The organism is Paenibacillus alkalitolerans (assembly GCF_016482785.1).
Classification (GTDB): Bacteria; Bacillota; Bacilli; order Paenibacillales; family YIM-B00363; genus Paenibacillus_AE; species Paenibacillus_AE alkalitolerans.
The window spans coordinates 1-56,378 of the sequence record NZ_JAEMXM010000028.1; the positions used below are offsets into that span (position 1 = coordinate 1).

General features: G+C 46.5%; 64 protein-coding genes and 3 pseudogenes (1 of these 67 running past the window's edge). 19 read left to right on the top strand and 48 right to left on the bottom strand.

Annotated features, from left to right (window positions below):
- Positions 1-623: 623 nt before the first annotated feature.
- From JET16_RS26175 to JET16_RS26200, 6 genes are all read right to left on the bottom strand, one after another.
- Positions 624-884, bottom strand: a complete 261-nt coding sequence (locus JET16_RS26175; protein WP_233532296.1) for a hypothetical protein — start codon at positions 882-884, stop codon at positions 624-626.
- 17 nt (positions 885-901) lie between these two features.
- On the bottom strand, positions 902-1,279 hold the full coding sequence (locus tag JET16_RS26180) for a spore germination protein GerPE (protein WP_199622463.1): 378 nt from the start codon (positions 1,277-1,279) through the stop codon (positions 902-904).
- A 4-nt stretch (positions 1,280-1,283) separates the two neighbouring features.
- Positions 1,284-1,463, bottom strand: a complete 180-nt coding sequence (locus tag JET16_RS26185) for a spore gernimation protein GerPD (RefSeq protein ID WP_199622467.1) — start codon at positions 1,461-1,463, stop codon at positions 1,284-1,286.
- A complete protein-coding gene (gene gerPC, locus JET16_RS26190; RefSeq protein ID WP_199622470.1) occupies positions 1,460-2,074 on the bottom strand; it encodes a spore germination protein GerPC in 615 nt (204 codons plus the stop codon). The genes JET16_RS26185 and gerPC overlap by 4 nt, the downstream gene beginning before the upstream one ends.
- A 75-nt stretch (positions 2,075-2,149) precedes the next feature.
- Positions 2,150-2,359: a spore germination protein GerPB gene (locus JET16_RS26195; protein WP_199622473.1), complete on the bottom strand. Its 210-nt coding sequence runs from the start codon at positions 2,357-2,359 to the stop codon at positions 2,150-2,152.
- Positions 2,359-2,595, bottom strand: coding sequence for a spore germination protein (locus tag JET16_RS26200; protein WP_199622476.1), 237 nt, complete (start codon positions 2,593-2,595; stop codon positions 2,359-2,361). Before JET16_RS26200 ends, JET16_RS26195 begins: the two co-directional genes overlap by 1 nt.
- Before the next feature lie 132 nt (positions 2,596-2,727).
- On the opposite strand from JET16_RS26200, the gene JET16_RS26205 reads away from it, so the two are divergent.
- Positions 2,728-3,156 (top strand): Hsp20/alpha crystallin family protein, encoded by a 429-nt coding sequence (locus JET16_RS26205; RefSeq protein ID WP_199622479.1) that lies wholly within the window; start codon positions 2,728-2,730, stop codon positions 3,154-3,156.
- A 181-nt stretch (positions 3,157-3,337) separates the two neighbouring features.
- Complete coding sequence (locus JET16_RS26210; protein ID WP_199622482.1) at positions 3,338-3,679, top strand: hypothetical protein; 342 nt, start codon at positions 3,338-3,340, stop codon at positions 3,677-3,679.
- Positions 3,680-3,860: 181 nt separating this feature from the next.
- On the opposite strand, the gene JET16_RS26215 is transcribed toward JET16_RS26210, so the two are convergent.
- A complete protein-coding gene (locus JET16_RS26215) occupies positions 3,861-4,304 on the bottom strand; it encodes a DUF1259 domain-containing protein (RefSeq protein ID WP_199622485.1) in 444 nt (147 codons plus the stop codon).
- A 740-nt stretch (positions 4,305-5,044) separates the two neighbouring features.
- On the opposite strand from JET16_RS26215, the gene JET16_RS26220 reads away from it, so the two are divergent.
- Complete coding sequence (locus JET16_RS26220) at positions 5,045-5,281, top strand: spore germination protein (RefSeq protein ID WP_199622488.1); 237 nt, start codon at positions 5,045-5,047, stop codon at positions 5,279-5,281.
- A gap of 631 nt (positions 5,282-5,912) precedes the next feature.
- Here JET16_RS26220 and JET16_RS26225 read toward each other — a convergent pair.
- From JET16_RS26225 to JET16_RS26250, 6 genes and pseudogenes are all read right to left on the bottom strand, one after another.
- A complete protein-coding gene (locus tag JET16_RS26225) occupies positions 5,913-7,472 on the bottom strand; it encodes a SagB family peptide dehydrogenase (RefSeq protein WP_199622504.1) in 1,560 nt (519 codons plus the stop codon).
- 33 nt (positions 7,473-7,505) lie between these two features.
- Positions 7,506-9,449 (bottom strand): TOMM precursor leader peptide-binding protein, encoded by a 1,944-nt coding sequence (locus JET16_RS26230; protein ID WP_199622513.1) that lies wholly within the window; start codon positions 9,447-9,449, stop codon positions 7,506-7,508.
- A complete protein-coding gene (locus JET16_RS26235; RefSeq protein ID WP_199622516.1) occupies positions 9,449-11,410 on the bottom strand; it encodes a putative thiazole-containing bacteriocin maturation protein in 1,962 nt (653 codons plus the stop codon). The genes JET16_RS26230 and JET16_RS26235 overlap by 1 nt, the downstream gene beginning before the upstream one ends.
- Positions 11,411-11,439: 29 nt before the next feature.
- Positions 11,440-11,895, bottom strand: coding sequence for a hypothetical protein (locus JET16_RS26240; RefSeq protein WP_199622519.1), 456 nt, complete (start codon positions 11,893-11,895; stop codon positions 11,440-11,442).
- Between the two features lie 382 nt (positions 11,896-12,277).
- A complete protein-coding gene (locus JET16_RS26245; RefSeq protein ID WP_325176780.1) occupies positions 12,278-13,348 on the bottom strand; it encodes a sulfite oxidase in 1,071 nt (356 codons plus the stop codon).
- A 108-nt stretch (positions 13,349-13,456) separates the two neighbouring features.
- Positions 13,457-13,810 (bottom strand): annotated as a pseudogene (locus tag JET16_RS26250) (thiamine pyrophosphate-binding protein); the annotation flags it as partial.
- Between the two features lie 94 nt (positions 13,811-13,904).
- Between JET16_RS26250 and JET16_RS26255 the strand changes: the two are divergent.
- Positions 13,905-14,843, top strand: a complete 939-nt coding sequence (locus tag JET16_RS26255) for a cation diffusion facilitator family transporter (RefSeq protein ID WP_199622525.1) — start codon at positions 13,905-13,907, stop codon at positions 14,841-14,843.
- 340 nt (positions 14,844-15,183) lie between these two features.
- On the opposite strand, the gene JET16_RS26260 is transcribed toward JET16_RS26255, so the two are convergent.
- The 15 genes from JET16_RS26260 to JET16_RS26325 form a co-directional block, all read right to left on the bottom strand.
- Positions 15,184-15,804 carry an NAD(P)/FAD-dependent oxidoreductase gene (locus tag JET16_RS26260; RefSeq protein WP_199622528.1) on the bottom strand — a complete coding sequence of 207 codons (621 nt, stop codon included), beginning with the start codon at positions 15,802-15,804 and terminating at the stop codon, positions 15,184-15,186.
- Between the two features lie 14 nt (positions 15,805-15,818).
- Positions 15,819-18,251, bottom strand: coding sequence for a heavy metal translocating P-type ATPase (locus JET16_RS26265; RefSeq protein ID WP_199622531.1), 2,433 nt, complete (start codon positions 18,249-18,251; stop codon positions 15,819-15,821).
- Positions 18,252-18,297: 46 nt separating this feature from the next.
- Positions 18,298-18,501, bottom strand: a complete 204-nt coding sequence (locus JET16_RS26270; RefSeq protein WP_199622534.1) for a copper ion binding protein — start codon at positions 18,499-18,501, stop codon at positions 18,298-18,300.
- Positions 18,502-19,091: 590 nt separating this feature from the next.
- Positions 19,092-19,361: a DUF2933 domain-containing protein gene (locus JET16_RS26275; RefSeq protein ID WP_199622537.1), complete on the bottom strand. Its 270-nt coding sequence runs from the start codon at positions 19,359-19,361 to the stop codon at positions 19,092-19,094.
- Between the two features lie 20 nt (positions 19,362-19,381).
- Entirely contained in the window at positions 19,382-19,540 is a 159-nt protein-coding gene (locus JET16_RS26280; RefSeq protein ID WP_199622540.1) for an SHOCT domain-containing protein, read from the bottom strand.
- A gap of 3 nt (positions 19,541-19,543) precedes the next feature.
- Positions 19,544-19,807, bottom strand: a complete 264-nt coding sequence (locus JET16_RS26285; RefSeq protein ID WP_199622543.1) for a hypothetical protein — start codon at positions 19,805-19,807, stop codon at positions 19,544-19,546.
- 93 nt (positions 19,808-19,900) lie between these two features.
- Positions 19,901-20,110 carry a hypothetical protein gene (locus tag JET16_RS26290; RefSeq protein ID WP_199622546.1) on the bottom strand — a complete coding sequence of 70 codons (210 nt, stop codon included), beginning with the start codon at positions 20,108-20,110 and terminating at the stop codon, positions 19,901-19,903.
- Positions 20,097-21,512, bottom strand: coding sequence for a sensor histidine kinase (locus JET16_RS26295; RefSeq protein WP_199622562.1), 1,416 nt, complete (start codon positions 21,510-21,512; stop codon positions 20,097-20,099). Before JET16_RS26295 ends, JET16_RS26290 begins: the two co-directional genes overlap by 14 nt.
- A complete protein-coding gene (locus JET16_RS26300) occupies positions 21,512-22,216 on the bottom strand; it encodes a response regulator transcription factor (RefSeq protein WP_199622566.1) in 705 nt (234 codons plus the stop codon). Before JET16_RS26300 ends, JET16_RS26295 begins: the two co-directional genes overlap by 1 nt.
- 13 nt (positions 22,217-22,229) lie before the next feature.
- On the bottom strand, positions 22,230-22,529 hold the full coding sequence (locus JET16_RS26305; protein WP_199622569.1) for a hypothetical protein: 300 nt from the start codon (positions 22,527-22,529) through the stop codon (positions 22,230-22,232).
- Between the two features lie 183 nt (positions 22,530-22,712).
- Positions 22,713-22,961 carry an SHOCT domain-containing protein gene (locus JET16_RS26310; RefSeq protein ID WP_199622571.1) on the bottom strand — a complete coding sequence of 83 codons (249 nt, stop codon included), beginning with the start codon at positions 22,959-22,961 and terminating at the stop codon, positions 22,713-22,715.
- A 352-nt stretch (positions 22,962-23,313) separates the two neighbouring features.
- Complete coding sequence (locus JET16_RS26315; protein ID WP_233532298.1) at positions 23,314-23,943, bottom strand: cupredoxin domain-containing protein; 630 nt, start codon at positions 23,941-23,943, stop codon at positions 23,314-23,316.
- Positions 23,944-24,586: 643 nt separating this feature from the next.
- The gene (locus JET16_RS30700; RefSeq protein WP_267908759.1) at positions 24,587-24,718 is read right to left on the bottom strand and encodes a hypothetical protein; all 132 of its coding nucleotides are present in this window, start codon (positions 24,716-24,718) and stop codon (positions 24,587-24,589) included.
- Between the two features lie 49 nt (positions 24,719-24,767).
- On the bottom strand, positions 24,768-27,209 hold the full coding sequence (locus tag JET16_RS26320; RefSeq protein WP_199622574.1) for a heavy metal translocating P-type ATPase: 2,442 nt from the start codon (positions 27,207-27,209) through the stop codon (positions 24,768-24,770).
- A 14-nt stretch (positions 27,210-27,223) separates the two neighbouring features.
- Positions 27,224-27,430, bottom strand: coding sequence for a copper ion binding protein (locus JET16_RS26325; RefSeq protein WP_199622586.1), 207 nt, complete (start codon positions 27,428-27,430; stop codon positions 27,224-27,226).
- 257 nt (positions 27,431-27,687) lie between these two features.
- Between JET16_RS26325 and JET16_RS31200 the strand changes: the two genes are divergently transcribed.
- On the top strand, positions 27,688-27,966 hold the full coding sequence (locus tag JET16_RS31200; protein WP_199622589.1) for a DUF2515 family protein: 279 nt from the start codon (positions 27,688-27,690) through the stop codon (positions 27,964-27,966).
- An 88-nt stretch (positions 27,967-28,054) separates the two neighbouring features.
- Here the strand turns inward: JET16_RS31200 and JET16_RS26335 are convergent, their stop codons facing one another.
- Positions 28,055-28,543, bottom strand: coding sequence for an ABC transporter substrate-binding protein (locus JET16_RS26335; RefSeq protein ID WP_233532299.1), 489 nt, complete (start codon positions 28,541-28,543; stop codon positions 28,055-28,057).
- Positions 28,544-28,554: 11 nt separating this feature from the next.
- Positions 28,555-28,812: a hypothetical protein gene (locus tag JET16_RS26340; RefSeq protein ID WP_199622595.1), complete on the bottom strand. Its 258-nt coding sequence runs from the start codon at positions 28,810-28,812 to the stop codon at positions 28,555-28,557.
- A gap of 269 nt (positions 28,813-29,081) precedes the next feature.
- Between JET16_RS26340 and JET16_RS30360 the strand changes: the two genes are divergently transcribed.
- Together JET16_RS30360 and JET16_RS26345 are read left to right on the top strand one after the other, a co-directional pair.
- Positions 29,082-29,192, top strand: a complete 111-nt coding sequence (locus tag JET16_RS30360; RefSeq protein ID WP_233532300.1) for a sporulation protein YjcZ — start codon at positions 29,082-29,084, stop codon at positions 29,190-29,192.
- A 168-nt stretch (positions 29,193-29,360) separates the two neighbouring features.
- Entirely contained in the window at positions 29,361-30,479 is a 1,119-nt protein-coding gene (locus JET16_RS26345; protein WP_199622598.1) for a S8 family peptidase, read from the top strand.
- A 249-nt stretch (positions 30,480-30,728) separates the two neighbouring features.
- Here JET16_RS26345 and JET16_RS26350 read toward each other — a convergent pair whose 3' ends face one another.
- On the bottom strand, positions 30,729-31,403 hold the full coding sequence (locus JET16_RS26350) for a hypothetical protein (RefSeq protein ID WP_199622601.1): 675 nt from the start codon (positions 31,401-31,403) through the stop codon (positions 30,729-30,731).
- Between the two features lie 411 nt (positions 31,404-31,814).
- On the opposite strand from JET16_RS26350, the gene JET16_RS30365 reads away from it, so the two are divergent.
- Entirely contained in the window at positions 31,815-31,919 is a 105-nt protein-coding gene (locus JET16_RS30365) for a sporulation protein YjcZ (RefSeq protein ID WP_233532301.1), read from the top strand.
- Between the two features lie 284 nt (positions 31,920-32,203).
- Here the strand turns inward: JET16_RS30365 and JET16_RS26355 are convergent.
- Positions 32,204-32,557: pseudogene (locus JET16_RS26355) on the bottom strand (bifunctional 3-deoxy-7-phosphoheptulonate synthase/chorismate mutase); the annotation flags it as partial.
- Positions 32,558-33,062: 505 nt separating this feature from the next.
- On the opposite strand from JET16_RS26355, the gene JET16_RS30370 reads away from it, so the two are divergent.
- Both JET16_RS30370 and JET16_RS31255 read left to right on the top strand, forming a co-directional pair.
- On the top strand, positions 33,063-33,164 hold the full coding sequence (locus tag JET16_RS30370) for a YjcZ family sporulation protein (RefSeq protein WP_233532302.1): 102 nt from the start codon (positions 33,063-33,065) through the stop codon (positions 33,162-33,164).
- Positions 33,157-33,648: a hypothetical protein gene (locus JET16_RS31255; protein WP_456093988.1), complete on the top strand. Its 492-nt coding sequence runs from the start codon at positions 33,157-33,159 to the stop codon at positions 33,646-33,648. The genes JET16_RS30370 and JET16_RS31255 overlap by 8 nt, the downstream gene beginning before the upstream one ends.
- 57 nt (positions 33,649-33,705) lie before the next feature.
- Here the strand turns inward: JET16_RS31255 and JET16_RS26365 are convergent, their stop codons facing one another.
- On the bottom strand, positions 33,706-34,416 hold the full coding sequence (locus JET16_RS26365) for a nucleotidyltransferase domain-containing protein (RefSeq protein WP_199622604.1): 711 nt from the start codon (positions 34,414-34,416) through the stop codon (positions 33,706-33,708).
- A 60-nt stretch (positions 34,417-34,476) separates the two neighbouring features.
- The gene (locus JET16_RS26370; protein ID WP_199622607.1) at positions 34,477-34,749 is read right to left on the bottom strand and encodes a stage VI sporulation protein F; all 273 of its coding nucleotides are present in this window, start codon (positions 34,747-34,749) and stop codon (positions 34,477-34,479) included.
- Between the two features lie 596 nt (positions 34,750-35,345).
- Between JET16_RS26370 and JET16_RS26375 the strand changes: the two genes are divergently transcribed.
- The gene (locus JET16_RS26375; RefSeq protein ID WP_199622610.1) at positions 35,346-36,314 is read left to right on the top strand and encodes a PAS domain S-box protein; all 969 of its coding nucleotides are present in this window, start codon (positions 35,346-35,348) and stop codon (positions 36,312-36,314) included.
- Between the two features lie 251 nt (positions 36,315-36,565).
- Positions 36,566-36,901 (top strand): hypothetical protein, encoded by a 336-nt coding sequence (locus tag JET16_RS26380; protein WP_199622613.1) that lies wholly within the window; start codon positions 36,566-36,568, stop codon positions 36,899-36,901.
- Between the two features lie 409 nt (positions 36,902-37,310).
- On the opposite strand, the pseudogene JET16_RS26385 reads toward JET16_RS26380, so the two are convergent.
- The 3 genes and pseudogenes from JET16_RS26385 to JET16_RS26395 all read right to left on the bottom strand — a co-directional run bounded on the left by JET16_RS26385 (position 37,311) and on the right by JET16_RS26395 (position 39,924).
- Positions 37,311-38,895, bottom strand: a pseudogene (locus JET16_RS26385) (GMC family oxidoreductase).
- Positions 38,885-39,487: a gluconate 2-dehydrogenase subunit 3 family protein gene (locus JET16_RS26390; RefSeq protein ID WP_199622618.1), complete on the bottom strand. Its 603-nt coding sequence runs from the start codon at positions 39,485-39,487 to the stop codon at positions 38,885-38,887. Before JET16_RS26390 ends, JET16_RS26385 begins: the two are co-directional and overlap by 11 nt.
- A gap of 41 nt (positions 39,488-39,528) precedes the next feature.
- Positions 39,529-39,924, bottom strand: coding sequence for a hypothetical protein (locus JET16_RS26395; RefSeq protein WP_199622621.1), 396 nt, complete (start codon positions 39,922-39,924; stop codon positions 39,529-39,531).
- Between the two features lie 204 nt (positions 39,925-40,128).
- On the opposite strand from JET16_RS26395, the gene JET16_RS26400 reads away from it, so the two are divergent.
- Complete coding sequence (locus JET16_RS26400) at positions 40,129-40,674, top strand: LysM peptidoglycan-binding domain-containing protein (RefSeq protein WP_199622624.1); 546 nt, start codon at positions 40,129-40,131, stop codon at positions 40,672-40,674.
- Positions 40,675-40,859: 185 nt separating this feature from the next.
- Here the strand turns inward: JET16_RS26400 and JET16_RS26405 are convergent, their stop codons facing one another.
- Positions 40,860-41,270: a TlpA family protein disulfide reductase gene (locus JET16_RS26405; RefSeq protein ID WP_199622777.1), complete on the bottom strand. Its 411-nt coding sequence runs from the start codon at positions 41,268-41,270 to the stop codon at positions 40,860-40,862.
- Between the two features lie 140 nt (positions 41,271-41,410).
- Entirely contained in the window at positions 41,411-42,067 is a 657-nt protein-coding gene (locus JET16_RS26410) for a hypothetical protein (protein ID WP_199622627.1), read from the bottom strand.
- Between the two features lie 158 nt (positions 42,068-42,225).
- On the opposite strand from JET16_RS26410, the gene JET16_RS26415 reads away from it, so the two are divergent.
- A complete protein-coding gene (locus JET16_RS26415) occupies positions 42,226-42,828 on the top strand; it encodes a hypothetical protein (protein ID WP_199622640.1) in 603 nt (200 codons plus the stop codon).
- A 107-nt stretch (positions 42,829-42,935) separates the two neighbouring features.
- Here the strand turns inward: JET16_RS26415 and JET16_RS26420 are convergent, their stop codons facing one another.
- The 4 genes from JET16_RS26420 to shc all read right to left on the bottom strand — a co-directional run bounded on the left by JET16_RS26420 (position 42,936) and on the right by shc (position 46,900).
- A complete protein-coding gene (locus JET16_RS26420; protein WP_199622643.1) occupies positions 42,936-43,505 on the bottom strand; it encodes a TVP38/TMEM64 family protein in 570 nt (189 codons plus the stop codon).
- 27 nt (positions 43,506-43,532) lie between these two features.
- Positions 43,533-44,207 carry a Crp/Fnr family transcriptional regulator gene (locus JET16_RS26425; RefSeq protein WP_199622646.1) on the bottom strand — a complete coding sequence of 225 codons (675 nt, stop codon included), beginning with the start codon at positions 44,205-44,207 and terminating at the stop codon, positions 43,533-43,535.
- Position 44,208: 1 nt separating this feature from the next.
- On the bottom strand, positions 44,209-44,439 hold the full coding sequence (locus JET16_RS26430; RefSeq protein WP_199622649.1) for a glutaredoxin family protein: 231 nt from the start codon (positions 44,437-44,439) through the stop codon (positions 44,209-44,211).
- A 571-nt stretch (positions 44,440-45,010) separates the two neighbouring features.
- Positions 45,011-46,900: a squalene--hopene cyclase gene (gene shc, locus JET16_RS26435; RefSeq protein WP_199622667.1), complete on the bottom strand. Its 1,890-nt coding sequence runs from the start codon at positions 46,898-46,900 to the stop codon at positions 45,011-45,013.
- 104 nt (positions 46,901-47,004) lie between these two features.
- Between shc and JET16_RS26440 the strand changes: the two genes are divergently transcribed.
- The 3 genes from JET16_RS26440 to JET16_RS26445 all read left to right on the top strand — a co-directional run bounded on the left by JET16_RS26440 (position 47,005) and on the right by JET16_RS26445 (position 49,455).
- Positions 47,005-48,174, top strand: a complete 1,170-nt coding sequence (locus JET16_RS26440; RefSeq protein WP_199622780.1) for a DUF2515 domain-containing protein — start codon at positions 47,005-47,007, stop codon at positions 48,172-48,174.
- Positions 48,104-48,559 (top strand): CBO0543 family protein, encoded by a 456-nt coding sequence (locus JET16_RS30990; protein WP_325176781.1) that lies wholly within the window; start codon positions 48,104-48,106, stop codon positions 48,557-48,559. Before JET16_RS26440 ends, JET16_RS30990 begins: the two co-directional genes overlap by 71 nt.
- Positions 48,560-48,921: 362 nt before the next feature.
- Complete coding sequence (locus tag JET16_RS26445) at positions 48,922-49,455, top strand: hypothetical protein (RefSeq protein WP_199622783.1); 534 nt, start codon at positions 48,922-48,924, stop codon at positions 49,453-49,455.
- Between the two features lie 128 nt (positions 49,456-49,583).
- On the opposite strand, the gene JET16_RS26450 is transcribed toward JET16_RS26445, so the two are convergent.
- The 4 genes from JET16_RS26450 to JET16_RS26465 form a co-directional block, all read right to left on the bottom strand.
- A complete protein-coding gene (locus tag JET16_RS26450; protein ID WP_199622683.1) occupies positions 49,584-50,684 on the bottom strand; it encodes a bifunctional 3-deoxy-7-phosphoheptulonate synthase/chorismate mutase in 1,101 nt (366 codons plus the stop codon).
- 389 nt (positions 50,685-51,073) lie between these two features.
- A complete protein-coding gene (locus JET16_RS26455; protein ID WP_199622686.1) occupies positions 51,074-51,430 on the bottom strand; it encodes a DUF2512 family protein in 357 nt (118 codons plus the stop codon).
- A gap of 325 nt (positions 51,431-51,755) precedes the next feature.
- Positions 51,756-52,139, bottom strand: coding sequence for a hypothetical protein (locus JET16_RS26460; protein ID WP_199622689.1), 384 nt, complete (start codon positions 52,137-52,139; stop codon positions 51,756-51,758).
- A gap of 192 nt (positions 52,140-52,331) precedes the next feature.
- Complete coding sequence (locus JET16_RS26465; protein ID WP_199622692.1) at positions 52,332-53,681, bottom strand: aminotransferase-like domain-containing protein; 1,350 nt, start codon at positions 53,679-53,681, stop codon at positions 52,332-52,334.
- Positions 53,682-53,903: 222 nt separating this feature from the next.
- On the opposite strand from JET16_RS26465, the gene JET16_RS26470 reads away from it, so the two are divergent.
- On the top strand, positions 53,904-54,575 hold the full coding sequence (locus tag JET16_RS26470; protein ID WP_199622694.1) for a nitroreductase family protein: 672 nt from the start codon (positions 53,904-53,906) through the stop codon (positions 54,573-54,575).
- Positions 54,576-54,605: 30 nt separating this feature from the next.
- Here the strand turns inward: JET16_RS26470 and JET16_RS26475 are convergent, their stop codons facing one another.
- The gene (locus tag JET16_RS26475) at positions 54,606-55,388 is read right to left on the bottom strand and encodes a class I SAM-dependent methyltransferase (RefSeq protein ID WP_199622697.1); all 783 of its coding nucleotides are present in this window, start codon (positions 55,386-55,388) and stop codon (positions 54,606-54,608) included.
- Positions 55,389-56,166: 778 nt separating this feature from the next.
- Between JET16_RS26475 and JET16_RS26480 the strand changes: the two genes are divergently transcribed.
- A protein-coding gene (locus JET16_RS26480; protein ID WP_199622700.1) for an AbrB/MazE/SpoVT family DNA-binding domain-containing protein crosses the window boundary here: on the top strand, positions 56,167-56,378 show its 5' portion. The gene runs 40 nt beyond the window's last position; the window shows 212 of its 252 coding nt (coding positions 1-212); it begins with the start codon at positions 56,167-56,169; its stop codon lies off the right edge, out of view.

Consider the following 56,378-nt stretch of genomic DNA (forward strand, 5'->3'; position numbering starts at 1 on the left):
GTCACTTATTTGCAAGCGTATTGGGACGAGTTTTGCTTTCGCCTCAATCAGTCATATCGCAAGGAGCCGGTCATGGACGCTCTATGCGCGATCTGTATGTCCTCTCATGCTCAGAGAACCTAGATCTTGGCTTTTTTCGTGCTTCCTTCGTTTTCAGTCGCGGCCTTTGCCATTTCTTAAAGCCATTGCTATTTTCTGAACGAGCCGGCACCGAAACGACCGCTTCGACAATGTCCGCTCTATCTTTGCGCACGCAGCAAGGGATAGTGCCTGCAAGGAGCTCGAAACAATGATCACAGCCAAATCCCAAACCACCAATTTTTCTGAACCGCGGGGATAGTTCGCGCAAGGAGCTCGAAACAATGATCACAGCCAAATCCCAAACAACCGATTTATCTGAACCGCGGGGATAGTGCCCGCAAGGAGCTCGAAACAATGATCACAGCCAAATCCCAAACAACTGATTTATCTGAACCGCGGGGATAGTGCCCGCAAGAGTGTTCGAAACGACGGCCTCCCTTCAAAGTTCCCGTTTATTTTATACTTTAGGAAACTTTAACTTTCTTTTTCGTATAAAAAAGCCGCAGGCAGAGTCGAAACTCCGCCTGCGGCTCTCATATATTTCAATATTTATTGAATGACTCGTTGACCTCCCATGACTCCACAATTTGATGGGCTACGTGAGGATGGATTCCTCTTCCCATGAGAAACGCAATGAGTCCGACCTCCAGCATCGCGTGCGGAAATCCGGTGAATTGCGCTTCGCGAATCCCGTACTGCACCCAAGGCGTAATCGCCGCTATGGCCTCCTGCCGGTTCGGAACCGCCGGGTGAACCGGGGCCTGCATCATGTAATGCTGATTTTGCGCGTACATATTATACATTCTCGCAACTCCTCTTATTATACTGGCCGTCTTCCTCTTAACAATTGACGGATATGCTTTACTCTCGCTTCCGAGTCGATCGTCTTGTTCGACCCGATTTGAAAGATGGATGAAGCTGCAACCGAGTGTATTTTCACATTGCCGACTTTGATCCACGGACTGATATTATGGACCTGCATATTTATTGTTTCCGCTGCCTCCGGTTGAGGAATCTTTTGAGTAAATATTTTAAATTTCTCAAAATTCCCCTCATCCCCTAAAAATACCGGCACTTCCCGCTGCACCGCCAACGCTCTTGCCTTCGGTTTCAAATGAACTGCATCGCCGACCGAGAATATGGAGCCGGTCGAGACGGCGAGCACCTTCGTATTTGCTACTAAAGAAACCCGACCCATGCCGTCACTCCGGTGCCAGCGGGACGAGCGGTCCAATGATTAACGATTCAGGAGGGGTGTCGAAGACGGAAGATAAATTAATCGTCTCCGTGTCACCAATGAGGAAAACCGAAGATGTGGAGACACCGCCTACGATCTTTACTTCCCCGACCGATATTTCTTTATTGACAACTGTAAAATTCATTGTTTGTCTCCTTCCGATTTTGACATATTTCCGATAAACTGTTTAATCGCTGTCGTCGTATCGCTTTTCAGCTTTTCGATGACAATATTTTTACAGCGCTCTATGGCTTCCTCCGAATCGCCGTTCAGGTGCTGCCCCACATAGAATTGAATTCTGGATCCGGTTTGATTTTTTACATCCCTTATGATGAATTCCCGCAATTCTTTTCCTACAAAGCACTGGTTCTCCTGCTCAAACTCATTGATGATCCCATCGGTCTGTTCATCCAAAAATCTGTTGATTTCATCCTGTATTTCTGTGTACATTGCCGCCGTTTGGTTTGTGTTTTGCCCCATGCTTACCGCTTGACCGTTAACCGCAAGCTGTTCCAGAGACTGCCCGGCATCCGCCGTCAGTCCGATATTCAGCGTTCCTTCAAGTCTTTCCACTTTCAATTGTTCGAAATGATAATCTATTTTTTCTACGACGAACTTTTTCTGAGATTGAAGCTCATTCATTTGTTGAACAATATCCTGCAGCATATTTTCAAGCGTCTTGATTCTTTCTTCCTGCCTCATCATCACTTCGTACATTTGAGAAAGAAACTGATGTACGCCCGGACCGAAATACATATTTCTCCCTCCCGTAAAGATCGGGTTATATGTATTTTTATTAGGCCGGGGGCATGTTTCATGTTTTTATTTGCGCTAGGTAATTGCAGGCAGAGGCACCAGAGGCGCCTGCGGCGGCTGAAATTGCACCGCTTCGGGCGCGGGACCGGTAAATCCGCCGGTATTGAATAGATTCGACAAAGGCCTGATAATGCCCGCGCTTCCGATCTGCAATACGGATGAATTGGACACGCCGTCAACCCTTAATTGGTTGATGCAAATACTTTGGTAGACGGTCAAACCCATTAAATCACCCCCTGGTTCCCGACATCGGTTTGGGCTGAATCATTGACATCCGGATCGTTGGTGTTCGTTGCGCTAATCGCATTATAAGTTTGCGGGAAATCACCAGTATTGAAAGATCCTGCCCCTGCGAACGTTTTTGCAGTGCTTTGCGGAGAAAGCTGGATCGCGTCTCCAAACTGAACGATAGCCGCTGAACCGACACTTACGATCTTTATGTTGCCGACAATGGCTGGCATAGGCCTGCTCCCTTGCATTTCGTAGTTCACAACCAATCTATGCAGATAAACGCCCAGGAGTTACTTCTTTTCGGTAATCACTTTTCCTGAAGAATGCGCATACGTGTAATGTGAGAAGGAGGCGGGTTCGCGATGTCAGGGTTCGATTGGAAAAGTTTCGAGAATTTTTTCGGCGGCAAGCTGCCTGATATGCCCGGAATGAACGGGGATTTTAACAAGTGGGTGGAGGACTATGTCCAATCGATATTGAAAAAATCTTTTACACCGACAAATGGTAATAAGAAAGAAGATCTCTCCTATAAAGTATTGGAAACCGATAAGCATATCATCATCAAGACGGCTCTGCCGGAAAATGTATCGCCGAACGACATCAACATTAGAGCCGGAGCGAATCAAATTAAAATTAGCGGCCTGCCGAACAACCGGTCCCAGAACATCATACTCCCTTCTGTAATAAACCACAGGAAGTGCCGAGCTCAGTTTAAGAAACGAAATCTCCACATAAAAGCTCCAAAAATGGAAAATCAGGAGCTGGTAAATATATCGGTCAATTACGAATGATACCCTGCATGCCGAGCGGAATAGTAACCGGGCGTCAAGAACAAAAGGCGATCGTTGATTGGGCCCCTGCCTGATCATAAACCATTCTGGTGTTTCATCCAGTCCAACCGATTCCCCCCGTCATACATTGAGATGAAGCATGGTTAATTACTTCATTCTCATGTTTAAGGAGGTGGAACTTTTGCAATTAATAACCCCAATTACGGAAGCTGCGATTTGTCCATATATCGGAAAGCAAGTTTGTGCGGTTTTACACGATGGGACGCATGTATATGGCACAATCTCCGGTTGCCGGGACGGGCAACTGTTTTTCAGTGGAGGCGTACAAGGCTCTGGAACCGTATCGACCAGTGCAGCTCGGGCGAAAGCTCAAATCCGCTCAAAACTAAAGAACAAAGCGAAAGTATCCGGGTTTTTCGGATTTGGCGGAGGTGCTGCGGCAGCTGCGATTTCGCTCGCCCTGATCGCGGCGTTGTTTGCTTTCCCGTTCGGATTTGGATTCGGATTTCCGTTCTTCTTCTAAACATTTGCGATAGGCTCCATCACTACTTCCGCATGTACCATGAGACAAATAGGGGCTGTCCCAAATGTAGATAATTTCTACTGAGGCGATGGCCTCTTTCTAATTTGCCGGTGCCCCATGTAAATGAAAGGGGCTGTCCTCCAGCCATCTTCGATGACTTTGATAGGACAACCCCTTTCATTTATCTTTTTGCGCTTTTTTTGCTGATAACTCGCGGCCGTACAACCCGTGTAGTCAGTACATTCAATGCATCCCGTACATCCCGCGCAAAATTCAACGGCCTTGCTTTTTTTTCAAAATGAATGTACCAGAGATTCGGATTCGTAAACAGCCAGTGGTTGTGCAGGGCCGTCACCAGAATACCGTGACTGCGCAGACGCGAAATAAACGGATTGATCTCTGCCGTCAGTATAACGGTTTCTCCAAGACACAGAGCCCTTCCGTCGGGACCAATGCTTTCGAAAGAAAATGCTTGCGGAATAGTCAGAAAAGATCTTGATCTTTTACCTAAAATAACCGGCCGAATGTTGTTTCTCACCGACGAAGCGGTGCAAACCCCGTTAATTACCATAGGCTGGGCTCTAAGAATCGTGGCGAACTGCCGGCAAAGCGGGCTTACTGCCATAGCCGTATCCCTCCATCTATTAGAAGATGCAATAAATTATGTAGAAGGTGTCGGTTTCGATAGAGTCATCTGTAACTTTGCTGAAAAAGAGGCTTGAACGTCCGCCCTTTCCAAGATCGCTTGGCCGCATATTATATAGAAACGGACAAGACAGGGGCGTACAGCTATGGGCGTATCTATCAAATTCCAAGAGATTAGAATTGAAAAAACGGAAAAAATTCAGGTGTATTTATCGGTGTAAATATAGCGAACGGCTATGCGTCCCATAATAAAAATCAGACAGCGCTTCAGGCCGGTAATCACAACAAATTCCCAAACAATAATACCATCATTATTGATAACGACGGAGTGGATGTCGATTTTCGGACAGGGGCAAGAAAACCTCCGCCTGCAACACCCGACTTATCCTGACGCCTCCTTTCGCAAGTACTCAAAAGGGTTCATTAGTACCCTCCGCCAAATAAAACGGTTCGGCTAATGATCACACATAATTGGGCGCGAGAATAGGCTAATGCTGTACGAATCACTTTATGGATACAATCGGAGGTAAGGACATGGCGGGAGCAAGCTTGTACATCGAATTTGATCAAATCAACGTTAACGTCATTCAAAGCTCTTCGGGAATTTTTGTGGGGACGAACGCGCAGCTCGGCTGGGACTCGCAATGAGAAAGCGAATTACGGTTTGGGGACTGTTTCGGGCGACAATAATGTGGAAGCAGTAACAAAGGAGCTACGAGCATGCCGTCAATTATCGGAAATATAAAGATTGTAAGCATGGGATCAAGTGGAGTCGCTCATTTAGGCGACGCAATACAACTTTCACCGCAAGCCACTTCAAAAACTTATTCAGGCTCCGGCTCTTCCAACACGGGCGATTTTCCGCGCACTTTTAATGCGATTAGCGCAACGAACACAAACGACCCAGATGTAATCGATGCAGCCGAAATGGATGCCGGCAACCAAGGGGTGGTTTAATGAGTTTGATACTTCAGTGGATGCAGTTCATGAACATTACCGGCACCTTTTGTTCAATATCCGTTCACAAAATAATGCTAATATGGAAGCAAACCAATTTGGGGGCCGATGAATGAACAAGCAAGTTAAAGTTTTGGTCATTGAAGATGATCCCTATATTTGTGAGTTGATCACTTTATACGCAGATAAAAGCGGATATACGTACCATTGCAAACGATGAATGAAAGGATCCCCATCGGTATAAGTAAAATGAGACGATCGCAGCCAAACATTCTCCAATCAAAGAAATCGCAAACCCGGAACCAAACCGAAGACAACCGCATTAGCTCCCGAAAGAAACACGGTAGGAATTACACCGGCGATTCCGATAACGATATTTATAATAATGCTTACCGCGATGCCCCAAACTCCAAATGACCTTAACAACTCGGCCGTTTCTTCCATTCCAATTCATACTTTCTACATAATTTTATCCTAATATAAACATTGCTTGAGATGAAACAGATAAAGAGAATCCGATTGAATGGAGAAGTTAGAAATGGCACGGCTCGCTTATCGTGGAGGATCCGAAAGAAGAGAAGCCGGACCGCGATTACACGGTTGTACTGGACGGGCATCGTTTACCTGTTTCCTATCCGTGCAAACTTCCTTCCAACTTGGGGTGAGGACGATAAGGGCCGACCGGAATTTGGATAAGTGAAGTTTTCCCTTGGGCTGCTATCTTGTAGATTTCATCGCATAAGCTCACATTAAATCCGAGAAGCGGGTGCCCTCCCAACCCGATAGCGGCAGACGCCAGCAGTATTCGCTGCAAGAGCATTCCCGCTTCCATCTGTTGGATGCGGTATCCTCTGTACCCCAGTTGCTTTGTTAGATGATCCCGGCATCCCTCCACATGAAAGCAAATCGGAACTTGCAACAAATTCACATTATCAAGAAGCATACCCTGTTGCAGCCGATACCGCTGATCGCCGGGGCGTCTTAACCGCAATTCATGAGCGTTGCCGTCATAGCGGTAAGCGCCGTCCGGAATACCTTCAACGTCATAGTAACAGCCATATATTGAGACTCGCGACACCGGATTCGCACTGTCTCCATCCAGATCGTTACGATATAGAAATGAAGCCGTCGACTCCCGCAATAAAGCAGCCGCTTGCAGTTCACTTATCTTGCCGAACACGAAGTCCATTCCGGGTGAAAACCGCTTTCGGCAGACCGATGCCAAATCATACGATAACCGGTTCGCATAAGGAAGCGCCACCGTCAGCTCTTCAGAGTTATCGATCATCTCTCGATCCGGCTGGCGATACGGTTGAATAGATTCCAGCAGTGACACCTCATTCAGCTTAATCAACATAGGATACTCCGCAATCTTCTGAGACCGGACATAATGACGATGCCGAACCGCCGGCAGCTCCCGGCACAATTCGGCGGCGGACACAGTCCCCTCTCCTGTATTCCCGCCGGCAAACCAAGCGATTTCGTGATCCGCCGACAGCGGAACAACCGCATATACGCTTTCTTCCCGTTCGGATAGCCCGAGCAGATGGTTGACGGCCCGGTCAAGAAATTGAAAGTACACTCCAGATGCAATGCCAAACCGCTTCGATACTTCCAACAATTGCCCGATCAACACGCCTGTATCCAATCCTTGGAGACGGTAAGCAAAGTTATTGTATTTAAAGAAGTTTTTCCAAAACATTGTGGACACAAAAACCGTACCGAAACATGCCGACACATCGCAGCGATCGCCCAGAGCTTTAGCCAGGTAACCATCGAAATGACCTTCGCGCAACAATATCAAGCGGTGATGTGCCGCATCATAATGGTATACCCCAGGGGGCAAATCGTCGATTTTTAAATACAGGTATAATTCGTTTGGATACAATCCTCCTCCGGAGGGAACAAACCGTCGCGACGAGAACATTGAGTCGAAGGAATGGAAGGACTGTCGAAATTGCGTGAGCCCGAATACATACCAGAGCATATGGCCGATTTCAAGAAGTCCTGGCTTCGCAGGCGCTCTCCGCTCTTCAAGCGTCAGAGGAACTTCCGATGAGAGCGGAAATATAGTCAAGCCGCGGTAGAGTTTGTATGGAAGCGGAGCGTCTTCCCAATCCGCAATCCAGTCGGCCGGTCTGATCTTCTCGATGTCGAAATGCAAATTGTGCAGAAAATATTCCGGATTCATCCATCTCCCTCCTTGTTAGAAAGTATGCCTAGCTTACGGAAACGGATGCGGATACGGATTGAGCTGTTCCATCGTCAGAGATTGTTCCGCATACCCGAGTTCCGCCGGCACCCTCAACACCCTTTCCAGCCCTGCAAGGCGGGTAAACCGATGTCCGAACGTCATCGGCAGCATTCCCGGAATCAGCACTTTCACGCAATGCAGTCCATTGCGTGCAATTTCCTGTCTTGTCTGGTTCACCACGATCACATCGAGGTTGAACCGGCGAAACGACTGGAGTATGTCTTTCAGGTCATCGGTCAAATCCTTATGCTTCGCCTTCCGTTCGAACTCCTCGTCGAACGCTCGTAATGGGCGATTTTCATCCAGTAAAAATTGCAAACGCTCCTCCGCTTGCGGCAAACCGCACAGCATGGAATGGTCTCCCATTTGCTGCACCAGGAAAGGATCGTCCAGCATTTGCTCAACCTTCCCGCGGTTCACCTCAAATCTCGTATCAAGCGCCTGCATCGTGCCGGCCAATTCGTGGACCGCGCTTTTCACCGCACGTACTGGATCCGGATGAGCGCCGGCCGAACAGATAAGATTCGCTCCTTTTTGTTTCCCGTTCTTCGCCACCGCCCAAACGCTGGGAATCCCATGCTCCATGGTCGTATTAAATAAATAAACATTATATCCCGTCATCGCCTGCAAACGATTCACCATTAACCTCAATTCCAAATCGTCAGCGGAGTATGGGTCGACACGCGGAACAGGCAATTGCGCGTACCAAGTCAAGAGAAACGAATCGCGTTCCGCCACTTCTAAGATGCCGTACAAAATAGCCTCCTCTAAACTTCCGCCTAACGCGCATCCGTTGGAAGTTTCATAGACGAAGCTATCCCGGGAATCGGAGTTGTAATAGACTAGCGACTGCGGAACCAGGATGGGACTCTCTAGCAGCATCGAATAACCCCATACCCAGTTCATTGAACGGTCGGGATCAAACGGTTTAAACGGATAATTAGGCAGCTCATACTGTTCCTTGGAGTGCAATCCTACCTTGGCGGGATTGAGCGCTTGATGAGACAAATTGCGGAAGCTGTCCCGGATCGCCGCACGGTTGCCGCGGGGAGCCAGACCGCAGTACCGCTCCAAGCCCTCCAAGATCGCCGTTAACTCGCTTTTTGCATACGAGTGAGTGCGGCCGCCGGTTGCCACATCCTCATTCCATAACGGCACATTCACGCTCGCATCGGCAAACGTGGACATGAGATCGGGCATTTTCCGGTTTATTATGCCGGTCCGATGGTCCACATAATCTTTGACCAAAACTTCCTGCATGTCATCGATCGGACGGCAGCGGTAACTCTCAACATTCGTCTTCGGATTTGGCTGCAGCGAAATTTGAGCTTCTTCCGGCGAATCATCAGGTAACTCACCGCAAACCGGGCATAGCGGGTCGGGCAGAAAATAGTGGCGCGAGCTGTGCAACGTATTCAGGTCGATCAAAAATATCCGTCCTTCCAAGAGGACCTGCCTGTCTTGCAGCACCTTATGCGTCTCCGCCACAATCAGGTGAGCCATGTGCCAAAGGCCCGTGCGCGATGCCCAGGCGTCACGTTTGATTGCTTCTCGGGCAGCAAGCCCCCGCTGCAGATCGCGCATCTCCATTCGGTCCAATCCCGCTATTAGGCGCCGCATGTCGGCACATTGGGAGCATCCCGGCGCACCTTCACGTACCAGCGGCCCGATCACGCCTTCGCTAAATGTAACGAAGCCGCGAAGCCATGGGATGCCGGCCGATTGCAGCACCTCCTCCGCCTCGCGATGTACGAAGGGATGCCAGGTATCGTGGAGCACCAGAACTAAATCCGCAATTTCCGGAACGATTGCCTTGAAATCGGTCTGTCGGATGACCTCGTACTGCGCCGACAATTGTTCGCAGACGAAGTCCGGCAATAATCCTTCTCCGACGACCGCGACAACAGCGCTCATCAGGATTCCTCCTCCCGCAGCAGCACCCCAAATACGCCTGGCAGCACCTCTTTCAAAAGAGGTTCCAACGCCAAGTCGAACACCATCAGCTGTCTGCGGTTCCGCTTCAAAATCTGCAAAGCGGACTGCAAGACCTCCGTTTGGTCCGTCTCTTCACATGCCGGGATCTTAACAATTCGCGGCTCTTTTTCTTCCAGATGAACCGACGAAACCACTATCGCTTCCGTCTCGAGGCCTGACGCTTTGTTTTGAGCCTTCGAAAGCGCCTGTTGCAGCGCCTTCCGCAACGCGTTAGTGACGTTCAATCCCGCACTCCCATACCAGGACCCTCCCGTACCGACCCACACTGTAGGGAAGCCGGGTACTTCCTCTCCGAAACCCAAAATCGGTACCCCTTGCATGGTGGTTAGCGCCTGCAAATAATATCGACAGCGTTCATCTTCTACCGAATGTAACTGCATTCGAAAAACAGGAGACTTCCGATTCGATAGTTGCTTGTCGAACTCCTTATTCAAGCATTTTTCCAATCCGCGGCATATGCCTTCAGCAACCGTTTCTCCCGCTCCGACACCGACAAAGTCATGGCTTTCGATCATACCGCCCACTGCTTCCTGTCGTACCGAAATCGACGTAAAAAGCTGGCCGGCCATTCGTGACACGTACGCTTCAATTCCTTCCAAAGCCGAGTTCCGTCGCGCTTCCTCATGTGTCAAACCTGTGCAGATAATATCCGGCAAAAGTTCAACCGGTCCTGCCGACAGAGGATCGGCTGCTTGAACGCGACACTGGGGGAGCGGAAGCTGGCTCAATTCTCCCTCCTCCCAACTATAGAAAATCCCGGAATGCGGCGATGTCAATAAACTGAAGTTATGCAGCAATATGCTAGACTTACTCCTGCCTGAATCTCGTTCGAGCAGCAAATCAAGATCTTGTATCCGTTCGGCCGCTTTATTTCCTGTAACCAGGGGATGAGGCGTAAACGAATGCCAACTTCCTTCCAATGTCTCCAGATCCAATAAGAAAAACTTATTATTCCGTTCCGAGTCTGTCACACCTGTAACTTTTTTCAACAATTCAAACACGATCACATTTGCCAATATTGATCCTGCCGTCGAAGAGAAGTCGTGCAATTCCGGATCTTTGCAAAGCGCGGATCGGTGTATGCGCCGCCATGCCGATTCCCAACATCCCTCAATATCCAGATGCACCAGCGGACCCGCTAATCCCGCCTGCTGCACAATCACGGAGGGGATAAATATTTTCTTGTCGTCCCTGCATGCTGCATGAATATCCTGTAATTCCTTGATATCGCCCTCCTGCGACACAAACAAAACCGAATCGAACGATTGAACCGCCTCCCGCCAAAAATCAACCCCTTCCTTCTGCAAAATGATCTCTTCTACCGCCACCTCAGGGTCCGTATTGCGGGCATGCTCCTCCAATTCCGCCAATCTGCGCCGATTCGTGGGCATCGAGTCCGTAAGAAGCATATGAAACCTCGGTAACCCGGATTGTAACAATGCAAAAACCAATGAAACAAAAAACGGGCCGCACCCGACCGCTAGTACTTTATTCTGACGATAGGATTGAAACCGGTATGCGCCGGAGTCGCTTACATTGTCCAAAAATTCAATTTGAGACGCGTATTTCTTGAGCACTTGAGCGGGCAATTGATGGGCACGATCCAGCCTTACATCGCGAACGAATCCGTTTCGGTATAACATTTCAGCGATATTATACACCTGTTTCCGGTATTGATCCGGCAATCCGTCCGTCAAATCTTCCAACGTATGCTCTCCGTTTAACATCGGCAACAGTTTCTCAATCCACCGGTCAATCGTTTTACCTGTTACTCGGAACGAACATAAATTATTCCTGAAGTACACGCCGCCATTCGGATCAGGAATATAGAAAGTGTCCGCTTTCACTTTCAGACGCATAGAAGAGTTTAACATTGTCATTCCGTTCCTCCTGACATTGCTTTATTACCCTATGTATGGGTACGGCATCGATTTAAATGTGAAACTCCGCCGATAAAACTTATTACCGGCGGAGTTTGGACTATTACTTTATTTTCAATCTCCATCTCTTTACTGCGCGTGGCAGTGTGCGGCATGACAATGCGCGTGGCAATGCGGCGCTGCATGACAATGCGCGTGGCAATGCGGCGCTGCATGACAATGCGCGTGGCAGTGCGCCGCATGACAATGCGCATGGCAATGTGTGGCATGACAATGCGCGTGGCAATGTGCGGCATGACAATGCGCGTGGCAGTGCGCCGCATGACAATGCGCATGGCAATGTGTGGCATGACAATGCGCGTGGCACTGTGCGGCATGACAATGCGCGTGGCAGTGCGCCGCATGACAATGCGCGGCGTGACAATGCTGATGGCAATGCGCAGCGTGACAATGCTCATGGCAATGTGCAGCGTGACAATGCGCATGGCAATGGCCACCAACGTATTGTTGACCCAAACCATTACCGTACGTGCCCGGATATTCCCTGGGAGTCACATTGCCACCGACAAAATTGTCGACACTCAACGTTTGAAGCTCTTGTTTAAATTCATTCATTTTTACAACCTCCGCTTATTTTGTAAGAAGTAAAAGTAACGAAGATAATCAATTGTCTACGGCTCAAAACCCATTTACGATTCCGACCGTCGAAAATCTCCCTTCGACATGTGTATGAACCCATGCCCAATATGGTTACTTGTCTAGAAAATTGTATAAGTTTGGAAAATGTTTTTTTGATTGGGTACATGAAAAAAAGCCAATCATACCGCGATTGGCTTTTTGTAGGCTGTTCGTTCCCAACGTCTAACCCTACTCCACTTTAACGTGTGCAGTGGAATAAGCGTTGTAACCGTATCCCTTTCGGTTCCATCTCGCTGTTTCCGGTTGAATGGAACCGGACGAATCCGCGGCTCTCGACATAATCGTATACTCCCCTTTTTGTGTAACGACCCATGTATAATTCCAGAATGTCCAGCCGTATGGATTTCCCGGCACAGGTTGAATAGCGGCCCGGTTCCAGTTCTCCCCGCCGTCGACGGAAATTTCAACAGTTGTGATGAATCCTGTTCCCGACCAAGCCATTCCATACAATTGATGCATCCCCGTATCCAATACATTCCGGTTCAGCGGTTGCTGGATGATGGAATTGACATGAATCGTCGTAACGGGCGTTTTCCCTTCATCGCTATCTTTTTCCGGATAATATACATAATCGATCTCTTGGAACGGTCCGTTGAAATGGGTATCGATGACAGTAATGCGTCTAAGCCATTTGACGGAGGCCATCGCATACCATTGGGGAACAACTAAACGCAGCGGATAACCTTGCTTGTATGGGATCGGCCTCCCGTTTAGCGCATATGCAATTATCGTATCCGGATGCAGCGCTTTGTCCAAAGTCAGACTTCTTGCAAAAACAAACTCGCCTTCAATATCGGTGCGCTTTCCGCTATCGTGTCCCTCAAACACGATTTCCTTGGCAGCCGCATTCAATCCGGTGAACTTCAACAGATCTCTCAAAGCGACTCCTCTCCATACGCCCTGGCTGACGGCTCCGCCTTCCCACTGTTCACCAAAAACTTTCGGCCGGAAATGCGCCCTGTTGTTTCCGGAGCACTCTAATACAACCGCGAACTCTTTGGACGGCATACGGAGCAAGTCCTGATAATGGAACGTCAGCGGCCTCTGAACTTCTCCGCCTATAGAAAGCAAAAACGACTGCTCGGATAAGACTGGATAGGAAAAATGATTTCTTCTAAAGAAGTAATATTCCGGGGTAATGGCCGAAGAAATAAAATGGATCGGGTGCTCCTGATTTTCAGGGATCAATCCTCGGGTAACCAGATAAGGCTTAATGTCCGGAGTACGCAATGTTACCACCCTACGGTCTAATATTTGGCATTAGCTACTTAGATTTATATGATTCGCAGGATAAGAATACTCGCGTTCGCCGCAAAAAACACCTCCGCTAAATCGTGTTAAACCCGAAGGTCTCACTTCGGGTACCGCAAAGGAGGAACTCGTCTTTCGCGCCTCACGCTCTACTTCAAACTTAGGGATATCGTCGGGAATGATCAATACGGACACCCCTTTTTGAGTATACGCCGCTCTGATGGCCTGATTGACGACAGTCGGAAGCTGTTCCGTAGACATCACGCGTTGCGAATATACCGCTACATCGTCAAACAACCGATCCAAGTTCACCTCTTGGAAGAAATCCGAACCGAGTAAATCCGTTTCAACCTGTCCGGCGATGGCCAACACCGGCGCTTTGTCGAGCTTCGCATCGTATAGACCGTTGAGCAAATGGATCGCTCCCGTCCCGGCAATACCCATACACACTACGCTTATTTATATTGCACTCGTGTCCGTTATTCTCCGGGCACCGAGTGCATAATACATATGAATATATGCTCGTATAATGGAGGAAAGCGCTATGACAGAAACCAACCGTAATCATGGACATGGAGGCCATCATGGCCACGGGCATCACGGACATAGCCACGTCCCCAACAACAAAAAGGGGTTGGTGATTGCTCTTTCGATTACTATAGGAATCATGCTGCTGGAGTTTTTCGGCGGTTTGCTTACAAACAGCTTGGCCTTACTGTCCGATTCCGGACATATGCTGAACGATGCCGCTTCGTTGGCGCTTAGTTTATTCGCATTATGGTTATCCGCTAAAGCGGCGACTCCGGAAAAAACTTACGGCTATCATCGTTTTGAAATTCTGGCTGCTTTATTAAACGGTGTAACGCTCTTTATCATTGCATTTTTTATCGCAAGAGAGGCTTATGAGCGGTTTCTTGCTCCCCCTGAAGTGGCGAGCGGCTCGATGATGGCCATTGCGTCGATCGGTTTGCTTGCGAATTTGGCCAGCGCCTGGGTGTTGGTAAAACAAAGCGATGTTAAAGATAATGTGAACGTAAGAAGCGCATATTTACATGTGCTTGGAGACGCTCTCGGATCTGTGGGAGCTATTGCAGCTGGAATCTTAATGCTGGCATTCGGCTGGTACGTCGCGGATCCAATCATCAGCGTGTTTGTCGCCGTATTAATTCTGCGGGGAGCATGGGGAGTAATGAAACAAACCGTGCACATTCTGATGGAAGGTACACCGTCGTCCATTCGGTCTGAAGAGGTACAGGAGGCTCTGGAAAACATCCCAGGTGTCAGGAACGTTCACGATCTTCACATTTGGACGATTACTTCAGGCCTCGACTCTTTAAGCGCGCATTTGCTGGTGGAACAAGAAGCGGATGAACAGATTATACTCCAGCACGCAATCAAGTTAATGCAGGAACGATTCCGAATAATGCACTGCACCATTCAAATCGAGACGTCCGATTTACAACACGCGGAATTAAAAGTGTGAAAGCAAACGGCTCTGTAACCCCTTGTCCTCACATATTCCCGATTGTCGCCTTTCCCGACAAATAAGCAAACTACTCCGGACTAATTGTACGAAATGGCTGACTAATGGGTGATTTCGGCGTGAAGTTGGCGGAAATAAGCAGCTTCATCCTGACTAATAGTCAGGAATGGCGACTAATGATTGTGCAGCCCCTCTTGCGAACTCCCGGCCGCTGAGTCCCAACTCCGCCCCACACTCGCGTGACCTGCTTTGTCAGGAAAGGCGACTTTGTTGACTTGTTCAGACAGCGGTCATAAAAAAACGGAAAACCCTTTGGAAAAGGTATTCCCGCTTATTCTTCCTACGCAACAATCGCTTTTAATTGCTCAATAGTCACGCGTTCCATAAACTTTTTGAACTTTTCTTTTCCTTTAGCGTTCTCTTTATAGTAGGCAATCAATTTTGAAACGACGGGCGCCAATTGTTCTTCCGACACACCTTCTAGAAACAGCGTCGCAACGGAAGCTTTAAGGCCTTTCGGCTCGCCGCCGATATAGATGTTGAAAGTGTCCCTCGTCTTGACGACTCCGATATCCTTAAGCAGCGGTTCGCTCGTGCCAAGTCCGCATCCGGCATATCCGACCTTCAACGGAGTTGGAGTTTCAATACCCGCGATTGCGCGATTCAGCTTCTTGGCCGCTTCCAATCCGGCATCTTCCGCTCCTCTGCAGAAATGGCAAGCGATCAGGCTTTTCGTTGCGAAACCGGCAGGATACACTTCAAGTCCGACCTTGCGGAGCTCTTCTTTCACTTCATCCAATCGGCCGGTTTCCACTTCAACGTAAAGCTGTTTAAACGAGGTCATCTCGATCTGCGCATCGGGTCCTGCGAGGAAACCGATGCGGCTTAACTGCTCCGGAGTAAACAAACTTCCGCCGACTTGAATAGCGGGAGCGACCGCAATTTTCATTTTCTCCCCCATATTATTACTCTCCCTTAGGTTCGGATCTTCACCCGCTGCAATCGAAGCGCATTAAGCACGACCGATACGGAGCTCAGAGCCATGGCTGCGCCGGCGACCCAAGGCGCCAGCAGCCCGATCGCCGCGATTGGAATACCGAGCGTGTTGTAGGCAAGCGCCCAGAACAAATTTTGCTTAATGTTGCTCATCGTCCGGCGGCTCATATAAATCGCGTCCGCGATGCTCGTAAGATCTCCGCGCATGAGAGTGACGTCCGCCGCTTCCATTGCGACGTCGGTGCCCGTGCCGATGGCCATTCCGATATTTGCTGTCGCAAGCGCCGGGGCATCGTTGATGCCGTCGCCGACCATGGCCACTTTCTTCCCTTGCCGCTGCAGCTTCTTCACTTCTTCCGCTTTGCCTTCCGGAAGCACTTCCGCCAACACATGATCGATACCGACTTGCGATGCGATCGCTTTGGCGGTCCGCTCGTTATCGCCCGTAATCATGATGACTTGGATACCCATTTCCTTCAGGCGCGATACGGCTGCCTTAGAAGTTTCCTTAATCGTGTCCGCAACTGCGACGATACCTGCGTATTGCTTGTCGACGGCGGCCAGCATCGCCGTCTTGCCGGCTTCCTCCAAGCGTGACATCGCATCGTATGCCGCTTTCGCGTCGACATCATATTTCTCCATCAGGCGACGCGTGCCGATCAACAACTCTTTACCTTCAACTGACGCACGAATGCCGTATCCGGGAATTGCTTCGAAGTCTTCGGTCGCGGGCAGCGTAATGCCCCGTTCTTGACTGCCGGCCACAATCGCTTCGGCAAGCGGATGCTCCGAGTTTTTCTCCGCCGCTCCGACCAACCGAAGGAATTCCGTCTCGTCCCGATCGGTGATCACGTCGGTCAGCTCCGGTTTCCCTTTCGTTACCGTTCCCGTCTTGTCGAGGATGACAGCGTCGAGCTTATGCGTCTGCTCCAGATGCTCGCCGCCTTTAAACAATATGCCAAGCTCCGCCGCCCGGCCGGATCCCGCCATAATGGATGTCGGCGTCGCAAGACCCAACGCGCAAGGGCAGGCGATAACGAGAATCGCGATCGCTTTCTCCAACGCGCCGGCGAAATCTCCCGGCGTTACGGCAAAGTACCAGATCAAGAAGGCCAAGACTGCAATTCCGACTACGATGGGAACGAATATGCCGGAAATGACGTCAGCTACCCGTTGTATAGGCGCCTTCGAGCCTTGCGCTTCCTCTACCACTTTAATGATTTGCGCAAGCGCCGTTTCTTTCCCGACCTTCGTCGCTTGAATTTTCAGCATCCCATACTTGTTGATCGTCGCTCCGATTACGGAATCCCCTGCGCGTTTGTCTACCGGGATGCTCTCCCCCGTCAGCATCGATTCGTCAACCGAGGAAGTCCCTTCGAGCACTACACCGTCAACCGCCACTTTATCGCCGGGACGAACGAGAACGATGTCGCCGACAATGACCTCATCGACCGGTATCGTCATTTCTTGACCGTCCCGCACGACGTGCGCGGTTTTCGCCTGAAGGCCCATCAACGACTTGATCGCTTCCGACGTGCGGCCTTTGGCCAACGCTTCAAACAGCTTGCCCAATATAACCAAGGTAATGAGAACGGCGCTCGTTTCAAAGTAGAGGGCCGGTGCGTGATGAGCCTCATTTCCGGTCAAAGACCAGAGAAGCGCCGAATACAAGCTGAAGAAATATGCCGCCGACGTCCCAAGCGCGATTAACACGTCCATATTTGCGCTGCCGTTCCGGAGCGCTTTATACGCGCCGACATAAAACTGCCAGCCGATATAAAACTGAACGGGCGTGGCAAGCGCAAATTGAAACCATGGATTCATCAAAATCTCGGGCATATAAATCCAGGATGTGAATGAGAAGTGGCTTACCATGGCCCATACCAACGGGAATGACAATATGGCGGAGACGATCAATTTCTGCTTTTGACGCCGTATCTCTTTAAGTCTGTGTTCCCCTCGGTCAGCTTGCTCCTGTTTAATAATCGCCTTATAACCGAGCTGCTGCACTTTCTTTTGCATGTCCGGTACGGACACTTCACCCGGCGAAAACTCCACATGCGCCGATTCCAACGCAAAGTTCACCGTTGCCTTCGTGACGCCGGGCAATTTATTTAAGCCCTTCTCGATCCGGTTCGCGCAAGCGGCGCATGTCATGCCTTCCAGTTGAAAATCCACGGTCTCTTTAACGGTGTCGTAACCGAGCTTCTTAACCGTTTCTTCCAGCCGGTTCATGTCGACCTTCACAGGGTCGTAAGTTACGCTTGCTTTCTCGAGGGCGAAATTTACGTTTGCGGCGTTGACCCCTTCGATTTTGTTCAAACCTTTCTCAATTCGGTTCGCACATGCCGCACAGGTCATACCGGTAATTTGGAGCGTCGTTTGTTTCGTATTTTGCGTTGCCGCTTCCATTTCCGATCCATCCCTTCTGTCGAGTCAAGGTCAATTCGCGCAAGCTTTACGCCACTACATCGTAACCTTGCTCTTCAATCGCTTCCTTCACCGCATCAAGCGTCAGTTTGCCTTGGTCGAATTCAACCGCTACGGTGTTTGCTGCCAGATCGACTTTTGCCGTCGCGCCGATCTCCTTCAACGCTCCTTCGATCGAGTTCACGCAATGTTGGCAGCTCATGCCTTCCACTTTCAATGTTACATTGGTCATTGTAATTCGCTCCTCATTGTATTATTTTCCTTTCTTGATTCTTAGTATACCCCCGTACCCTATATTTAGTCAATAGCTTTTTCTCGTTAATGTTAACTTATTGTTTCGCGTTGCTTCTTACCTTTATTCATCCGTTACAAGCATTCTTCCGTTTTTATTGACATTGCCTAGGCAGCACGAACCCTGCGGTTTGTTCACTTCGCAACCGCATCGCCGTGCTCTCACGTGGCCGGCGAGACTTTGTTAAAGATGACAAAAAGAAAAAAGCCGGGATTCGACCCAACTTTTACGGATAACTTATTAGTGGTGCTCGTAATTTTGTTCTTTATCTTGTTTTTGAACTGAGTTAATTTCCGTTATTTTACCTACGATGAATTGCTTTGTCGGCATTATCTTTAACCTGTAGAATAAGCTTGGGTATGTCAAAGCAATTATTCAAATACTTATTTGAACATTTTATTCATCAAAAGGTTCCTTAAATCATGGTGCAACAATAAATCGGGCTAACCGTTAGTCATCTATGATGACTTTTGGGACAGCCCCTACAGTTAAGTTATCCGTAAATTTATAGCATTCAGTTTATATGAGCATCAGGATATTTCCTTTTTCGACAGTTCATCCTCTGTCAATTCAATTATATTGGAGGACGTTGATTTCAATGTTTCAATTTCTTTCATCAACTTATGGTTTTGTTCCATTAGATCCGCCAAATGAATTTGCAGCTGCTGGATTACTATATCCGTTCCATGGCTTTGTGCCGAAGCGGTTTTAGACTCTTTGCTTCCGCCGAACATGCCTTTCATACAAAAGAGCATCATCAAAGGGCAAGCTAATAAGGCTAGAACCTGTAACCATTGCAAGCTTATTCCTCCTCATGATGTTATTGTTGTAACATGGCTTTTGTTTTCTCATATTCATCAAAGGTAATTTCGCCTTTCGCAAGACGAATTTTTAATAAATCAAGCGGACTCAAGCTTTTATCCATTTCAGAATGCGTTTGTTTATTATTGTGTTTTGAAGAAGATCCGCAGCAACCCATAGTTCACGTCTCCTGATCCTCATAGGATTCCATAAATTTGCTGCAGGAGTTCATCATTTGTTTGCCTTCCGGCGAATCCATTGCATCCATCATCTTCTGCATGCCTTTATTCTCCATCATCTGCATCATGCCGTTCATTCCGTTTTCGCTCATCATGTTGCCCATGCCTTGCGGCCCGTCCGATTGAGCTGCAAATACTTGCTGTCCGGCAATGACTAATGCCGCTAAAACGAATGTAGCGATCAACATCGTCTTTCTGTTCTTCATTTGCGTTGCCTCCTCCTTCGTTAATCTTACAAGGATAAGTCTATCCGTAAATTGTGAGGAAAGCGTGATGATTGTATGATGAACTAGTGATATTCATTTCGGATCGCCTTTTTTTCTTCTGATCATAATGTACAAAATTCCTGCGATTACAGCCGGTATGCCGATCCATAGACAGATTTGGATTAGATTATTCAAGTAGGCGGTAAGTGAGGAAGGATTCATCATGGACGTCGCCGACATCGTCAAACAGGATAATCCGACAATCACCAATGAAACGGCAATTAACCACTCAGTCAGTTTCACGAGCATCCCCTCCAACCGGAAGTATAATCTCGAAACGCGTTCCTTTACCGATCTCGCTAAATACCTGGATCGCGCCACCCTGCAACTCCACCAACTGTTTGACGATGGCCAGCCCTAATCCGGTCCCTCCATATTCTCTGGAGCGAGACTTTTCCACACGATAAAATCGTTCGAAAATATAAGGCAATTCGTGCGCCGGAATCCCGACACCGGTATCTTCAATTACCGTAATGAGCTCGCAGGCAGCGGAATGGATGACTTGTACCCAAATGGACCCTTGCTCCGTATAACGGATGGCATTATCCAGCAAATTGAAAAATACTTGCTCCATTCGCAATCCATCCACATATACAAGCGGAAGATCATCCGGCAATTCCATACGGATCTTAAGCCCCTTGCCGCTCGCCTTCGGCTCGATTTTCCGAATCACGTTGATGATCAAGTCGGACAAATCGGTCGATTCCATCTGCAAGCTGATTTTGCCTTCCTCCATTTTCGACAGTTCAAACAGATCGTAGATCAAATGTGATAAACGAACCGATTCCTGATAGATGATATCCAAGTACTTCCGCTTTTCTTCTTCCGTTTCATAGAGCTCCTCTTTCAAAACTTTCGCATACCCTTCCAGATGAGTCATCGGTGTGCGCAATTCGTGGGACACATTCGCCAAAAACTCCCTTCTCGTGTCCCGATATCGCTGCAAGTCGACAGCTAAATCATTCACCGCTTTCGCTAAAGAACCGACCTCGTCGTCGGAAGGAATGCGCACCCTTACATCCAAATCTCCTTTGGAGATCCGGCGGGTTGCGTTCTCCATCTGAATTAACGGTTCCGAAAGTTTTTTAGAAACAATAAATGTAAATCCAAGCGCCAGAAAAAATGCGCCTATACTCGATAGTATCAGCAACTGCCTTACTTTTTGCAGCGATTCGTCCATTCCGCTCACTGACGAAAAGACGAATACGGATCCGTAATATTGGTTTTGGTTGATGACCGGTTGACCGATCGCGATGAAACGTTCATCCGACGAGGTGTCTTCCATTTCAATTTGAACGGACCTGCCTTGCTCCAGAAGCTTTCGTTCCGCCTCGGCAATACGCAATTCCTCGCCGATCCATGCAATTCCCGAATTGGCGATTACCCGCCCTTCTACATCCGTTATCACCAATTTGACATCCGAATAGGCGGACATCATTTCGATCATGCCGACGGTCATCGCATCCCGATTGGAGGCGATCGCATCCGCATAACGCGAAGCTAATTTCCCAATTTCCTTTTGCACTTGATTGTAATAAAAACCGGTAATAATTTGATTCATAACGAAGCCTAGAGGCAGTAAAATGACCAAAAACAGCAAAATGATCGTTCCGCCCAGCTTTACAACAATTCGATTCACTCTCATTAGGGTTCCTCTGAAGGTTCAAATTTGTAGCCAACTCCCCACACCGTTTGGATCGGCATGAAAGACAGGTCCGCAGCACGCAATTTCTCGCGAATCTGTTTTACATGCGTATCCACAGTACGGGTATCTCCGAAGAAATCCTCCCCCCAAACCTGTTGCAGACATATTTCCCGAGTAAACGCACGGTTCGGATGACTTGCCAAGAAATGCAGGAGGTCAAATTCCTTGGGCGTTAAGTCGATCGGTTGATCCTTAACTTTGACCTGCCGGGCTTCCGGATATATTTGGAGGTCCTGGAAAGAAATCATCGTTGGAAGCTGATCCGTTATATTGGGCATACCGGAGCGGCGCAACAGCGCAAACACGCGGGCAATGAGCTCATCGGGTTCGAAAGGTTTCACCACATAATCGTCCGCTCCGAGATGTAGCCCCTGCACTTTATCTTTTGTCTCCGTACGTGCCGTAAGCATCAGGATCGGCGTTATTTTCGTTTGCCGAACTCGTCTGCATACTTCCCACCCGTCCATGTCCGGCATCATAACATCCAGTAAAATGAGATCAAACGACTGTTGTTCAATGAGCTTCAGCGCCTCATGACCGTTCGCCGCTTCCGTTACTTGAAACCCGCTTTTGGTAAGATAAATACGAAGCAGATTTCGCGTATTCCATTCATCGTCTACGACAAGCAGATGTAATTTTGACATAGGCGGGTCCTTTCTACTCCATCGGGCCGGGAATGTAAATAAGATAAGAGACAATCGATTCATTGCCATCTGCGGACTCGAGAATCACATCCATATTTAACAGCAGGAAGAATATCCCGGCCATTCGCTGAATCGCAAGTCCCCAACGTTTTGTTTTACGAACCATCCTCCGATCAAGTCCAAAGCCGACCGCCAAACCTGCGAAGAGAAGATACGGCATCGCGGTTCCCACCGCAAAGATCGGAGGAAGCACAAACCCGAATGGCGCGTTCAAAGTCAACGGCATTAGGGATCCAACAAACAATAGAAACATGAAATTCGTACATCCCTTTTTACCTCGGTATATCATTTATTATTTGCAGTCGGACAGCATAAAAACATAATTGTATTATAGGACAAAAATGTGATGAAAGTTTGAGCATGAAGTATTAGTCACGCGTAAATACAAAAGGCCGCCCCTATCGGAGCAGCCATCTTAACTCTTCCTTTCTCACTTTTACCGCGTCTCGACTTTCAATAATCTTCGTTTTTGCTCGAACTCTTCATCATTAATTTCACCTTTAACATAGCGTTCTTTTAAGATCATCAGGGGACGATCTTCGACTCTGCACTTCCTCATTAACAATCGTGCCACGATATAAACCGTTACTCCCAAAACAACAATGAAGAGAATTAAACCGAGTACCATGATGAAACACATCATTACCATCATGGAGCCATCCATCATCATAGAACCGTCCATCATTATACATCCCTCCTGTCATTAGGATTTTCATTCCCTAATCTAATCATTCCCCTTTGTATTGTGATTCCGGGATTGCATCGACATATGTGCGTTGTCCGCTCGATTCATGTCCCGAAATAGTACGTATGCCAAGGAAATCTGCAATCTGTGCGCAACAATTTGCGACGCTTGCGCAGCCGAATGCCACAAATTCCAAGACACTCATTGCAAACAGTGCGATGATGAGTGCCGAAAATGTGCGGAAGAATGCCGTAAAATGGCTGCCTAATTTCAGTGTTAATAATATGAAGAAAGACTTGCTTTTGATAGAGCGAGTCTTTCTCCGTTTACGTTTCGTTTAACTATTTTCGTTTCATTCCACAACCAGGTATCCTCCATACATCCCCATGCCGCATGTAAACAGGTATTTGCCCGGCTTCGTCGGAGTCAATTCAATCGTCGATTTTCCTTGCTGAAGAGGTTGTTGGATGTTGAAATCCTGCATCACCAAGAAGGAAAGACATCCGCCTCTGTAATCCTTCTGAAAATGCAGCTTGGCGGGCACACCGGCTTTCAATTTGATTTCCTGTGGCGAATATCCGAATTTCTCAACCGTGACAGTGGCTTCCTGCACTCCATTAACCTGTTGCGCTTGTACGGTTTCCGCCGCTTGCGCCGTTTCAACGGATGCGTTCGTTGCCGTGAAAAGATTGGAGAAACCACCGCTTTGGTTTGCCACGATCAAAATCACAAGAAGACCGAATCCGATGGCAAAAAATCGCGTGCTCGGCACCCCTTCTTTTTGCGAAGATGCCGCCTTCTTCTTCGGTTCAACACGGGCTTCTTCATGAATCAACTTAATCAGTAAATACATGACGACCGCAAAAATAACATCTGCAAATAAAATGATCAGAGCCGGCGATTGGTAAATCACCATAACTCCAAGCATGGCTCCCATCATACCGCCCATAATCCCGGCTAGCAGGCCGTCCATTGCAGCCATAAGGCTGACCGGCTTGCCGGTAAAATACCCGACAACAATGGAGAAAAGAAAATACGGCGTTTAATCTCGGAAACGGAACGTATAAACTGACCGGAAACTTTCTACATACCGCCGGCACGATGTATATGGAAGTAGAGGCCTGGAAAGCGGACGAAAGCAAGGTGGTCTTCCCCTTCCGCATTGTCGTTCCCGGTGAGATTCGTTTATTTGAATAGTGCGAAAATCGAAGCGTCCCGAGTTTGGGACCCTTCCAGTTTTATGATTGCCTAATCAACAGTTCTCTAGATCTGGATGGCTCTTTCGCATAATACTGGTTAAATCTGGGCATTTTACCAGTAATGCATTATCAAGCACATGCAAGGAGAGATCAGAAATGAAGCGTCAAAACCTCTACTCACTCAACATTTCTGCGAAACCGCCGCAAAAATGCCGCAACTGTGTTTGGGGCCATTGGAATGGAAGTACGCAGTTTTGTCCAAAACCGGTGTGTGAAGGATATATGTTTTACAGGAGCGATTTCCCGTAGCGGTTAGATTCACACAACCTTTTGTTTATTCAGTGGGATAGGCGTACACTGTCCGACATCAGACTTTTCAATTACTGAGACCCTTAAATAAGCTGCCTGATGGTGGCTTCTTCCGCTCTATTCCCCTTTTTGTTTTTGTTTTCGGATCGCCCGGACGATCGCTCTTTGCTTATTAGTTCGGTAGCGCCAGATAAATAAAGCTCCTGCAATTCCCGCGACAAGAGCTATAAAGTAGAATAATTCATCCATCACTAACCACCCACTTTCCAGTGTAATCACCGCTTGTCATTCTGTTAGTTCAAGCGCGAACAGGCTTCCAGCCGCGCAAAAACAAGGTATTGGTCACGACAGAGACCGAACTGAACGCCATCGCTGCGCCGGCAAGAATGGGAGTTAACCATCCGAATGCTGCTACCGGGATAAGGATTGCATTGTAGGCAAACGCCCAGAACAAGTTTTGGCGAATTTTCCTCATGGTCGCTTTGGAAAGCCGGATCATATTGACAATGCCCATCAGGTCGCCGCGCATCAGGGTGATATCGGCGGCCTCGATGGCCACATCCGTTCCGGTTCCGATCGCGATGCCGATATGTGCAGCCACCAATGCAGGGGCGTCGTTAATGCCGTCCCCGACCATCGCGACAATTTTCCCATCCTTTTTCAGCTTTTCCACTTCCGCCGACTTATCTTCGGGCAGCACTTCCGCAAGAACACGGTCCACCCCTACTTGTTTAGCGATGGCCTCCGCGGTTCGGCGATTATCGCCCGTAATCATGATGACCTCGATACCCATTTCTTTCAACAATGCAATCGCTCCGGCGGATGTTTCTTTCACGGTGTCTGCAACCGCAACGATCCCGGACAATTGATCGTCAACAGCCATGAGCATCGCTGTTTTTCCTTGTCCCTCGAGTTCCTCCATCGTATTTAATGCTTGATCGTTGATGTCAACGCCATATTTTTGCATAAGCTTCTTGTTGCCGATTCGAATCGTTTTTCCCCCAATGTCCGCTTCAATGCCGTATCCGGGAATCGCGTTAAATCTCGACACTTCGCCTACATCTAAACCTTTTTCTTTAGCGCCGTTCACAATAGCCTCGCCAAGCGGGTGTTCGGAACCGCGTTCAGCCGTTGCGGCCAATTGGAGCAATTCATTCTCTGAATAATCGCCGAACGTAACGATGTCGGTAACTTCCGGTTGACCTTTGGTAATCGTCCCGGTTTTATCGAGCACAACGGTGGTCAGGCGGTGGGCGCTTTCCAAATGTTCCGCGCCTTTAATCAGCACTCCGTTCTCCGCGCCTTTCCCGGTACCGACCATCACGGCTGTCGGCGTCGCGAGACCGAGGGCGCATGGGCAGGCGATAACCAGGACCGCTACTGCGCTAATGAGAGCGGGAGTCATACCCAATATAAAATAGGAAGCAACAAAAGTGACGATTGCGATCACGATCACGACCGGAACGAAAATACCGGAAATCTTATCGGCCAGACGCTGGATCGGCGCTTTCGAAACTTGAGCTTCTTCCACCAGTTTGATGATCTGGGCGAGTGCCGTGTCTTTGCCTACTTTGGTCGCTTTAAACTTGAAGGATCCGTGTTTATTGACCGTAGCACCGATTACGGTATCTCCTACATTTTTGGTCACGGGCATACTTTCTCCGGTCAGCATCGATTCGTCGACGGAGCTGCTGCCCTCGATCAGTTCTCCGTCGACTGGAATTTTTTCACCCGCTCGCACGAAAATAACATCGCCGACCACAACGTCTTCGATCGGAATATCGGATTCCTTGCCGTCCCGTATGACTCGAGCGGTTTTCGCTTGCAATCCCATCAGCTTTTTGATCGCTTCGGAAGTTTGCCCTTTCGCCCTGGCTTCGAGCAGTTTCCCTAGCACAATCAGTGTAATGATAATGGCTGCAGCTTCATAATAAAGTCCCATTGTTGCTCCCGTGATGGTAAGCGCCAAGCTGTAAAAATATGCGGCTGAAGTGCCCATCGCAACTAATACCGCCATATTCGCGCTGCCACCCCGCAAAGCTTTATAGGCCTCCGTGTAAAAATGTCCCCCGACATAAAATTGAACCACCGTTGCAAGCAAAAACTGAACCCACGGATTCAAATGAAACGCAAAACCCGGTAGAAATTCATATTCCATGGCAAAGTCGGAAACCATCTGAAGAAAGAACGGTATGGATAAGAGAGCGCCCAGCATAAACTTTTTCTTTTGCTCTTTGTACTCTTGTTCCCGCGACTGGCGTTCCGTATCGGCGTCCATTTCTTGCGCCGGTTTTGCTTCATAACCTGCTTTCTTCACGGCAGCAATCAATTGTTGCACTGTTGCGTTTCCGGCAATGTAGTCAATGGTCGCTTTTTCGTTCGCCAGATTGACGTGAGCTCTGATAACGCCTTCCACTTTTTTCAGTTCTTTTTCGATACGAGTCGCACACGCGGCGCATGTCATGCCGCTAACGGACAACGTAACTTTCTCTTCACGCACGCCGTACCCCGTTTTCTCTACACGTTCGATCAATTGATCCACTGTCGTTTCTCGCGGATCATAAACAACCGTGGCTTTCTCGGTTGCAAGATTAATGCTTACTTGTTTCACCCCTTGCACTTTCGAGAGATTTTTCTCGATCCTCGTTATGCACGCGGCACAAGTCATCCCGGTAATTCCGAGCGTGATTCGCTCCTCTCCGGGTTGCGCGTTCGGATGATCATGTGTTGTTGAAGTCATTGTGAATCCCCCTCTTATACGACCTCATACCCTGCATCTTCAATAGCATGTTTTACTTTGTCCAATTCGACGTCATTGTAAGAAACGGTAACTTTGCCTCCTTTGAGATCGACATCGACCGATTTCACGCCACCGATTTCCTTTAAGGCTCTCTCAATCGCATTCACACAATGGCTGCACGACATTCCTCTTACATCTAACGTTAAAGACTGAACTGCCATTTAAACTCATCTCCTGTTCAGTAGTGTGCATAAAAACATGATTATGTAGCATTATCGTAGTTCATATATGTGATAAAAGTATGATGAATTGTTGAAGGACGATTCAAGTTTTTCGTCCTTAAAGATTGCCGTTAAAGCTGGCATAGTGCGCTACGGCTCAATCATTAGGACATACTTGTAAGTTATCGCGGCGCTTTGAATCATTTGTTTCGCCGCTCCATCGGGCAATTGATTTACAGCGTTACTCAAATTGGTGCATGCTCCTTCATTCTTCAATACATTCATTGCAATGGAATCCACTACTTTGTACTTTACATGGTCCCCTCAACTGGATAGGTTATTCGCGTGTACCTGATCGGACATCCAGGACATTTCGTCATTTTTCCTCCCTTCATGATCGCATTTTACTCGAAAAACGCTTGTACTCCATTATTTTTAAAGATCCGGATCTTTGGAGACGCGTATTCGCCTGGGCGGCGAATCATCCCCACACAGGTTCCCGCAAAGATTATTGGCCGCATCTGTTTACGATGTGAGCGAATCGTTACCGGGTGCACCTTATAAACGGCGTACGGATCATTGTTTAAGGGAAGCTGCAGCAAGAATATATAGTCTCGCTTTACGTCATGCATGGAGTAATGTTGAACATGTGAACGCCGAGGAAGAAGATTGGTTTAAGGTTAGGTACTGTTTATACCCCCCGGTCGTTTCATACATTGCTTGGCGGACAAATGCGCTTCCCGTGAAATCCGGCGGCGCCGGATACGTAAACTTTCCGGGGTTGTTCCGAACCCATTCTTTCAATTCGTTCATCGATTTCGGAGGGTTTTTTACCTTATCCGAGTCGTAGACATACACGAATTGCGCTTTGCCCCATGGCGCTTCCAGTCCTTCCGTAGGCAGACCGAAGTCGCTGGCAATGTCCGGTGAGTCCAGGTTCACGTACTTTTGAGCGTTTGGCAGCTTCGAAGCAAAAGAACCCCATAGCAATGCGTTTTCTTTGGAAGTTTTAAAATTTTCACCGTTGATCCAGATGATGTCGATACTGCCCTTTTTTGAAGAAGCCTGCTTTTCCGCAAGCAGTTTATTGATAATGTCCTTTGTATCATTCATCGGAATCCGCTTCAGCGTAACATCCGATTCTTCTTCAACCGAGGGGCCGCCCATTCATCGATATACTTGTTGATCGAGTCGCTGCCGCCCCACATATACAGATTCACAGTTTGCCCTTTGGCTTGCTCCGTCAACTGCTCCCACTTTGCATTCAAAAAATCTTGATCTGGTCCGGAACCTCCTGTGCTCTTGTATTGTGAACAACCTGCGAGCACGATACTGAAAATAACAATAAATATCCATCCTGTCCAAGCTTTGCTTCGTCTCAATAATTTCATCTCCTTTTGCCCCATCGCTTACATTTTCTTTTTACTTTATCGCAATCCCTCTTTTGTCTCTGTAAGATAGCTTACAAAAGGGATTTTCAAACGCAGACTTAGCCGTTTTCACGGTCATTTAAAATTTTGTTAAGGCTGTTTGTCCCATTTAAATTTTTAAAGAGCGAATTGTATTTCAACAGATGCCTACGACACTAGTCCATACTATATACGCACATTCCACATAGTCTAGTGCAGACAGAAAAAAGGAGGTGCTTATATTGACTGGAGTTGGTGGATTTGGTGGAGTTGGTTTTACTTCCACAGGTGTAATCTTGGTGCTTTTTATCCTCTTGGTCATCATCAGCCGCACTTTCTTTCACGGATTCTAAGTCAACAAAAGCAGCAACAGGTCATTTCCCATCGGAAATGGCCTGTTTTTCGTTTCACGCATGCGGCTGGATCTGATTCAAAATTGAGAAATTCGAATAACTTGCCGATGAAAATGGACATACTCGTTCTATATTTGGATCAGTTTACAAATCAAGGAGACCGGATAAATGAAACGGATATGTCGAGTATTGAGCATTTTTGTATCACTAATGATGATAACCTTTGGCGGTACTCACGTTTTGGCTGAAAGACCGGATGCCAGCCCATATTTAATCGGATTTCACGATACCGTGGATATTGCTCTGATCGAAAGATACGGGGGAAAAATTAAAAGACAGTATAAATATATGCCGGTCGTTGCCGCGGAGCTTTCGCCTCAAGCAGCCGAAGAGCTTTCAAAAAATCCGAAAATAGAATATGTTGAGGATGACGGGTACGTATATATAATCGAACAAGTGATTCCTTGGGGGGTAGCAAAAATAAAAGCCCCCGAGGTTCATACTTCAGCAAGAGGGGTTACCGGGAAAGGGATTAAAGTGGGGGTAATCGATACCGGGATTGATAGCACTCACGAAGATCTTCAAGTAAGCGGCGGTGCCACATTTGTTGAAGGAACAGAGGATTTTATGGATGATAACGGACACGGGACGCATATCGCCGGAATCATAAGCGCATTGGATAATTCTGTCGGTGTAGTCGGGGTGGCTCCTCAAGCAAGTTTATACGCCATAAAGGCAGTGAACAAAAACGGAACCGGACAAGTCAGTGATCTTGTCGCGGCGATCGAATGGGCAATAACCAACAATATGAATATTATTAATATGAGTTTGGGGGTTGACAGCGATCATACAACCTTAAGAAGGGCAGTGGACACGGCTTTTTCAAGCGGTATGTTGATTGTGGCCGCCGCCGGGAATAGAGGTTTCAATTCAGAAGGGACGATTGAATATCCCGCGAAATATGGTTCTGTTATTGCTGTCGGAGCCGTTGACCGTCAAAACAATCGTGCCGGCTTCTCAAGTGTTGGTCCGGAACTGGAAATAATGGCGCCAGGGGTAGATATTCTGAGTACAGTGCCGGGAAATTATATGACTAGATCCGGTACATCTATGGCAGCTCCGCATGTAACAGGTGAAGCCGCTCTAATATGGGAAGCATCCTCAAATTTGACAAATGCGCAAGTGCGCGAAACTTTAAATCAAACCGCACAACGTCTAGGAGATTCATTTTCGTTTGGAAACGGTATCGCAGATGCATTAAATGCAATAAATTTCATCGGGCGTTAGACTTGTCCGGATAATTGCGATATATGCGGTCCAGGAATTATACCATGAGTGGAATTATCCGGATGATACGCCAATACGATGTTTCTTACTGGATTATTGCCCATTTCAGTCGGTATTCCGACAAAAGGATTATAATCCAGATGCGCTATATAGTACTGGAGCTGCCCTTTTGAATTGACGATCAAACGGTTAGGGTCATAGCCGTCTTCCGTGAATGTCACGTTTTTGGGAGCAGACGGATACGATCCGTTATCTGTAACGAACCAAGATAACCGGGCAATTAATAAACTGCTTTGTAGGACTGATCAAGAATCCGGTCGCAAACAACTGTCTTACGCTTCGAATCGAGTTCGGCTTGTAATCCATTGGAGGGAATACCCAATTTATTCTCCAAACGGGACTGTAGCCGGGCGATCCGGGAACCGAATCAAGAACATCATTCTGCTCCGAAATCCGCATCAACTGCCCGTTGCTCTCCCGGACGAAAACATAAAAGTTTGCCGCTTTAAAAGGCATTAAACCGATATCTACATAAAAGATTTGCTGATTTCTATACCAACTCGGAACTACCATAAAACCAGGAGCAACCGTACCTTGAGGAACGACAGGGCAATTGCTGACGTCTCCTGTCACTTCGATATGATAATTATTCCGGAAAATATCTTCTTCGGAACGAATGGAGTTGGGTATGTAATTCTGCGGAACGACTACATAATTCACTAGCCACAATGGACTGTAGAAAGGATCTCCCGGCACAGTATCTGCAATATTGTATTGCCCTTGCACGAACAGCGGTTGTCCTGATGGCGTGAATCCATGCACGAATGCATACACATGAGCATTTCTCATCGGTGTCATCCCGGCATCCAGAAACCGAAACCTCTTCTCGTTAAACCAAGCGTCCCGCACGGGTAATTGCGGCATGTTTCTCCCTCCGATCACTCACTCTACACATGAATATGTCGCTTCCTTAAGATAAATATTTTGTCCTGTGTAATAGCGCGCATTTGTTCATAACTTTCTACCGCACAAGATCTAGGAGGGTTATAAGTCCAATCCAACTACTTCCTTAGTCATACATGTATTTGGCACAATCGCTGTTGTCGGGAGGTATAACAGTATTTGTATAATAGTCCACCCACTTATGCGGCTTGTTCATCAGTCAAAACAACACGATAGCGCCTTTCTCGAACATGTGCCCCGTTACGAGGCTCGTGTTCTATTATTCTCGGTGAAAATCTAAAAAAATCAACATTTTCCCTAATTAACGTACCCATTCTCAATTCAATCCGCAGACATACAGTAGACTATCGGAAAAAAGGAGGTGTCTTTTTCATGACAGGAGTTGGACACGGATTTGGGTTTACTTCTACCGGTGTTATCTTGGTTCTTTTCATCCTGCTCGTCATCATCACTCGGACAGTATTCTTCGGTTGTTAATTGCAGGCAGCTGGGATGATCCATCCTGGCTGCTATACATAACTCACAATAAAAAAATAGACTTGATATCCGGATAAACAACCGGTTCAAGTAATAATCAACCAGCGTATAATATATGGCGCCTGACATTGCGCTTGAATGACTCCTCCCCAAAAACCGAGCCCCGAATCAAGGCGGCTCGGTTTTTGTGTGCCATCTATAGAAAACGCCTCTCATACAGAAGTAATACCATATTTCCCCACAACATCAACACCTTGTATGCTAAGAGCCGATTCATCTACCACTTATAAGTCGGAGTCTCTCGGCTGATTATGATAGAAGAGGCTTGAATCTTTGATTTGCTCCCAGAAATGAATAAACTCGTTAATGCTTAATTGTTGTTTTGGATCTGACAAGGCAGATAATGGATCAGGGTGTACTTCAACCATAATCCCATCGGCCCCTGCAGCGAGTGCAGCTTTTGTACAAGGCACAATAATGTCTTTGCGTCCGGTGGAATGACTAACATCAACGAGTACCGGCAAGTGATTTTCTTGTTTTAAGATCGGTACTGCCGAGATGTCAAGAGTATTTCGAGTCCATTTTTCATGCGTCCGGATACCGCGTTCGATCAGCATCACTTGTTTATTTCCGCGTGAATGTCATTAAATATTTTTTATTAATTTATGTAGGATACTTAGAAAGTGTGTAGACTAAGATCTATCTCATAGGTAAGTCTATCAATGGATCGGTTTTCTGTTCATCCGCAATTGATTTCAGAGGATTTGATACACATTCATTAAATAGGCTCGAAAAGCTATCAAATATAGGTGACTACCTTGTTCAATCCGAAACTGCATCGCATATTATTTATTGTGCCGCCTCCTACCGCACCTGCATCACGTTGTGCCGACTTACAGCACCTGCATCGCCTCTTTCGCAACTCGAGCCTCGTGATGAGGCTCGTGTTCGATTTTATATATAACAATGAACATCAAACGCGCAAAGAAGCTAATATCCAGAAAGCGAAATAATAATTCCTTGCCATGATCAAAGCTTCATTTAACTTTATTAATTTCAACACATATCCCGGTAGGAATGCCCACGCTGAGACTAATCGACAAACATACAGTAAACTATCGGAAAAAAGGAGGTGTCTTATTTATGTCAGCAGTAGGCGGGTTCGGGTTTACAAGTACTGGTGCTATCTTGGTTTTGTTCATCTTGCTCGTTATCGTTTCCCGGAGTTTCTTTGGACATGTCTAATGATAGACAGCTGGGATATTCTATCCTAGCTGTTACATATTTCTATTATTTTTTCCGTTGTGATTTAGCCTTTCGAGTAAATTGGAAGTTAAAAATCGTAATAGAAGATGGAGAATCCCCAGTAAGCGAGGAACCTGCCCCGCTTACAGATTTTGAATTACTCGAGGGCGATACGGACAATGTATTTCCAAATATTACAACCCCACCGCTAACAGTTTCTATGTTAATTCTCCCTATTTTTGTGTCATTAGCCACATTTACACGATCATTTTTAGATGGCAATTATGGTAACCCCCTTAGGAATAAATCCTCTATCGCATTCAGTGCTACATATTCTATTGTATGTTCCATCGATTCTTTTGAGTGGATGTTTGTCCACGTATTTTTCAAGCAGATGTATCAATATGTAAGTATCGCATTTTCTTCAACCATGTTTAAAGACAGGCAGCCAGCATATAATATCCTGGCTGATTGCATCATGTAGAATTATTCGATTATCGATTGAGACACTGCGACGGTTAAAACATAATTTACAAAGAGATTATATATATTTCCCTTCTGAATAACCTTCAAAAAGTCTCCCTCCATTGGGCGCTAGTATATCATCGATAAATTGAATGATCGCCTCTTTTCTCTCCGTCTTATAAAATTTATCCAATACATCGAGAAATTGATCGCTAAACTGTTTGTTGTATATTTGAAGCGAACGCACGATCCACTTTCCATCTCCTATCCAACACCCATTCATTCTTAAAACATACTCATGGACAAGTCCGGCCAGTTTATTCACAATAAAAATACTTTCATAATGACAATCTGAACCTGTTAAATCTTCCAAACATTCGCTAATTTCATATCTCACTCGGTTCATTTCTTCTACCGTCCAAGGCATTGGCCCTTTTGCTAAGATTTCTCTCGCAATATCGATAAGCTCACTTGCGGTACCATCATCTTTTATGATGATTCCTTGGGCACACATCCTTTGCAGCGAAGGCAACCCTTGGACTACATTGAATTCAAATAAATCACGATAAGTATCTCTGGTTAGGACAAATGCTTCGATCGGCCAACCAGATTCATAAAACGATTCTCGAAACGGAAAAGTCTTAGTGTCATCTATTATAACGATATCGAGATCTGATTGCTTTGTTCCCATTCCTTGAACCACACTCCCAGACAATATAGCTACAGTACAATCGGAAAAATGATTCAATACAAATTGTTCTGCAGCTTCAATCGCTGTTCGCCTCATCTTCTCTCCCCCATGCCTACAATAAAAGTCAGAGCTTGGTGTCTCTGACTCTTTGCAAAGTTACTTCTTACCCATCATTTTCATCATTTGATCCAACTTTCCCGGTTTTACTGCCCCGCTCTTTACAGCTCGTATAATCTCTTTTATCGTCGATTCGGACACTGGCGTTTTCGCCATAGCGGCGACATTTTTTATTAGTTGTCTCAAGTTAGCCTCGTTTTTCATAGTCTGTGGACCGACTTTTCCGGCAAGCTTCTGGATTTCTTGTTGAGAGATACTTTTACCTGTATTCTTTTTAACCGTATCAAGAACATTCTTTGACAAGTTAGACATGTCCCAATACCTCCTTATAAAGTGTTAATCATTCCTGCAATCATATTGTATGAGTAACGTTCCAATCGCGCGCAGGCCTTTTCACCTATTTAAAGCACTCATTAATCAGGCGACCCGCATTATGTACTGTACAAGCGCTTCTATTCATATCATTAGATAAGTCCAACTGTAACCATTAGACACCGTGAAGTAAATCCAAAAATGAATTCATGTTTTAAGACATATTGGGTGGTGACATGATGCGATTTTTCCGATTAATGCCTCCGAGAGTTTGGATGATCACGATCTGCATCTATTTCCTTCCTTTATTTTTCTTAAGTACAAGCAATATTTTGATATACCACATCTTGATTTGGATCATGTTTCTTGTTCCGGTTTTCATTGTTTCTTACTATTACGGTTTATGGGGCGGCATAGCCTTTTCCTTTCTATCGCACTTTGTACATATGACGATTGACAGAATTTGGATTGTCCCTGAGAGTTACAATTACGGCATGGTTTTTCGACACGAAGTATTTGCCATAAGTGTATTTCTTTCGGTCTGCATAAGTATTTTGTCGTATAAAATAAAACAAAAAAATATGCAGATTCTTTACTTGAATGAACAGCGATTTCAGCTGTTTTTTGAAAACACCTCCGATGCTATTGTCATGCTAAGTTCAGATGGAAGTCTGATGAAAGCAAACCTTGCTTTCGAAAGATTGGTCGGCTATTCGAAAGAGGAGATGGGTCGGGAACCGTTCAAAACTTTTTTTAATCAATTTGACGATTCAGACAGTTCATTGGCAAATTTCAAACAAGCGCTTCAAGGAGAACCTCAACGCGGAGAAATAAGCTTGCTGCATAAAGACGGACACCGCATCGTGTTAGACATGATTGCAATTCCAGAATATATAAATGATAAGGTGACCGGCATTTGCATCTTCTGCAAAAATATAACGGAGCCTAAACACGCTGCGGAAATATTTATTGATGATACCAAGAATAGTCATGCAGTTTTCGATGGATATGATAAATATTCCCTTATTGTAGTCGAACTGATGTCAGATGAGGAGCTGGGCCGGATCTTGAATGTCAACCACCTTGCCTGCCAAGTATTGATGTATACAAAGGAAGAATTGCTTGCAAGGAATTATTATGAACTCCTCCCTGCAGGAAGTAAGTATGTTATAACGAAACAGATTCCCAAGCTTTTCAATGAAGGTCACTTTTCAACCAGGATCACTTATTTGGATAAGTATTCAAATCAATTTCCCGTTAAAATATATGCCCGGTTTTTCAAACCGAATGACCGAAAGGCTGTTTTACTCTTGGCAGAAAAAATCAATGTTCTTGATCATGCATGGATGAAAGATGACATCGGAAAAAATTTACGCATTCTTATGGCCGAAATGGATATTAGCACGACCGAATTAGCCCAGCTGTCGGGGCTCTCACTTACTACGGTTTCAAATTTGAAAAATGGCAAGATCACAAAGCCCAAGATGTCGACTATACAAGCTATTGCAGACGCATTGGGCATAAGTCCTTCCGAAATATGCAGTGAGAGCGATTATGAATTATAACTTTAAATATTTAAATTAAGACAATAGTACATAATTTGTTCTTTAGACATGTGTACATTACGAATTCCAGTGAAAGACATAAGCTATATCATCCCACCAACAAACAACCATTGTAAGTCTCTGTAATTTTTTAAAAGGGCGACTTGCATCGAGCTCGTAATCTCACATGGTGGAGATTAAGGAGCGTGAAAGGAGGCCTGTATTGGTGGCATATATGGTTATGCCGCCATCTCATAATGGAGGTGATCTAATTGCGGAAGCATGTGACCAAAAAAGAAGCGAGAAAGTGGCTTGGCAAATCAATTTACGCTCTCAAAAAAGACGGAAGTGTGATTTCCGGAAAGCTGGTCAAAATAAACGGGAATCAACTCATTCTTCATCAACCCGGAAATAGAAAAGTAAGTACAAAAGCTTTTATTCCCCTTGTTTTGTTTGATTTACTTGCAATTGGCGGTCATCACGGATTTGGGCATCCCGGTTTCGGCTTCGGTCACGGATTTGGGCATCCTGGTTTCGGTCATGGATTTGGGCATCCTGGTTTCGGCTTCGGTCACGGGTTTGGGCATCCATTCGGAGGTTTCTTCTAAAAACACAGGCAAAGGCCGCTTTCCACCTTGAGGGCGGCCTTTGCTATGCCTTAAAAAATAGACGAGAGTTGATACAGTCTTTAAATTTTTACATAGGATATAACGTTCACCCAAATAGGCTATATTCATTATCGCACAGTATAACCCAAAGAAATCGCCCTCCGCTTGCGCCAAGAAGACAACGGAAAGGGAGGGCGATCCTTAAAATAACATAACACAAATAATGACCAACAAAATGAACAACACAAGGATAATAATCGTTTGTTCAATCCAATTCCCAAGGTTCACTTGATCGCCTCGTTTCCCGCTGTGCATTTTGCCGACAACTAACCATATCTTATGAAAAAATATGGTGTTCCGTATGGATAGATGACGCAGTGAATCGGCTGAAAATGCACAAACAAGCCGGTTACCCCCGGCTTGTTTGCAGTTCCCGTTTCTTCGCTTTTTCTTTAATAATCCGCCGTACGCAAAGCAAGCGACATGACCGTGTTCGTCGGATTCCCCGCACCCGAAGTGACGAAAATACTCGCATCGCATACAAACAGGTTCGGGATATCGTGGCTTTGACCGTATGAATTGACGACCGAATCGGCAGGGTTGTTCCCCATTCGGCATCCCCCGGCCATATGTGCCGTATCCGGAACGACGAACTCCGCCTTCCCTCCCTCGGCTTCCAAAATGGAGCTCATTGTCCGTACTGCGTGCGCAATCAGCTTCCGGTCATTCTCGCTGTAACTGAAAGTCACTTTGGCGCGCGGCAATCCGTACTCGTCTTTCTCATCCGCCAATGTAACCCGATTGTTCGGATTCGGCAGTACTTCACCGACCAACGTGACTCTGCCGTAATGATTGTAATCCAGCAACGCCTGTCTAAAACGCTCGCCCCAAATCGGGCCGCCCTGCGCCTTCGAGACCCCGTTTGCGAATTCAACCGGCCTCGCTCCATGGGAATGAAGCGTATAGCCGCGGACAAAATCGCGGTTCCGGTCTGTCCGGTAAAAATCCAATGTTGTCGCGAGGACCGGTGTTCCTTTGTATAAACGGATTTCGCCGTCGAACTTGGCATATACGTCGTGACTACTGTGCACCATGATCGATTTTCCAACCATTCCGCTGCTGTTCGCAAGCCCGTCCGGGAACTGGCTGTTAGCCGAATTAAGCAACAATCTGGGTGTTTCCACTACAAAAGCGCTCAGAATCACCGTTTTTGCTTTTTGCTTGTACGTTGTACCGTTATGCACGAACGTTACGCCTTTGGCCATTCCATCTTTGCCCATCAGCACTTGTGTTACCATACAGTCCGGCAATACTTCGGCGCCCGCTTTGATGGCTTTTGGAATATGAACGATGAGCGTGCTGAATTTGGAATCCGGCATGCAGCCTTGATTGCAAAATCCACGGTTTATGCAAGGGGGGCGGCCTTCGAACGGAGCGGATAAAATGGCCAACGGCGCAACGGACGAACGGATCCCCAGCTTTTCACAACCGTTCATGAACATATAGGCGTTGGGACTGAGCGGCTCCCGCTCCGGGTATGGATAGGGACCGTTAAAATGTCCCCAAGGAAAATGCTTCGGCCCGGATACGGCAATTTCTTTTTCCGTTCGGGTGTAATAAGGCTCAAGATCTTCATAGCTTATCGGCCAATCTTCAGCAATTCCATCGAGTGTCTTCGCCTTAAAGTCGATATCCTGAAACCGCAAAAAAACCGCTGTAAAATGGGTCGTTCCACCGCCGATACCCCGGCCGGAATTATTATGACCCATTGTGAGCGGATCGTTGCCGTCTACGATTCGCGTATCTTGCCAACCAAGATTCTTCATAGAGAGCTCATCGCTGGCAAAATCCTTCTGCGGGTCCCGGAACGGACCGGCGTCAAGGACGACCACTGAGAGACCGGCTTCACTTAATTCTTTCGCCAGCACACCTCCCGCAGCTCCGGCGCCTACGATGACGACGTCAACCTCATCATTCGCATATTTACGCTTCATATTCCGCCTTCGCCTCCCAAGGATCCAATTGTCCTAGCTGAGTACGCACATACCCTCGCGGATAGGCCGGACCCGCATAACCCATCTCCGACCAAACCCCGGGATGAGAGCAATAGGATTCGACCGTCAACCTCATCAGTTTTTCAAACAGTTCCTTCTGCGGTACACCATTCCATACAGCTGCTGGGTCTGCTTTACCTTCGCTGATGCTTTGGATCATCTGCTTCTGTTTTTCGGTTTCTATTTCTGTAAAAGAAGTGGAGTACATGTGTTGCGAAAACTGCTCCATCGCCTTCAACCCTTGCCGAATCAATTGCGGCGCGGTCGGCACTCCGACTTTTCTTTGCCCTTCTCCAGGTGACGAATTCAAGGTTTGATCGATGTGGGAGATGACGAACTCAAGCGCATCGGGTGAAGAGTCGTCTACTAACAAACTGCATATGCAACGTAATATCTCAGCCTCACGTTCATGTAGAAATTGATACTTGACTGTTGCATGATTTCTCGAAGTTACAATTTGCTGCGTATGGTCATCCCAGGCATCTTTTTCATCCAAGACGTTAAAGGATGGATAGCGCGTCTTTCCGCTCATGCTCGGTTCCGCCTTTCTTTCATGATGGTGCCCATCGAAAGTCAACCCCCCCAATACACCGCGATAAGCCCCAATACGCTTATTGCCGTAAACATCATAGGAAGCGTAACCGGCGGTCCAATCAGGAAATTGCGGAGCGCCCAGCCTCCCACACGGATACCGACTCCCCGAACATGAAAATATGAGCCGATCATGCCGGAGATAACTCCAATCCACATCATTGCCTGAAACAAAACGTTCAACCACGTTAAGTTGAAGAAAGTAAGCGCAATACCTGTCATAAAAAAAACAGGCGCTTCAATGACGGGTACCCACATGGATTTATGGTGAAAATTTTGCCTGTAATGGAACATTGTTACTTGAATCCCGATCATCATGAAAGCCAGGCTGACAAACAGTATTAAAATACGTTCAATGGGCCAACCGTCCCAAAACATGGATTCCCCTCTTTTCCTGTTTTCCGTATATAATGCCCACAGCAGGAAAATATATCCAATTGGTGGTCAAATACCATTTGTTCACGCCGCCGACATAGAAAAGGAAAAGCCCATTTTTTCGCCTAAGTCGAACGCATTTGCTTTAAATTCATACGATAACATAGTCAAATGACTATAATTTTTTAAATTGGAGGAAAAAAGTACATGAATCGTCAATTTTTTGGATCGCCTTTCGGATTTGGGGGATTCGGTGGTTTTGGAGGGTTTCCTTTCGGAGGCTTTGGAGGGTTTAGTCCTTTCTTCTTCGGCGGTCGTCGATTTTTTCCATCGTTCTTCCTTTCGCCGTTTACTTTTCCGTTTTTTAGAGGGGAAGATGATCGAAACAGCATGTATTACGCCCAACATCAAGTTAGGGAAGGAGAGACGATGGATGTGCTGGCCGCAACGTACAATGTTCCAAGACCGATACTTGAAGCAATGAACACTCATATTCAAAATCCGCATCTTCTTGCACCAGGCACAGTGGTTTACATCCCTCGATTGGATAGAATGTATTGTAAAATGATGTTAATGGAACAAGAATCAAGCCATATGGGGATGGCATATCCCGCAGAACAAACAATGACGTATCCGGGGGTGCCTAACAGCATGTATCCCGGGCATGTAATGCCTGCACAGATGAAATCAGGAACCAAGATCAACCCAGTAACTTCGTACGTGGTTCACCCTAATGTAATAAGCCCATTTTAAATAAATGAAAAAGGGACGGCGATAAGCTGTCCCTTCCTAAAAATAACCCTTAAAGCCAAACAAATCATTCAAATAAACGGACAACACAGCAAGCTTATTGGTAATCAGGAGGATACCTGCCCCGATCAAGACGGCCCCTCCAACTTACCCGCAAGGAACGCCAGTCCGATTTGCACACTCATCCGTTACCCCCCTTCCGTGTCGGCTAACAGTTGGTCCAATTGATGTCTGAATTCGTCCTCACTGTCTTTTCCGCCAGCCCCTACCTTTCGATACACTTCTTTGCCTTGAGGATCAAGCAATACAACGGTAGGGGTGCTGATCACCCGAAACTGCCCGGTCACTTCACCGTCATGGTCGAAATAGACAGGTAAACGGAGCTCCTCTTTCTTAACATAATCTTTTACACTGTCCACAGAATCAAGGTGCGTCAAATTAATGGCGGCAAATTCGATCTTTCCTTCGTACTCGCGATATAACAATTCAATGACGGGCATTTCTTCCCGGCAGTAACTGCACCAGGTCGCCCAAAAACTCAATACCATCGGTTTATTTATTGCGGAGCTGTCTAATATCCGGTTATTTAACCCTTCCAGTTGAAACGTGACAGGATTAGCATCACGGTTTGGAACGGTTTCGACGGATGGAGACTCCTTCTATACAACCGAACATGCGGTTACCGCAAGGGCCAATAGGAAGAAAATAATAAATGCTGCTTTTCTCCTGATTGTTTTCATCATTGTGATATTACTCCTGTTTCCGGACGTTTGACTTCTGTCCATTTGTAGGGAAAAAACTCGATGCATATGATCCCGGCTAACAATAATGCCATCGTAATCGGACCATAAGGATGAGCGTGGGACTGGAATGTTAGAGCGGATATTCCGATCAGGATGACGCCCACCCGGTTATACCCTTTCATATATAAGGCGACGGCAGCCAAAATAGCGGCAGCGACCCAAGACCATACGGCCAAGTTCATAATCACGGCGCCTCCTGGCATATCCAAATTGAATAAGGCTAGGAACAGCTCGAACATACGGTCATAAACTTCTCCATCCGTCAAGTTCAAACCGCGTACATAGCGAGCCAAGATTCCCGTCGCGATTCCCGCAATCGTATCGAATGCCGTATACGCGACGGCAAATATCCACAGCGCGATTCTGCTCAAGCTTGCCGGGAAGCTGTCGGCATCTTTCAGCAGCAGCCACAAAGCAGTGGCGATCAAAGGAAATAACGGCATTTGCAAAGTATGCAGCAGCAGCCACCAATCTCCCAAACCGGTCAGCATTTCATCAAAATAAACATGAGCAGGATGCCATACTTCCAACAAACCCAATACAGCAGGCGCCCCCAATAAAATCAGACGTCTAAATAGTTTTTTCATATTCAAGAGTGAACACGCTCCTTATCTGCTTCATTTGTCATCATTCTCTATCACGTATCGTAACAAAATAAAAAGAATCGATATGTAAGCCATCTTACATACATGTGTTTTTTGTCTCGGATATACTTGCCTTGTTGATATCAAACGATAAGGGAGGCAAACTCATGACAGAAACAAAGCGAAAGTTTAACTTCAAGGCGGGTATCATCGGAAGTTTGGCCGGCGGTCTGGTCATGGCCGTTCCGATGGGCATGATGGGTTCAATGCCCGGAATCGCGTCCATGGTCGGCAGCAATTCTGCAATTGTCGGATTTATTGTACACATGATCATTAGTTTGATCTTCGGTATCGCGTTTGCCGTTTTTGCGGGGATGATCAAAGCACATCCGGCGATTACCGGCGCGATCTTCGGGGTGATCATCTGGATCATCGGTCCGCTCGTCCTTATGCCGATGATGACAAGCGGGGCGGCCGCTTGTGGTACGGCTGCCTGCGGCGTGGCTACGAAAGCTGCCTGCGGAACGGCTGATCAATCCGCCTGCGGTACCGCGAGCAAATCCGCCTGCGGTACCGCCGACAAGTCCGCTTGCGGCACAGCAAGCAAATCCGCCTGCGGAACTGTAGCAACCAGCGCGAATCCTTGCGGCAATCCCTCTGCCGGCGGCGGTGCGTCCGCATTGTTGATGGGACTGGCTACTCACATTCTTTACGGACTGATTACAGGTATTACATTCAAAATGATCGCCAAGAATAGCATAACCGCTTGATTTCGATTTTCAAGACAACAAAGCAGAGCCGAATCGCTTCGGCTCTGCTTTGTTGGGTTATCTGATAAATGTATTACTGGTATCTGCGTAAAAACGAAGAATCAATTTTACGTTTCAATCGCCAACACCACTTTCCGTGAAAAGACATACCAAGATATAGCAGTAAATGTGCCCGGTATGATTCCAAACAGCGTCCCTATGAAAAAGGAGCGAAACCGGATTTTCGATACGCCAGATACATAACTGATCAAATCAAATGGAATGATTGGAATCAGCCTCAATAGAAGCACATAAAGCAGCCCCCTCTTTTCGAGCTGTGTCTGTACCTTTTTCATGTTCCCTTTCCAGTCCGTCCGAACCAGGCTTTTACCCATAAATCGGGCTAACGCGAAGGATAATGCGGCGCCGGCCGTTGCTCCAATGACGGTGAGCACAGTACCCCAAAGCACGCCAAACGCCAAACCGCCGGTTAACGATAAAACGGATGCGGGAAATAAAATCAGAGGTCTTACCGTATATAAGATAACGTAAAGGAGCGGAGCCAACCACCCAAAGGACAAGATCCACGTGCGAATCTCCGATGGCGTCAGCTGCAAGTAGGTCTGATTGAACCAATACAAGAGTGCAATCGCCGCCAGTACAGCCGAAACTTTAAGAGCGGCAGACCATTTTTTCATATGAACCTCCGTCTCCTCGCGCAAGGACTAGACATATTCCGAGAGATGATTCAGATTGACGTGAACGGACATCCGGCCGGTTTTGATCACACCGTCTTTCGACAAATCGTTTAATACAGTCGTAACCGTTTCCCGCGTCGAACCGATCATGTTGGCGATTTCCTGATGGCTGAGCGGCATATCGATTTTATGGTACGCTCCTTCCGGAATGCCGAATTTCTCCGCCAACGTCTTGAGCAGGTGCAGAATCCTGCCCTTCACATTGCCGAGTGCCAATTGGGCCAGCATCGCATCCCTTTCTTTCAGCAGCCTGCTGAGTTCCTTCATAATCCTGACCGCCAGATGCGGCCTGTCGACGAGAAACTGTTCGAATTGTTCTTTACCCAAAGAGCAAAGAATGGTTTCGTCCATTGTTTCAATAAACGTATCCTTGGTTCCAAGTGAAAAGGAATCAATTTCTCCAAATACGTTGCCCGCGCCCAAAATACTGACGATAAACTGCTTTCCTTCCGGATTGATTTTGTACAACTTGAGTTTGCCTTCCTTCAACAAAAACAATCCTTCCCTGAACGTATCCGGAGTTTGAATCAGTTCTCCGCGATTGATCGTCGTCATCGGCGTCATCCGTTCAATTTCCTGCAGTTCCTCCATCGAAAGCGCCTCGAACAAACTGATTTGGGATAAATACCATAATTTATTCATTTCACGTGACCTCCAATATTCGATCCATTTTTTTCGGTTCAAAATAGGAAATGACTTCTCCGTCAACCACAATGAGCGGTGTGGCAATCCCTCCGAGACGGAGCATCTCGTCAAACCGGGCCTGGTCGTGGGTGACATCGATTTTTTCATAAGATATTTGTTTATGATCCAAATATTGGAACACCTCTTCGCACGTGTTGCAGTGCTTTCTCCAATACACTTTGATCTTCAAAGGATAACACCCCCTCGACATTAACGCATCAATTCATGGCCGCATATGCCCTGCAACGCTTCTTGACTCGATTATTATAATATCCTAATTATAAATCCCCTTCTGTAAGATAAATTACGTAGGGGATCGACAGCGTGCTGTTTCATTGTTTTATCGGTTTAAGTTACAATTTAAAGGTGCCGCAAAATAAGCAATAAAGCTGGTGAGCGCAATGGCAAAAACGGTTTTGGTCGTCGATGACGACCGGGATTTGTGTTATTTTCATAAAGATCTCTTTTGTTATTATTGATGGAATAGTATCATATAGCTTTTATAAAACTAAAAGTCACCTCCATTTAAGCAATAGACTCTTACATTCTTGCTCCCTAATCCTAAGAGGGTATTTATATAATAAAACCACGATTCCTTTGTCATGTATGTAAAGTAGATTACATACCAAAAAGCGCGTATAATCACGCGCATTCGGGATCCTTATGTGGTTCGTCTTTCCCTTTATCCTGCCGTTATCTTCAATGAAATGCTCTTGAGGACATCTGCACCTCCTCGAACTCAGCTGTCCATCTTTCCTTACTTAGTTCATATACTTCTTTTTATAATGGCTTAAAGCGAGCAAAGGCCAAACATACCGATAGCTATGATAATGGAAGTAAAATCCACCCGGCAAACCTGCACCTGTCGGATACGATGTCGTCCAATCTTGTTTTCTGGCCGACTCAGTTAAAAAGAGAACGCCGCGATCGATAGCCTGAATCGGTTCTTTGAAAACTGATATTAGGGCATCCAGTGCCCAGCCGGTTTGCGAAGGCGTGCTGACTCCTAACGATACATATCTTTTTTCCATGTCACTCCGACAAGATTCCCCCCAACCTCCGTCTGCATTTTGGATTTTCAGCAACCATCGAACTGCTTTTTGAATCGATGGATGATACGGGGAAACCCCTACCGCTGCCATGCCGGTTACAGCAGCCCATGTTCCATAAACGTAAGATATTCCCCAACGCCCATACCATGAGCCATCCTTTTCCTGATTCATTAAGAGCCACCGAACCCCTCTTTCTACTATTGGATGATGGATAGTTAAACCCGCTTCTTTTCCGAGGAATTCCAGTGTTCTCCCCGTTAAATCAGCTGTTGAAGGATCAATGCTGGTCGATTTTGATCCGTCGATCGGAATCCAGGTCAGGATTCTTTTATCCGTATTTTTTTCAAATGCCGGCCACCCTCCATCAGCATTCTGCATGGACAGCAGCCAATGGAGTCCGCGATTCCAAGCATCGCGATAGGTTGCATCTGTACTGCCCAACCTGCGTATCGCTCTTAAGGAAGCTGTCGTGTCATCGACATCGGGGTTTATTGTATTAATATCGGAAAATCCCCATCCTCCCGGTAACACATGGGGATTATTTTGCACCCAGTCACCGTATTTTCGATGTTGACGTGAAAGCAAATACACGCCGGCTTTTTGTATGATCGGAGAAGCAGTTGAAACTCCTGCCTCTTGCAAAGCATGACTTAGTAACGCCGTATTCCAAACGGTTGATGTTGCGTTCTGCACATGGATATGTCCGTTCGTCCGGCAAGTCAATGTTTTTAATCCGGTAATCGCCCGCGAGATCACGTGACTGTCTTTGGGATATCCAAGAGCCATCAGTGCAAATATCATGAGAAAAGTTGAAGTGAAATAACTGTACAAGGTTCCATCCGGTTCGATTCTCTCCAGCATGAACTGTTCTGCGCGCCGCAGAGCGATGGAATGGATGTGCCTAGGCAATATAGGGAGATTCTTAATGCCTTGTCTGATCAAATGAAGGATGGAACGAGACTCATTTGAGATACTATTCGCTTTATCCGGATTCACGTTTGTTGATTTTTCTGTAAACAGATCCGATAGATCGGGCGTATCATCCGTCTTTATGACAAACTTTCGATCGGCGCAGACCAGGATCGGCGCGACATGCACCCTGGCATACCCGACAAAATCAAAGAAATGAATCGGAAATGTTTGAGGCAAAAGCAGTAGTTCAACCGGAATCAAAAGATGCCGCGGCCACGGATACTGTCCCGTCAAGGCGAGCATCACTTTTGTAAGCGTGCTGGCTTCCGGTATCCCGCCTTTGGATAAAATAAAATGTTTCGCCGCTTGCATATTCTTATCGGTTTTCCGGTAGTACCCTGAGAATAGGAGGGCATAGTAAGCCTCTATCGATGCCGATAGATTACCCTCTTCTTCGTCATGATATAATTTCCAGGCTCCGTTCTTATTCTGAATGCCGGATATTCGAGCGGTCAGTTCCCGGATGAAATCCTCGTCATCAATCTGTAGAACGCGTAATAGGATAATCATATACGCATCGGTCAAAGGACCGCTTTCCAGGCAATAGCGCCAAGCTCCGTCAGGTGACTGGTCCCGATGTAATAATTCGATCATGCGGTTCATTTCAGATTCGACTTTATTTTTCACTTTGAAACAACCTTTCCTTTTATCGAAAATACGCTTATACCCAAATTATTCTGAAGAAGAAAAAGCGTTCTTAAGGGAGTAGAGGTTCGTTGATTGTTGAATTTATGAAGGAAAAAATAAGCCTGTTCAATCGAAGACTATTCCCGCAACTGGCAGCGATCAAAAAAGAGCTTAAACAGAAAAGTAAAAATTTAAATCAGGGTGCGGTAAATCCAACGACACTGCCCCTGAAAGACCAGGAACTCATTTATCAAATCAAAGAGAGAACAAGTCGGCTGAACTTGAATAATGTGACTCGAACGATGGCTTACTATGACTTCTATTGCCGTTATCCCGAAATTCATTGGGCCTTTCTCGGACATATGGTGTCGAGAAACGGCGGCTGGAATATGACGGATCTGAAAGGGGAATTGATTTCCAGATTATTGTCCGAAGAAGAACAAAAGGAGTTCTTTAATTTTTTAGAGCGCGGAAACTGGCTGATTTTTCAGGATGTATACCCGCAATTTTTGTTATATGAGGAAAGTTTAAGTACACAGACAAACTTGTTTTATCTTTTGCCGTATTTCCATGTTTCCACGTTTATGGAGACGATGTGGAATCATTTTTGGAAGATCGGCGACCGTTATCTTTTGGCTGTAGCTCTAGTTATCAACGAACAAAGTTACCTCGAGCAAAGAGTTATTCGGAATCCTTATTACCAAAAAAACGTGCTGCAAACGATCGAATTCAAACTGCAAGATGTATTGAGCTTAAATCAAATCATATTCCCCTATTACCAGGATACGGGGAATTCTTCATCCCAAAAAACAGGCATTATCGGCCAAACGCTTCGCCATTTTTCCTCCCTCCATGATCGCATTTTACTCGGAAAACGCTTGTACTCCATCATTTTTAAAGATCCGGATGTATGTAGACGCGTAGTAGGCTGGGCGGGAGATCATCCCCACACAGGTTCCCGCAAAGATTACTGGCCGCATCTGTTTAACGATGTGAACGAATCGTTACCGGGCGTACCTTATAAACGGCGCACGGACCATTGTCGTTTAAAGGAAGCTGCAGCAAGAATATATAGTCCCGCTTTACGTCATGCATGGAGTTATGTTGAACATGTGAACGCGGAGGAAGAAGATTGGTTTAAGGATTGGAAAATCATTCATTATTTCATCGATCATGAGGATCAAGTAGATGGAGAGATCTATCATGCGTACTGTGAAACATTGGAGAAGGTCGAGCTTGCGGTCATTGCAAAAACATCCATCTTTCAGCGGTAAAACTACCCCTTTGAAAGGCTACGTCTCATCTATGATATTTGCTTCTTTGTTGGGGACGTATCTGGATCTCCTTTTGGTGGGGAAACAATTGTATCACTTTCCTGTCAGACTTTTCCCGGACATTTTTACAATCAATATTTGGTTTACATTATTAGTGCTGCCGCTTGGAACGGCTATCTTTCTTTATGCGGTTAAGAATATGCACCCTTGGGGGAGAATTGGATTCATTCTTCTTCTTGCCCTGGCAATGACTTTCGTAGAACAGCTGTCCGAAAAAACAGGATGGTTTTCCCACAGTTCGGATTGGCGGCACTCGTACTCTTTGTTCGGTTACATAATCTTTATGTGGCTTGTGATGAAATTTCACCGGTGGACGAACAGTTAAGGCCAGAAAGTCCTGCAACACTTCCTTTGCCCGATTCCAGCCGGGGACAACCTTCATCGGCGGGATCTTTTGTTTTTTCCAATATACTGTCGCCTATTGTGCTGCAGGTGAATACCCTGTTACTGAAATAAACATTAGGAGGAAATCGAATGTATTCAAATTCATTGTTCAATTATGCAATTCCTTATAGGGTTCATTCTGAAATAGAACCGCACCCTCACTATTATAGAAACGCCGTATACCCTCAATCGGGATACTTCCCAACGGTATACCCGCAACAACTCTATGCTTATCCGCCATTTCCGTATTACGATTATAGGTATACTTACGGACCGTTATCAAACGACGAATACCGCAATGATATGGTCAAAGCGAGTCATCAGCATGTCGAAGAAATCTTGGCATCCTGGTCGGGAAAACCTTTGGAAGGTGCAAGAGAAATGATTTCCAAGTACGGACTTCCGGATGAAGCGACACCGAGCATGCTGATTTGGTACAACAACGGACCTTGGACGAAAACTGTAGTGTTCCGCGAGACGGTGCCGCATAATTTTCCGAAACCGCATCCGGACTTTCTGGAACAAACGATTAAGTATGAAGTTCCTGTACAAAAGTTTGATGATATCGGAGCGTTCGACGGCAGCGTATATATCGATCGAACGAAAGGAACCGTTTCCGCGAAATGCCATATGGAACCGATGAATATTTTGTCATTGAATCTCATGAACGATATTGTCACCGGCAAAAGAAGCGTGGAACAGGCGCGGAAATTTTATGCCGATACAGTCGTTAAGTTCAACCAAGGAATTCCTACCCCATATACGGAAAAATTGCTGTTCCCCTTGCCGGAAAAGACGGGAGATCCTGATGTGGCATTGGTACGGGCGGATTCATGAAATTATCTGCTCCATTGTCCGAAGCCGATTCGTCCCCTCCCTACTGCGTTGAGGAAGGGGTCTTTTCGGCTATTATGATAAAATCGCGTCCCCCTCAATACGAAGCGTTCGGGTACGCGATTTTACTTCTACTTAGTATATGAATCTAGGTATTGCACTATTTGTTCACCGGGAGACTTAATGAACAAGCCGGATTTTTTAATTTGTCCCCAGAAGTCGATAAACTGATTAATGCTTAATTGTTGATTTGCATCCGACAAGGCGGATGGCGGGTCGGGGTGTACTTCAACCATAATTCCATCGGCTCCCGCAGCGAGTGCGGCTTTGGCACAAGGGGCCATAATGTCTTTCCGTCCTGTGGAATGGCTTACGTCAACGAGAACCGGCAAATGGCTTTCTTGCTTCAAAATCGGCACAGCCGAAATGTCAAGAGTGTTGCGAGTCCATCTTTCATGCGTCCGGATGCCGCGTTCGACCAAGATCACTTGCTGGTTTCCGCGCGAAACGATGTATTCGGCCGCAAGCAAAAATTCTTCCAGCGTTGCGGCTGTCCCCCGCTTCAACAACACCGGTACAAACGCTTCGCCTGCCGCTTTGAGCAGCTCGAAATTTTGCATGTTTCGCGCACCGATCTGAATGATATCGATATACCGCATTGCCATCTCGATATGAGACGGATGTACAATCTCGCTGACCGTTACCAACTCAAACTCATCTGCAATTTCCTTCAATATTTTCAAGCCTTCGATCCCAAGCCCCTGAAAGTCGTAAGGCGATGTCCTCGGCTTGAAGGCCCCTCCCCGGATCACGCTCACACCGGCCGCCTTTAACTGCGCCGCTGAGGTACGCATCTGTTCATAACTCTCCACCGCACAGGGACCCGCAATCATCAGGTGAGATCCGCTTCCGATTTCAATCCCTTTTACCTTGATCACCGTATTCTCTCTTTGGTGTTTCCGGCTCACTAACAGAGGTTTCTCCTGAGCATTCTGGAAGTTTAACATTGCTCGATCTATTTGCTGCAGCAGATGCCGCAGGGCCTCTTCATCAATCGGCGCCTGTTCAACCACATGCAGTTTGCAAACCTGATCGGTGTGCGGCATACGATGTTTCCGCTGCATTCGGCTGATTTCCTGAACAATCATTCCCCGCCTTCCAAGCAGCTCCAACAGCTCGGCATCGATCTGCATCAACCGTTCCTGCAGTAAGTCCTTCCCCGCATAACTCATTTTCTCTTCACCCCTGTTATTCAGTGTTATTTAGGCCGCAAAAAAAAGTTCCCCATCCGAAAGGGACGGGGAACCGCGGTACCACCCTAATTAGAAGCCCTGACATATATTGCATTTATGCAGAGCCGCTCACTCATTCCAACACGATAACGGCGTGTAACCGGAAAACCTCTAATGAAACCTTGGGAGTCAAGGCCGTTCAAGGATCGACTCGGGAGTGAACTTCGGCGAACGCATGCCTTCGGAGCGCTCTCAATCTCCGGCTCTCCGTCCCTGTAAGGAGCAATTCGCTTACTCTTCTCCGTCATTGTCATTAAATACTTATTTTTTCTTAATGTATGTAATTCCGTTGGAAATGTATGGACCATCACCTATCTTAAGCATCTGTTTTATTCTTGAGGCGCTTTCTGTGTTCTTCCGCTTCGAATTAACCATCTATGTTGAACGATTTCCGTCAGCGTCAACAGAATTGCCGTCAAAATTGCCCCAAAGAAGGTGACATTCGCCGCCTGGAACAGAGATACAAAGTAAACAATTAGTGTAGCAGCAATAAAATCCATTGCGGTGCTTAGCCAAAACGTACCTTCTTTTAACAAAAAGACTTCCATCATGTGGGCGGCGACAGCGAGCACTAAGCCAACAATAATGGGTTGATACAGCGCGGTATAATTAACATTCGGAAACAAATAAGAAGCAAGAATTACCGTCAACGGGCACACGATCAATTTCACAAACAAACCGGCCATGAAGACTCCTCCTTTTTTTATAATTTTCACCAAAAGGATCTGTCTCTATGCACATCGGTTAGTCCGTATGAAACATCCGCCCGCGCTATACAACCATATTATTCGTTTGCGCCTGTCACCCTTTCGGCATAATCCCTTCTCATTTCTCCGGTGAAATCACTGACTAATGGGCGATTTCGACATGTTTATGACGCAGCCGCCGGCAAGCCGGTACGTGAGTTCTATGATACGGGAATTGTGGAGATATTGTCGGAGGAGTACGAACACCTTCATTAAATGAACAGCGGAAGACTATGGCGCGAAAATAAGGTCCTAGTCCACCGCTTTATTCAACTACTGCTGGTATTTTGTATAAAACATAATCCCCAGTCCACATCTTCCCCGTTACAATAATCCGTTCGTTATTTTTATTTTTGAAAAATAACCCAGCACCATCATATGACTCATACACTAATCCTCGATCTTCCATTGCCTTTATGACATTGTTTCTTCCTTCTTGCTGATTCCCTCTAAAACCCAACCAATAAAAACCATCAACCTTAGCTAATTCAACTAGTTCATTGTTACTACTACCCAATTTTTTAACAACTTCTTTCTTCGATACCCCTTCAAAAGGAAGCGTCGGGTAATAAGCTTTATTAGAGTAAAACCAAAAACTTAATAAGATAAATGCTACCAACACAGAGACAAAGATAACTATTGTTTTCACGGCGTATTGGACTCCCTTTTTATTCAGAGTGGCGGCTTAACTAATTGACAGTTCCTTACTTTCCGTATGCCTGAATTGACTCAATAGTCGCAAAAATTCGCGTGTAAACATCCTCAATATTCGAGGCATTAATCGGGCTGAATACCCCGCCTGATTACTCGCAAATAACGCCGCCGCTTACATGCGGCTGTGTCAAGATGGGGACCTTACTTCCTGCCTCACTTCTTCGATGATCTCCCGAACTCCCTCCTCAATTTGCTCCGGCTGCGCCCGTGAGATGCTGATCCGCAAAAACTTCTCCCGTTCCATATAATCCGATAGATAAAATCGCTTACCGGAGACGACTAAGATATCCTTTGCCGCAAGCCGCTCTACTAAGCGTTCAAGATTGACCGTCTTCGGCAGCTTGAACTGAACGTACACACCGGAGAGGACATCCGAGGTTTTGAGCAATCCTGCATCGTTATGCCGCCGCACCGCCTCGTTAAGAGCGCGAATCCGCGCCGCATATTGGCTGCATATTTTCCGTTTGTGCCGCTCGTACATGCCGTTTTTGATATACACTTCGAGCGCCGCTTGGGACAGCTGCGAGGTGTCTGCGTATCTTTTGTATTCGCAGAAGGTCTCCAGAAGTTTTTCCGGCAAAACGACAGCGCCGAGCCTGAGTCCCGGAAAAATGATTTTCGAGAAGCTTTTCAAATAAACTACGTGCGATGTACCGTTATAGGAGTAAATCGGATCGATGCCCGGTTCTTCGCCTAAATCGGCCATATAATCGTCCTCTACGACGTACACATCATATTTGCTCGCCAAACGGGCGATCGTTTTCCTCTCGTCCGAGCTGTACGAGGTGCCGAGCGGGCTGTGGTGCCTAGACATGGTGTAGAAAAACTTGATTCCGCCATGTCTGAATTTTTCCTCCAATTCCCATAAATCAATTCCATCCGTCGTACGGGCGATTCCGCATATCGGAATGCCCTCCGCCTCAAGAAACCGCAAATAAATATCGTAACTCGGCTGTTCGACCAGAATGACCGACTTTCCGTTTGGAAACGACATTTTCGCCAATATTTCGAGCGCCTGATTGGCACCCGACGTTACGATGATCCGTTCCGCTTTGGCAAACACTTGATCCCCTGCCAAATGGGAAACGAGTGTATGACGAAGCGTTTCCAGTCCTTTCGAATCGCCGCAGGTGAATAGGTCGCATTTGTAAGTGTCTAAAGCCTTGTTCAAGCAGTGTTGAAAATCCAGATACGGAAACACGCTCGGATCCGGCGACGAAGAAGCAAAATCTATCGTCTTGCTCTCCGTTGCTCTTGTCTGGTTCCCCGGCTTGTCCACCACGTAATAGCCGCTTTGAGCAATCGAGTAAATGGCGTGGCGTTTCTCCAATTCCTCATATGCCCGTGTTATAGTACTGACGCTGCAGTCGTAATGCTTAGCGGCATTGCGGAGGGAAGGCAGCTTTTGACCCGAAACGAATTGCCCTTCTTTGATTTTTTGCTCCATATCAGAGAGAATATCCAAATATTTTTTCATTCCGCTCCCCTCGCTTTCTTAGCCTATTATATTTTACTCGTGCAACTGTTACGATACACTTTGGAGAAAATGCTATTGTTCCAAGTCGCAGATTGGCATAACATACAAGCAACGGATTCTAGTTCGCGAACATGATCCCGGTTTTTGGAAGATTGGAAGTTCCGTCATACAACCAAAAGGTCAGAATTTCGCTTATGATACATTCAAAGGAGTCGATCGAAATTGTCTTCAGCTGTTCAAACCGATTTTCTCACCATATTCCGTGAACGTCATTCCGTCAGATATTTTGATGCAACGTACAAACTCAATGAACAAGAAATCATAGAGCTTTTGGAAATCGCGGGCAGCGCCCCGTCTTCATGGAATCTTCAGCATTGGAAGTTCGTCGCCTTTACCGTGGCAGCAGCGAAGGAAAAACTGCTTCCTATCGCGAATGGCCAAAAACAAGTCGTCGACGCTTCCGTTACCGTCGCCATACTCGGGGACTTGGAAGCCAATCGGAATGCCGAAGCCGTGTACGGGCCCGTCATCCGGGCCGGACTCGAAGATGCTTATGCAGGCTATTCTTCCCATCAAGTCCTGTTCGCTCAAATCGAAGAGGCTTATACGGTAAGCGAATCTTCCTCCTATCGGCGCGATGAAGCGATTCGCAACGCATCGCTGGCCGCTATGCAACTTATGCTCGCCGCGAAAGCGCATGGTCTCGACTCGGGTCCGATGGTGGGTTTCGACGCCGACGCCTTCGTCAAAGCGTTCAATGTTCCGCCGCGTTATGTTCCGGTCCTGCTCGTAGCCATTGGCAAGGAGGCTAAACCTGCTCGGCCTACCTCCCGCTTCCCGGTGGAGCAGACCATCATCTGGAACGGGTTTAACCCCGATAACATAATTACCTGAACTTAACAATTGAGGTGCCGTTTCTCCATGTCAGTCTTTTCGACGGGCGACATGGAGAACAGCGCCCCAGTGGCGGCGAACCGACTTTTCTGGACGTCTATTAAGACGAATTCGGATCTCGTTATAGAGCTTGTCGCGTTTCCATTCCTCCATAAGTATGTGTCCGGAGAAGGTTTCGAGGAGTTTAATGTACTCATCAACATGATAAATGCGCTCCCAATCGAAGTGTCGTATGTGAACGACCTCAAACAGGCCGCTTTTCTCAATCTCATCTGTTTGCTCGTGCAGTTCATTTCCCGATTTACCCTCGCCGATCTCATTGTAAACGGTTTGAATTTCATGGAAGAATGGGTCTCCATCGTCTGGTAAAACGTGACCTGCGTTCCAAAATGCCAGGTGTCCGCCGGGACGAAGGACTTGCCATGCCTTGATATACCGAACTTCAGGATCGACCCAGTTCCAAGCAGTTGCAGCGAATACCAAATCAAACCCTTTCTCCGCCTCAGGTTGCCAGTCCTCGAAACTCCCCGTGATAATGTCAACGTCCATGCCGACAAGGTTTTGACGGGCAACTGCAGCAAGCTCAGCGCCAAGTTCCACGCACGTGATCATAAATCCACGCTTGGCTAACGGGAGAGTAGCCTTTCCTGTAGCACAGCTGACTTCCAACAAACGATCACCAGGATTCAAATTGGCCGCATGGATTACATCATCGAACAATTCTTCCGGGTAATCCGGACGCGCCTGCTGATAAAAGTTCGCGGCTTGTTCAAATGACTTGCGCAATTTTTTATAATCGTTCTTCGAGTTCATAATTTTCCCCCTTTATAGGTTACTCAACTCCCTGCCCGTTACGAAACGAGGCTGCCGAATGTCCTCTGCGGCAGCCTCGTGTTTATGTTATCGTGCTCTTTATCCCTTTAGCCAAATATCCTTACTCGGCACAGCACCTTTGGGGTTGGAAAATTCGTTATCGCTTGGCATATTCCATGTTCGCTGTCTCCAACATGGATTTCCAATTCGAGAAATCGGTTTTCCTATCTACATGTCGATCAAATAGTTCGTCAGGAATGTTACCGACATCTTCAATGGTCTTGACTTGAAAGTTTCCGTTCTCAACAAACTCCTCGAAACTCTTGAAACTGGAATGCTTAATCATAAACGACTCATTGAACAATTCTTGAATATTGATATGATTCGGTTTCTCATGAATTGTTTTCTGGCCTTGTAAGTCCTTTAGCAGTTCGTCGAATGATATTGGTTTATGTTTACTCAAATAAACACCCCTCAAAATATAGTTTTTTCTCATTATACACTATAACGTTATCCATCTATGCATAATTCATCTTCCTGTCTAACCAACATCGCGACGCCTTTCACTTTCAATTTTACTACCCTCATTTGGCTGTTTATACATGAAAATTACTCCATTAAACTGTTACCTCGAAATTATCCTAAGTTTAACACAAAACCATGATGCTTTTTTTGGCCGAAAGAAGCCGATGTTTTGTCAGTCACCTTGAAATTGGATTATTTCGATCATAGTATGATAAAATATATATTAGTAAGAAAAAAGAAAGGATGGTGCGACATGGATTATGTAACGAAAATGGAGAGCGAAATTCGTTCCAAGTATCAAATTACAATTCCGGAAGAAATACGTACGAAAGCAAAATTGTCCGTTGGAGATAAATTATTATGGCAGTATGACGAAGTTCGGAATGAGATCATCGTGATGCCAAAACCGAAATCATTCTCCGACAAGCTGTGGGGACTTGGAAAAGAAATATGGGTGGATGAACC

What these genes read in the sequence shown, in the direction of transcription:
- JET16_RS26175 (WP_233532296.1), bottom strand. Translation starts at nt 884, where the DNA reads ATGTATAATATGTACGCGCAAAATCAGCATTACATGATGCAGGCCCCG.
- JET16_RS26180 (WP_199622463.1), bottom strand. Translation starts at nt 1,279, where the DNA reads ATGGGTCGGGTTTCTTTAGTAGCAAATACGAAGGTGCTCGCCGTCTCG.
- JET16_RS26185 (WP_199622467.1), bottom strand. Translation starts at nt 1,463, where the DNA reads ATGAATTTTACAGTTGTCAATAAAGAAATATCGGTCGGGGAAGTAAAG.
- gerPC (WP_199622470.1), bottom strand. Translation starts at nt 2,074, where the DNA reads ATGTATTTCGGTCCGGGCGTACATCAGTTTCTTTCTCAAATGTACGAA.
- JET16_RS26195 (WP_199622473.1), bottom strand. Translation starts at nt 2,359, where the DNA reads ATGGGTTTGACCGTCTACCAAAGTATTTGCATCAACCAATTAAGGGTT.
- JET16_RS26200 (WP_199622476.1), bottom strand. Translation starts at nt 2,595, where the DNA reads ATGCCAGCCATTGTCGGCAACATAAAGATCGTAAGTGTCGGTTCAGCG.
- JET16_RS26205 (WP_199622479.1), top strand. Translation starts at nt 2,728, where the DNA reads ATGTCAGGGTTCGATTGGAAAAGTTTCGAGAATTTTTTCGGCGGCAAG.
- JET16_RS26215 (WP_199622485.1), bottom strand. Translation starts at nt 4,304, where the DNA reads ATGGCAGTAAGCCCGCTTTGCCGGCAGTTCGCCACGATTCTTAGAGCC.
- JET16_RS26220 (WP_199622488.1), top strand. Translation starts at nt 5,045, where the DNA reads ATGCCGTCAATTATCGGAAATATAAAGATTGTAAGCATGGGATCAAGT.
- JET16_RS26225 (WP_199622504.1), bottom strand. Translation starts at nt 7,472, where the DNA reads ATGAATCCGGAATATTTTCTGCACAATTTGCATTTCGACATCGAGAAG.
- JET16_RS26230 (WP_199622513.1), bottom strand. Translation starts at nt 9,449, where the DNA reads ATGAGCGCTGTTGTCGCGGTCGTCGGAGAAGGATTATTGCCGGACTTC.
- JET16_RS26235 (WP_199622516.1), bottom strand. Translation starts at nt 11,410, where the DNA reads ATGACAATGTTAAACTCTTCTATGCGTCTGAAAGTGAAAGCGGACACT.
- JET16_RS26240 (WP_199622519.1), bottom strand. Translation starts at nt 11,895, where the DNA reads ATGCGCATTGTCACGCTGCACATTGCCATGAGCATTGTCACGCTGCGC.
- JET16_RS26255 (WP_199622525.1), top strand. Translation starts at nt 13,905, where the DNA reads ATGACAGAAACCAACCGTAATCATGGACATGGAGGCCATCATGGCCAC.
- JET16_RS26260 (WP_199622528.1), bottom strand. Translation starts at nt 15,804, where the DNA reads ATGGGGGAGAAAATGAAAATTGCGGTCGCTCCCGCTATTCAAGTCGGC.
- JET16_RS26265 (WP_199622531.1), bottom strand. Translation starts at nt 18,251, where the DNA reads ATGGAAGCGGCAACGCAAAATACGAAACAAACGACGCTCCAAATTACC.
- JET16_RS26270 (WP_199622534.1), bottom strand. Translation starts at nt 18,501, where the DNA reads ATGACCAATGTAACATTGAAAGTGGAAGGCATGAGCTGCCAACATTGC.
- JET16_RS26280 (WP_199622540.1), bottom strand. Translation starts at nt 19,540, where the DNA reads ATGGGTTGCTGCGGATCTTCTTCAAAACACAATAATAAACAAACGCAT.
- JET16_RS26285 (WP_199622543.1), bottom strand. Translation starts at nt 19,807, where the DNA reads ATGAAGAACAGAAAGACGATGTTGATCGCTACATTCGTTTTAGCGGCA.
- JET16_RS26295 (WP_199622562.1), bottom strand. Translation starts at nt 21,512, where the DNA reads ATGAGAGTGAATCGAATTGTTGTAAAGCTGGGCGGAACGATCATTTTG.
- JET16_RS26300 (WP_199622566.1), bottom strand. Translation starts at nt 22,216, where the DNA reads ATGTCAAAATTACATCTGCTTGTCGTAGACGATGAATGGAATACGCGA.
- JET16_RS26305 (WP_199622569.1), bottom strand. Translation starts at nt 22,529, where the DNA reads ATGTTTCTATTGTTTGTTGGATCCCTAATGCCGTTGACTTTGAACGCG.
- JET16_RS26310 (WP_199622571.1), bottom strand. Translation starts at nt 22,961, where the DNA reads ATGATGGACGGTTCTATGATGATGGATGGCTCCATGATGGTAATGATG.
- JET16_RS26315 (WP_233532298.1), bottom strand. Translation starts at nt 23,943, where the DNA reads ATGGCTGCAATGGACGGCCTGCTAGCCGGGATTATGGGCGGTATGATG.
- JET16_RS30700 (WP_267908759.1), bottom strand. Translation starts at nt 24,718, where the DNA reads ATGGATGAATTATTCTACTTTATAGCTCTTGTCGCGGGAATTGCAGGA.
- JET16_RS26320 (WP_199622574.1), bottom strand. Translation starts at nt 27,209, where the DNA reads ATGACTTCAACAACACATGATCATCCGAACGCGCAACCCGGAGAGGAG.
- JET16_RS26325 (WP_199622586.1), bottom strand. Translation starts at nt 27,430, where the DNA reads ATGGCAGTTCAGTCTTTAACGTTAGATGTAAGAGGAATGTCGTGCAGC.
- JET16_RS31200 (WP_199622589.1), top strand. Translation starts at nt 27,688, where the DNA reads ATGCTCCTTCATTCTTCAATACATTCATTGCAATGGAATCCACTACTT.
- JET16_RS26335 (WP_233532299.1), bottom strand. Translation starts at nt 28,543, where the DNA reads ATGAATGATACAAAGGACATTATCAATAAACTGCTTGCGGAAAAGCAG.
- JET16_RS26345 (WP_199622598.1), top strand. Translation starts at nt 29,361, where the DNA reads ATGAAACGGATATGTCGAGTATTGAGCATTTTTGTATCACTAATGATG.
- JET16_RS26350 (WP_199622601.1), bottom strand. Translation starts at nt 31,403, where the DNA reads ATGCCGCAATTACCCGTGCGGGACGCTTGGTTTAACGAGAAGAGGTTT.
- JET16_RS30365 (WP_233532301.1), top strand. Translation starts at nt 31,815, where the DNA reads ATGACAGGAGTTGGACACGGATTTGGGTTTACTTCTACCGGTGTTATC.
- JET16_RS30370 (WP_233532302.1), top strand. Translation starts at nt 33,063, where the DNA reads ATGTCAGCAGTAGGCGGGTTCGGGTTTACAAGTACTGGTGCTATCTTG.
- JET16_RS31255 (WP_456093988.1), top strand. Translation starts at nt 33,157, where the DNA reads ATGTCTAATGATAGACAGCTGGGATATTCTATCCTAGCTGTTACATAT.
- JET16_RS26365 (WP_199622604.1), bottom strand. Translation starts at nt 34,416, where the DNA reads ATGAGGCGAACAGCGATTGAAGCTGCAGAACAATTTGTATTGAATCAT.
- JET16_RS26370 (WP_199622607.1), bottom strand. Translation starts at nt 34,749, where the DNA reads ATGTCTAACTTGTCAAAGAATGTTCTTGATACGGTTAAAAAGAATACA.
- JET16_RS26390 (WP_199622618.1), bottom strand. Translation starts at nt 39,487, where the DNA reads ATGAGCGGAAAGACGCGCTATCCATCCTTTAACGTCTTGGATGAAAAA.
- JET16_RS26395 (WP_199622621.1), bottom strand. Translation starts at nt 39,924, where the DNA reads ATGTTTTGGGACGGTTGGCCCATTGAACGTATTTTAATACTGTTTGTC.
- JET16_RS26400 (WP_199622624.1), top strand. Translation starts at nt 40,129, where the DNA reads ATGAATCGTCAATTTTTTGGATCGCCTTTCGGATTTGGGGGATTCGGT.
- JET16_RS26415 (WP_199622640.1), top strand. Translation starts at nt 42,226, where the DNA reads ATGACAGAAACAAAGCGAAAGTTTAACTTCAAGGCGGGTATCATCGGA.
- JET16_RS26420 (WP_199622643.1), bottom strand. Translation starts at nt 43,505, where the DNA reads ATGAAAAAATGGTCTGCCGCTCTTAAAGTTTCGGCTGTACTGGCGGCG.
- JET16_RS26425 (WP_199622646.1), bottom strand. Translation starts at nt 44,207, where the DNA reads ATGAATAAATTATGGTATTTATCCCAAATCAGTTTGTTCGAGGCGCTT.
- JET16_RS26440 (WP_199622780.1), top strand. Translation starts at nt 47,005, where the DNA reads ATGAAGGAAAAAATAAGCCTGTTCAATCGAAGACTATTCCCGCAACTG.
- JET16_RS30990 (WP_325176781.1), top strand. Translation starts at nt 48,104, where the DNA reads ATGCGTACTGTGAAACATTGGAGAAGGTCGAGCTTGCGGTCATTGCAA.
- JET16_RS26445 (WP_199622783.1), top strand. Translation starts at nt 48,922, where the DNA reads ATGGTCAAAGCGAGTCATCAGCATGTCGAAGAAATCTTGGCATCCTGG.
- JET16_RS26450 (WP_199622683.1), bottom strand. Translation starts at nt 50,684, where the DNA reads ATGAGTTATGCGGGGAAGGACTTACTGCAGGAACGGTTGATGCAGATC.
- JET16_RS26455 (WP_199622686.1), bottom strand. Translation starts at nt 51,430, where the DNA reads ATGGCCGGTTTGTTTGTGAAATTGATCGTGTGCCCGTTGACGGTAATT.
- JET16_RS26465 (WP_199622692.1), bottom strand. Translation starts at nt 53,681, where the DNA reads ATGAAAAAATATTTGGATATTCTCTCTGATATGGAGCAAAAAATCAAA.
- JET16_RS26475 (WP_199622697.1), bottom strand. Translation starts at nt 55,388, where the DNA reads ATGAACTCGAAGAACGATTATAAAAAATTGCGCAAGTCATTTGAACAA.